Origin of the sequence: Proteiniphilum sp. X52, assembly GCF_003712195.1 — a bacterium.
GTDB lineage: Bacteria > Bacteroidota > Bacteroidia > Bacteroidales > Dysgonomonadaceae > Proteiniphilum.
Genome location: NZ_RDSD01000008.1, coordinates 1 through 57,671 on the forward strand (window position 1 = coordinate 1; position 57,671 = coordinate 57,671).

A 57,671-nucleotide genomic window follows, 5' to 3' on the forward strand; every position below is an offset into this window, starting at 1 on the left:
TTTTTTGCCGCCGGGTTGGCCGCGTTTACCGCTGCCACATTTATATGGTGGTTCTTTCTCACCACTTTGGTTGCCCGGTTACGCAAACATTTTAACCGGAGAGGATTGGTAATTCTTAACCGGAGCGTAGGAATCATACTGATGTTGCTGGGAGCAGGCGAGAGCATCCTGTCACGGTTTCCCGGACTGTTTTAACCCTTTATATGCAACCCTTTTATTATTGGTTTTTATTTTTAGAAATGATAATTATTCTTTCAACTACTATTTTGTCTTGTTTCGTGAATTAAACAGTTCACGGGTTGTAAGAATATCTGTAAACCCTTTTTCCTGACTTCGACACAGGGACACCCTAATAATTCGTCCAAAAATCCTCATCAAAAAGTTGGTCTATAGATTTGTGTCTTGGCGTTATCAGCATAGTTCTTCTACTCATTGTCTCTCCACTTTTCGGGAGTTTGATTTTTAGCGTGGTAATGGCTTTTGCTATACTTAGTACCTTATCCACACTCTTCCCGACTCTCTTAATGGCATGCTTTCTTTCTTTTAAGTGGCCCGCCACATTTCAATAAATGAAAACCCAAATCCATCAAAAAATTGCTAAAAAACAATGGATGAAAAAATTCAAAACGGATTCTAACATAAAATAACTTTAATCGCTGCTTTTTATGGATAAATAACATAATTTATTTGGAATTTTGCTTTTTCTGTTTTAATTTCGTGGAAAATCTAAAAAACATACCACATGAAAAAAAACCTATCACCAATCGGACTTGCTTTTTTGTTAGCAATTTTATTACAGAGTTCGTTTACAAGTTGTAGTAAGATGGATAATCTGCTATATACTCATGATATGGAAAGAGATATATCTATTGGCGATTCGGATAAGAAAATAACAAATCTGTCCAATCAAGATGAAACTCTGTATAAAGTAACCTTGGATGACGCAAAGAATCTTTTAAAGGCGCTCCAATATAATGAGCGTTCAAAAATTGAGGCGTTCGAGGTAAATAGTGACACGCTCCTGTATATAGTCAATCACAACAAAGGATGGACTATTATTGCAGGAGACAAACGAATAAATCCAATCATTGCAGAATCTGATGAAGGAATGCTTTTAAAATCCTCTACCAATGAAAATTTAATGACGTGGATAGACAGCTACGCTGATGCACTCAGAGTTATCCAATCGGGTGATACTCTATCTATTAAAACAAACAATAAGGTCACAGAAAACGAATACACAAAATTGTGGTCGAAAATCTCTCCGAATAAGTCAAAAGTTGACTTGGAAACGACAAAATCGGTTACATACAAATGGGCTGTTGTGTCTTATACTTACTTTGATCGTGAGACTTCTAACCTAGTGATACCTCCTTTGATATCCACAAAATGGGGGCAAGGATTGGGGATATGATGGAGATAACGACAATGGTCTTTTCAGCAGTTATCCGGACGCAACATGGACATATTTGGATAGAGAATATAAATACGATAAGAAAATTCATTATGACTTCAGGTAGAATTTTTATTTATTTGTTTACAGCGATATTAGTGATGTCCTGCAGCGGCGAAAACGATACAATAGTTGGAAATCATGGATGGCACTTGAATTACATTCATCGGCCGGCTGAGAGTTTAATAGCCTATCACAATGATTATTTGCCAAGCATCATTGACACCACATGCGCAGATTTACATATCTTTGTAACAAGTGCTCTCAAAGTACAACCAGGCTATTCCACACCTCACCACTATTCCATCGATGGAGACAAGGCGATTGAGCTGCAACTTGCAAACTTTCTTGATCCTGATAATGACAAGTACACTGGCGATGTGCCTATTCATGTAGAATACAGAACAGAGGCTTGCAAGTCTATTCGCATCACCATGTATGATAAGAACGGTTCATTCATATCTGATATAACAGACCAGGCACGTTTCTTTTATGTCAGCAATCCAAACTCCCACTCGGAAGTAGGAGAAAATATTATCATCGATTCTGAGAAAAAACTGTTAGGCAAAATTAAGATAGGAACAACCATAAAAGAATACTTGTCCTATAATCCCCTTGTGTTTGCTGAAGCTCATTTTATTTTTGACGGAATTGACAAGGAAAGCTTCTCGAATGGAAATTATACAGAAGTTGAAATCGAATTGAGTAACGGAATCATATTGACATCTTCTTCTTCCATTCGTGGAAAATAAGAAATATCAAGTTTTTTTGCCGCCGGGTTGGCCGCGTTTACCGCTGCCACATTTATATGGTGGTTCTTTCTCACCACTTTGGTTGCCCGGTTACGCAAACATTTTAACCGGAGAGGATTGGTAATTCTTAACCGGAGCGTAGGAATCATACTGATGTTGCTGGGAGCAGGGGAGAGCATCCTGTCACGGTTTCCCGGACTGTTTTAGTTTCTTTTCCCATCTTTCCACCTCTCCACCTTTCCACCTCTCCACCTCTCCACCTCTCCATCTTTTCCCCTTTTCACTTTTCACTTTTCCCCTTTTCCACCTCTTCACCTTTCCGCCTTTCCACTCCCTCCACTCCCTCTACTCCGGTTTCCCTATCTCGATCACTTCCAGATCTCTGATATCGCCGTCGTCCAATACAAAACGGAGAAGGGTACGCACCTGGTGAAACCCGTACTTGCCGGCAGCGCCGGGATTCATGTAGAGACATTCCAGTTTCTTATCGTACATCACTTTGAGAATATGGGAGTGCCCGGCAATAAACAGTTTCGGAGGGTTTGCCCGTAATTGTGACAGGACGCCGGGATGGTAGCGACCGGGATATCCCCCTATATGGGTGATCATTACGTCCACCTTCTCCAACATGAATCGCAAGGTGTGCGGATAGGCGCTGCGGACTACCGCATCGTCGATATTACCATACACTGCCCGAAAAGGCTTTAATGCTTCGAACCGTTGGGCCAGTGCCGCGGAGCCGATGTCGCCCGCGTGCCATATCTCGTCGCAGGAGGTAAAGTACGTCTCGAATTTCTCATCCCAATGGTTATGAGTATCGGAAAGCAGGCCGATTTTTTTCATACGCTTGAACTCTTTTTTATCGGTTTAATACAAAGATAAATTTTTTCGCACAAAGAAATCCGAAGTAAAAGGGCTTTACTTCAGGCTTTGGATCTAAAACGGCGAAGATGAGTCTTCAAAGAGGGTTTATTCGAACAAACTTTGTATTTTTGAGGTTTAATGTGTAAATAAAGTCGGCTATAATGGGAAATCATCAATACTCTTATTTCAAACGTGATATCAGCTGGTTGTCATTCAACTACCGCGTATTGCTGGAAGCGAAAGACGAACGGTTGCCGGTGTATGAGCGCATCAAATTTCTCTCCATCTATTCTTCCAATCTCGAGGAATTTTATAAAATACGTGTTTCAGGATACCATAGTTCTCTGCTGGAAAGCATAGACCGGGATGAATCTGTAGAGGAGGCGAAGAAAACTCTCGTGCGGATCAACAGGGAAGTCACTGCCCAGGAGAAGGAGTATGATGATATCTTCAATAAGATGATCCTGCCGGAACTCAAGCGCAACGGTATCATATTATATCAAACCGACAAGGTGGAGCCGTTCCATCAGGAATATGTGAAGAAGTATTTTAACGAAGAGGTATTTCCCTATTTGCAGCCCATGATCATTCAGAAGGATGATATTCATTCGTTCATTCAGGATGCCCGCATCTACCAGGTGATCAGTCTCCTGAAAAAGAAGAAAAAGTCTGACAAGCTGGGATATACCTATGCCATGATGAAGATCCCCTATACCAAAATTCCCCGGTTTATTCAACTTCCCTCGTATGAAGGCAATCATTATATCATGTTTATCGATGATGTGATCAAAGCGAATATGCGGAGTGTATTTCCCGGATATGAAATTGTGGATTGCTTCAGCATCAAGATTTCACGTGATGCCGACTTCTCATTGGAAGATGAAGACAGGAAAGATATTGCCGAAGAGATCCTGCGCAAGGTGCGTAAACGTAAGATAGGGGCGGTTACCCGTTTCCAGTATGATAAAAATATACCGGATTATTTTCTGCGATATCTCCGTGACGTATACGAGATCGAAGAGGAGGAAATGCTTCCTTCCGGCCGTTATTTGAACAGAGCCGATCTTGCGAAACTACCCAATCCGGTGGGTGACTCACTCAGACAACAATTACCTCCACCCCTCAGGGTGCCGGAATTGGAAGCCAACAACTCTCTGCTGAGGGTACTGCGGAAACAGGATGTGCTGCTGCATTTTCCCTACCAGTCGTTCGACTATCTGCTGCGATTCCTCTTACAGGCGGCTTTCGATCCGAAGGTGCTGGAGATCAAAGTGACCCAATATCGGGTGGCGGAGAACTCGGCAGTCATCAACAGCCTGATCAGCGCGGCGAAGAACGGGAAAAGGGTGACGGTCTTTGTCGAACTAAAAGCCCGCTTCGATGAGATGAATAATTTCCTTACCTCCGAACTGATGCAGCAGGCAGGGGTGAAGATCATTTACAGCCTGCCGGGGCTGAAGGTGCATGCCAAGCTGGCTTATGTGCGCAAGCGTAGTAACGACCCGGATGATCCTATCAAAGGTTACGCTTACCTGGGGACAGGCAATTTCAATGAAAAAACGGCCCGTATCTATTCCGACAAGGGGTTGCTTACTTCGAATAAAGAGTTTATCAAAGATATCGACGAAGTATTCCGTGTGTTGGAGGGAAAACCCCACATGCGTACCTTCAAGCATTTGTTGGTGACGCAGTTCAATATGCTTCCCGAAATCCAGCGGTTGATTGAACGGGAGATCGAACATGAGAAAAGTGGAGGCACAGGGCATATCATCTTAAAGATGAACAGCCTGGAGGACAAGGGGATGATCAATGCGCTTTACCGCGCCAGCGAGGCGGGGGTGAAGATCGACCTGATTATACGCGGTATCTGCTGCCTGGTGCCGGGACAGCCCTTCAGCAAAAATATCACCGTGACCCGTATCGTGGACGCCTATCTGGAGCATTCGCGGGTCTGGTATTTCTTCAATGGGGGCGAGGAGGATATTTACCTGACGTCGGCCGACTGGATGCGGCGTAACCTGCACCGCCGCATCGAGGTGGCCTTTCCCATTTATACCCAGCCGCTGAAGCGGCAGATCATCGACATACTGAAAATACAACTAGCCGACAACCAGAGCGCGGCGTGGATCGACGAGAACCTACAAAACATGTTCAAACGGGATGTGAAGCCGGAGGATGCCTCCCCTGTGCGCGCGCAGCAGGCAATTTATGAATACCTGAAAAAATCGACCGGGCAGTAAGGCCATTTTTATCTTCGTCACTCTCCAAAGCGTACCCCCATTACTTCAATAAATTTGGAGATGAGCTTGGATAAACTCACATTATTTTCTTTGGCGTATGATCTCGCATATTCAATGATATCCTTATCAATGTTTAATGTTAGTTTAGTAGTCATATTTCATACTATTTGTTACGTGCAAGTATAATTATATATTACGTAGCAAACAAATGAATCAAATAAAAACCCGTGCCGGAAATTCCGGTACGGGTTTTATTTGATTGTTTCCGAAGAGGTGTTTATTCCGTGGCCTCCTGGAACAGGTTTACACGTTTGTTGGCGTTCAGCTTTTCGAAGTCTTCGCGTGAGCCGACTACCAGTTTGTCGAATTCCCTCTGGCCGGTTCCGGCGGGGATAAGATGGCCGCAGATCACGTTCTCCTTCAAGCCTTCGAGGGTATCGGTCTTGCCGTTGATGGCGGCGTCGTTCAATACCTTGGTGGTTTCCTGGAAGGAAGCGGCCGACATGAAGCTGGTCGTCTGGAGCGCGGCGCGCGTGATTCCCTGCAACACCTGGTTGGCGGTGGCGGGAACGGCATCGCGTGCCTCCACCGGTTTCAGGTCGCGACGCTTCAGCGAGCTGTTCTCGTCGCGCAACTTGCGGGCGGTGACGATCTGTCCCGGTTCGAACAATTGCGAGTCGCCGGCGCTGACAATCACTTTCTTGCCCCAGATGCGGTCGTTCTCTTCCATCATCTCGCTCTTGTCGACGAGTTGTTGTTCGAGGAAGCGGGTGTCTCCCGGATCCACCACTTCCACCTTGCGCATCATCTGGCGTACAATCACTTCGAAGTGTTTGTCGTTGATCTTCACGCCTTGCAGACGGTACACGTCCTGTACCTCATTTACGATATATTCCTGCACGGCAGTCGGCCCCTTGATGGCCAGAATGTCGGATGGGGTGATAGCTCCGTCGGAGAGCGGCATCCCCGCGCGTACATAGTCGTTTTCCTGTACCAGTATCTGCTTGGAGAGCGGCACCATGTATTTCTTTGTCTCTCCTGTTTTGGAGGTGACGGAAATCTCCTGGTTACCCCGTTTGATCTTACCGAACGATATCTCGCCGTCGATCTCGGCCACTACCGCCGGATTCGACGGGTTACGGGCTTCGAACAGCTCGGTCACACGCGGCAGACCTCCCGTGATATCACCGGCTTTACCAACGGCACGCGGTATCTTCACCAACACATCCCCCGCTTTGATATCGTCGTTCTCGTTCTTCACGATGTGAGATCCGAGCGGCAGGGTGTAGGTACGCAGGATATCGTCGTTCTCATCCGCGATATGTGCCGAAGGCGCTTTGGTTTTATCGCGCGATTCAATGATCACTTTCTCCTTCAAGCCGGTCTGTTCGTCGGACTCGACTTTGTAGGTGATATTCTCGGTGAAATTTTCGAACCGGATTTTTCCGGACGCTTCGGAAACGATGACCGCGTTGAACGGGTCCCATTCGCAGATCAGGTCGCCTTTCTTCACTTTGTCGCCCTGGTTGAAATAAAGCTTCGAGCCATAGGGAACGTTATGTGCTAACAGCACGATCTTAGTGTTGGGATCTATGATGCGCATTTCCACCAACCGGCTTACCACCACCTTGTAGGGCTTGCCTTCGGCGTCGGTGGTCTCCACGTAGCGGAGCTCGTCGAATTCGAGCGTGCCGTCGTATTTGGTGACGATGCTGTTCTCGGTGGCGATGTTGGAGGCGATACCTCCCACGTGGAACGTGCGCAGCGTAAGCTGTGTTCCCGGTTCGCCGATGGACTGGGCGGCGATAACTCCTACTGCTTCGCCCCGTTGCACCATTCTTCCGGTAGCAAGATTCCTGCCGTAACATTTGGCACAGACACCGTGCGATGATTCGCACGTGAGCACCGAACGGATCTCCACCCGTTCAATGGGCGATTCCTCAATTTTCTTGGCTATATCTTCAGTGATCTCTTCTCCCGCGTTCACAATGATTTCTCCTGTGTTGGGATGTTGCACATCGTGTACCGACACGCGCCCCAGGATGCGTTCATAGAGCGAGGCGATCACCTCGTCGTTGTTCTTGATGGCGGTGGCAACCAGGCCACGCAAGGTGCCACAGTCTTCTTCGGTGATGATCACATCCTGCGATACGTCTACCAGACGGCGGGTGAGATACCCGGCATCGGCCGTTTTCAACGCGGTATCGGCAAGACCCTTGCGGGCACCGTGGGTGGAGATGAAGTACTCGAGCACCGACAATCCCTCTTTGAAGTTCGCCAGGATGGGGTTCTCGATGATCTGCGCTCCTTCAGCACCGCTCTTTTGCGGTTTCGCCATCAATCCGCGCATACCCGACAGCTGCCGGATCTGTTCGCGCGAACCGCGGGCGCCCGAGTCGAGCATCATATATACCGAGTTGAATCCCTGGTCGTCTTCGGCAAGTTGTTTCATCAGGATATTCGAAAGCTTGGAGTTGATATGCGTCCAGGTGTCGATGATCTGGTTGTAACGTTCGTTGTAGGTGATGAAACCCATATTGTAGTTATCCATGATCTGCTCCACTTCGGCATATCCCTCGGCGATAAGCGTCTCTTTTTCGGCAGGGATGATCACGTCTTCGAGGTTGAACGAGAGTCCGCCCTTGAATGCCATGTAATAACCCAGGTCCTTGATATCGTCGAGATACTGCGCTGTACGGGCTACCCCGCAGGTCTTGATCACTTTACCGATGATGTCGCGGAGCGATTTCTTGGAAAGCAGTTCGTTGATATATCCTACTTCTTTAGGGATGGCTTCATTGGTGATCACGCGTCCCACGCTCGTTTCGTGCATCTTGCGGATCGGATTGCCTTCTTCATCGATGTCATCCACGATCACTTTCACCAAAGCGTGCACATCTACTTTGCCTTCGTTGTAAGCAATGATAGCTTCCTCTTCCCCGTAGAAGGTCATGCCTTCCCCTTTGGCGCCGGGACGGATCTTGGTAATATAGTACAATCCGAGAACCATGTCCTGTGAAGGAACGGTGATGGGGGCCCCGTTGGCGGGGTTGAGGATGTTGTGGGAGGCCAGCATCAGCAATTGCGCCTCGAGGATAGCCTCGTTGCCGAGCGGCAAATGGACTGCCATCTGGTCGCCGTCGAAGTCGGCATTGAAGGCGGTACATGCGAGCGGGTGCAACTGAATGGCTTTCCCCTCGATCAGCTTGGGCTGGAATGCCTGGATACCCAGACGGTGGAGGGTGGGGGCACGGTTCAGCAGTACCGGGTGACCTTTCATCACATACTCAAGGATATCATATACCACCGGCTCTTTTCTGTCGACGATCTTCTTGGCAGATTTTACCGTCTTGACAATACCCCTCTCGATGAGCTTGCGGATGATAAACGGTTTATAGAGTTCGGCCGCCATGTCTTTGGGCAGTCCGCATTCGTGCATTTTGAGTTCGGGGCCTACGACGATTACCGAACGGGCGGAATAGTCCACACGTTTTCCGAGCAGGTTCTGACGGAATCGTCCCTGTTTCCCCTTCAAACTGTCGGAAAGAGATTTCAACGGACGGTTTGATTCGGTTTTGATGGCACTCGATTTGCGTGAGTTGTCGAACAGCGAGTCCACCGCTTCCTGCAACATACGCTTTTCGTTCCGCAGGATCACATCGGGCGCTTTGATGTCGATAAGACGTTTCAGACGGTTGTTGCGGATAATCACACGGCGATAGAGGTCGTTCAGGTCGGAAGTGGCGAAACGTCCCCCATCCAGCGGCACTAACGGACGCAGATCGGGCGGAATAACGGGGATCACTTTCATGATCATCCATTCCGGTTTGTTGATGTTTTTCGATCCGCGGAAAGCTTCTACTACCTGCAGTTGCTTCAACGCCTCATTTTTGCGCTGTTGCGAGGTGTCAGTGCTTGCGCGGTGACGCAACTGGTGAGCCAGCTTGTCAAGGTTGATCCTTTCCAGAAGTTGGAGGATAGCCTCCGCCCCCATCTTCGCGATGAACTTGTTGGGGTCGCTCTCTTCGAGCAATTGGTTTTCCTTGGGCAGCGTGTCGAGCAACTGGAGGTATTCATCCTCGGTGAGGAGGTCTCTCTCGGCCACCTGACCTTCCAGCGCCCCGGGTTGGATCACCACATATCTTTCATAATAGATAATGGAGTCCAGTTTCTTGGTCGGGATTCCCAGTAGGTATCCTATCTTGTTGGGAAGTGACCTGAAATACCAGATGTGAGCCACCGGAACCACCAGGTGGATATGTCCGGTACGTTCGCGGCGCACTTTCTTCTCAGTCACTTCCACCCCGCACCGGTCGCAGACAATGCCTTTATAGCGGATGCGTTTGTATTTTCCGCAGTGACATTCGTAATCTTTTACCGGTCCGAAGATCCGCTCGCAGAACAAACCGTCACGTTCGGGTTTGTAGGTGCGATAGTTGATGGTCTCGGGTTTCAACACTTCGCCGAAAGAGTTTTCCAGAACCTGTTCGGGCGAGGCCAGCCCAATCGTGATTTTTGAGAAGTTACTCTTTATTTTGTTCTCTTTTCTAAATGCCATATACTAATCAGTATAAAGAGTTATTTTGTTTAATTTGCTAATAATTCAATGTGCCAATGTGCCAATGTGGCGATCCCGACAAATCGGGACAAGCAATGCCAATGGTTACAGTTGTTGTGAGCATGATGCGTGTCGGGACATTAAATTATTGTTGATCAGTCGAGACTGACGTTAAGGCCCAGTCCTTTCAACTCGTGAAGCAAGACGTTCAATGATTCGGGGATCCCGGTCTGTGGCATCGGCTCACCTTTCACGATGGCTTCATATGCTTTGGAGCGGCCTACCACATCGTCTGATTTGACGGTGAGTATTTCCTGAAGGATATGTGCCGCGCCGAATGCCTCGAGCGCCCAAACCTCCATCTCTCCGAAACGTTGACCCCCGAACTGCGCCTTACCGCCCAACGGCTGTTGCGTGATAAGCGAGTAGGGACCAATGGAACGGGCATGCATCTTGTCTTCCACCATGTGGCCGAGTTTGAGCATGTAGATGATACCCACGGTTGCGGGTTGGTCGAAACGCTCACCGGTACCACCGTCATAGAGATAGCTCTTGCCGTATGCCGGCACCTTGGCCCTATCTGTCCAGGTGTTCAGGTCCTCGAGCGACGCTCCGTCGAAGATGGGAGTGGCGAATTTCACCCCCAGTTCCTGTCCGGCCCATCCAAGGACGGTCTCGAATATCTGCCCGAGGTTCATACGTGAAGGCACGCCCAGCGGGTTGAGTACGATATCCACAGGTGTCCCGTCGGCAAGGAAAGGCATGTCTTCCTGGCGTACAATCCTGGATACTATCCCCTTGTTGCCGTGGCGCCCTGCCATTTTGTCTCCTACCTGTATCTTCCGCTTTTTGGCCACATATACTTTGGCGATCTGCATGATTCCCGAAGGAAGCTCGTCACCAATGGTAAAGTCAAAACGTTTCCGTTTCAATTCCGCATCCAGTTCCTTGTGACGGTGCAGATAGTTGATGACCGTGGTGCGGATCTGCTCGTTCTTTTGGGCATCAGCCGTCCATTTGTTCAATTGGATCGATTGGTAATCGATCTCAGCGAGCACCTTGTGTGTGAATTTTGCTCCTTTGGGAACAATATCCATATTGGTGTAGTCTTTCACTCCCACAGAGGTCCTGCCTTCGGTGAGTGCGAGCAACTTGTTGATAAGCAATTTCTTCAACTCTTCCATTTTGAGCTCGTACTCCTCGTCGAGTTTGGGAAGAAGCGCTTTGCTGGAAAGTTTGGTCTTTCCTTTCTTGGATGCTTTCGAGAAGAGGTTCGTATGAATGACCACCCCTTTGAGTGAAGGGGATGCCTTCAGGGAGGCATCTTTCACATCGCCGGCTTTGTCACCGAAGATGGCGCGGAGCAGTTTTTCTTCGGGTGACGGGTCAGACTCCCCTTTAGGGGTGATTTTACCGATGAGGATATCTCCTGGTTTGATGCGCGCTCCCACGCGGACGATCCCTCTTTCATCGAGATCTTTGGTCGCCTCTTCACTCACGTTGGGAATATCGGAAGTGAGTTCTTCCATCCCTCGTTTGGTTTCACGCACCTCAAGAGAGAATTCTTCCACATGGACAGAGGTGAAGATGTCTTCACTTACCAACCGTTCGTTCAATACAATAGCATCCTCGAAGTTATAGCCTTTCCATGGCATGAAGGCCACTTTCAGGTTTCTTCCCAGTGCCAGTTCTCCGTTTTGCGTGGCGTATCCTTCGGTGAGGATTTGGCCCGCTTTCACCTTTTGCCCCACTTTGCATACAGGACGAAGGTCGACGGTGGTATTCTGATTGGTCTTCCGGAATTTGGGAATGTTGTAAGTTTTTACGGCATCCTCGAAACTGGTGAATTCCTCCTCCTCAGTCCGGTCATATTTTATTTTGATGGTAGTGGCATCTACATAGAGTATTTCACCGCTTCCTTCGGCCATGATCTGGGTACGGGAGTCTTTGATAACCTGACCCTCAATACCTGTGCCCACGATAGGCGATTCGGTTCTCATCAACGGAACGGCCTGGCGCATCATGTTCGATCCCATCAACGCGCGGTTGGCATCGTCGTGTTCAAGGAACGGAATTAACGAGGCGGCGATAGAAGCAATCTGCATGGGAGAGACATCCATCAGTTCCACCTGTTCCGGGGCGATCACGGGATAGTCGGCATCCTGCCTTGCTTTCACGCGCGGGTTAATAAATCTCCCCTTGTCGTCAAGCGGCGCGTTTCCCTGTGCGATCAGCTTGTCTTCTTCCTCCTCGGCGGCAAGATAGATGACCTCGTCGTTGTTGATGTTCACCACCGCGTTCTCTACCTTGCGGTAGGGAGTTTCGATGAATCCCAGATCGTTGATCTTCGCATAGACGCAAAGCGAAGAGATAAGCCCGATATTCGGTCCTTCAGGTGTTTCTATCGGACAAAGACGGCCGTAGTGGGTGAAGTGCACGTCGCGTACCTCGAATCCGGCGCGCTCACGCGAAAGTCCGCCCGGTCCGAGCGCCGAGAGACGGCGTTTGTGGGTGATCTCAGCAAGCGGGTTGGTCTGGTCCATGAACTGCGAGAGCGCGTTGGTGCCGAAGAACGTATTGATGACCGACGAGATGGTTTTCGCGTTGATCAGGTCTATCGGGGTGAAAACCTCGTTGTCACGCACATTCATTCTTTCACGGATAATACGTGCCATGCGGTTCAGACCTACGCCGAACTGAGTATACAATTGTTCCCCTACCGTGCGCACACGCCGGTTGCTGAGGTGGTCGATATCGTCCACCACGGCTTTGGAGTTGACAAGCTCGATAAGGTATTTGATGATCTCAATCATGTCTTCTTTGGTGAGGACACGTGTATCGACATCGATATCGAGATTCAGTTTTTTGTTGATCCTGTAGCGGCCCACGTCGCCCAGGTCATATCTTTTCTCCGAGAAAAAGAGATTGTTGATTACCTCCCGGGCGCTGGCGTCATCAGCCGGCTCCGCGCTCCTGAGCTGACGGTAGATGTGACGGATGGCATCGATTTCCGTATTACTCGGGTCTTTCTGTAATGTGTTGTAAATGATAGAATAGTCGGAGGTGTTGGCCGTTTCCTTGTGCAACAGGATAGAAGCGACACCCGATTCGATGATATCGTCGATATGCCCCTGTTCCAGGACGGTCTCACGTTCAATGATCACCTCATTCCTTTCGATGGAGGTTACCTCACCGGTGTCTTCATCGACAAAATCTTCCATCCATGATTTCAGCACGCGGGCAGCTAACTTGCGTCCCAGCACTTTTTTGAGGTTTGCCTTATTGACTTTTACCTCTTCAGCCAGGTCAAAGATCTCAAGAATATCCTTGTCGCTTTCGAAGCCTATGGCCCGAAGCAGTGTGGTGACCGGTAATTTTTTTTTCCGGTCGATATAGGCATACATCACATTGTTGATGTCCGTAGCGAATTCAATCCACGAACCCTTGAAGGGAATGATACGGGCTGAGTAAAGCACGGTGCCGTTCGCGTGCAAGCTCTGTCCGAAGAATACGCCGGGAGAGCGGTGCAATTGTGAGACAATTACCCGCTCGGCGCCGTTGATGACGAACGTGCCCTTTTCGGTCATATAGGGAATGGTACCGAGATATACATCCTGAATGACAGGAGTGAAATCTTCGTGGTCGGGATCGGTACAATAGAGATACAACTTTGCCTTCAGCGGGACACTGTAAGTGAGCCCTCTGTCTATGCACTCGTCGATGGTATAGCGCGGAGGATCCACATAGTAATCTAAAAATTCAAGGACGAAGTTGTTCCGGGTATCCGCGATGGGGAAATTCTCCGTGAAAACCTTATACAATCCTTCATTCTTTCTACTTTCGGGGGGGGCGTCGAGTTGAAGGAAATCGTGAAACGATTTTAACTGTACCTCCAGAAAATCGGGAAATTCAAGCGGATTTTTTATCGACGCGAAATTGATTCTTTGATTGGCGTTATTTGAAGACATGGATGTGAGTTTTTGAACCTACTATATATTGACACAAAAGGTTAAGAATCTTCAGGTAGAAGATTCCTAACCATATTAACCTAAATTAGGTAAATGTTATTTAAGTTCAACTTCTGCTCCCGCCTCTTCAAGTTGTTTTTTCAAAGCGTCTGCCTCGTCTTTTGATACACCTTTTTTCAATTCGCTGGGAGCGCCGTCCACCAAATCTTTGGCTTCTTTCAAGCCAAGTCCGGTGAGTTCCTTTACAGCCTTAACTACAGCAAGTTTTGCCGAGCCCGCGCTCTTAAGGATTACATCGAATTCAGTTTTTTCTTCAGCTACAGCTTCTCCGGCTGCGGCAGGACCCGCGGCAACGGCAACAGCCGCGGCTGCCGGTTCAATACCATATTCGGTTTTTAAAATTTCAGCCAGTTCATTAACCTCTTTTACTGTCAGGTTAACCAGGTCTTCAGCAAATTTTTTTAAGTCTGCCATTGTTGTATTTGTTTAATTGATTACTAATTCTGTTTGTTGTGAAATTAATTTTGCACTATTTCGTTGAGCACATGCGGAAACAAAGCTTGCTTTGATCATGCTGGGCGGAGAAATAGTCTAGTGGATTGGATTGGTCGACTATCTGGTCCGGCAAAACAAGTTGCCCGCGGGATAGTTATCTTTCCGACAATGTCTTTAACACCCCGTGGATCGTGTTGCCACCGGATTGAAGTGCGGAAATGACGTTCTTTGCAGGTGATTGCAATAATGTGATCACGTCTCCGAGTAACTCTGTCTTGCTCTTGATATTCACCAGTTCCTGTAAAGTGTTTCCTCCGATGAAGAAACTTTCCTGAACGTAAGCGCCTTTTAAAGCCGGTATTTTATCGGCTTTATACTTGTCGATGAGCTTGGCAGGAGTATTCGCTACGTTGGAGAACATAATGGCTGTGTTCCCTTTCAAAAGGGGATACAGTTCGCTGTAATCTCTTTCGAGCGATTCGAATGCTTTCTGCAATAAGGTGTTCTTCACCACTACCAGCTTGATCCCCTGCTTGGAGCATTCCCTTCTTAAATTACTCGTCTTCGCCGCATTGAGTGTGGCGATGTCGGTAAGATAGAAGTTTTCATACTCCTGGAGATTAGCGGCTATCTGCTCTATTATCTGTTTTTTATCTTCCTTTTTCATACGATTCCCTCACTTTTTTAGTTAGACTCATCCGTCGACTTCGTGTCCACTTTAATACCCGGACTCATCGTACTGGAAAGATAAATACTCTTGATATAGGTACCTTTTGCCGCAGTCGGTTTTAATTTGATCAACGTTTGGATAAATTCTTTTGCGTTGTCTCGAATTTGTTCGGGCGTGAAAGATACTTTTCCAATAGAGGTGTGAATAATACCGGCTTTGTCTACCTTAAAGTCGATTTTCCCTTGTTTTACCTCATTCACGGCTTTCGCCACGTCAGGGGTAACGGTTCCGCTCTTGGGGTTTGGCATCAGTCCTCTTGGCCCTAAAATACGGCCGAGGGCGCCAATCTTACCCATGATCTGCGGTTGTGTGATGATTACATCCACATCGGTCCAACCTCCTTTAATCTTTTCGATATATTCATCGAGTCCCACATAGTCTGCGCCGGCCTCTTTGGCAGCGGCTTCAGCTTCTGGAGAGCACAATACGAGAACTCTTACTTGTTTACCTGTTCCGTGAGGAAGGGATACAACCCCTCTCACCATCTGGTTAGCTTTACGCGGATCCACGCCGAGGCGCACATCGATATCCACAGAAGCATCGAACTTGGTGGTGGTGATTTCCTTCACCAGTGCCGCGGCTTCTTTTAGTGAATAGGTCTTTCCCTCTTCAATCTTGCTTAAAGCCAACTTTTGATTCTTTGTCAGTTTACCCATGTCTCAATTGAAGTTTTTAATTAATATTTTCCGGGAAATCCCCTTTGACTGCGATACCCATGCTCCGAGCCGTTCCGGCTACCATCCGCATCGCTGATTCAAGTGTGAAGCAGTTCAAATCGGGCATTTTTTCCTCGGCAATAGCCTTTACCTGTTCCCAGGTAACTTCCGCTATTTTCTTACGGTTAGGTTCTGCTGAACCGCCCTTTTGTTTGCTGACTTCTAAAAGCTGAATCGCAACCGGTGGAGTTTTAACAATAAAATCAAAAGACTTGTCGGTATAATAAGTGATCACCACTGGCAACACTTTTCCGGCTTTGTCCTGAGTTCTGGCATTGAATTGCTTGCAAAACTCCATAATGTTGATCCCTTTGGAACCTAACGCAGGCCCTACCGGGGGAGATGGATTTGCAGCTCCTCCTTTGATTTGTAATTTTAGTTGTCCGGCAACTTCTTTAGCCATTTTTTTGATTTTAATAAATTGGGGTTTTCGAAACACTTTAAAGAATTTACAGAATCTGCGTAACCAAATATCTGATTATTCTTTCTCTACTTGCATATAACCCAACTCGAGGAGTTGTTTTCTTCCGAAAATTTTCACCATCACCTTGAGTTTCTTCCTCTCTTCATTCACCTCTTCTACCACACCGGAGAAACTGCTGAAAGGACCTCCGATCACTTTCACGCTTTCACCCACGTAGTATTTCATATCCATTTCATCGCCTGCTTCTTCCAACTCGTCCATCGTTCCCAGGATCCGTTTTACTTCCGACTCCCGCAAAGGTTGGGGGTCAGTTGTGTTGGGTAGAAAGCCGGCAACATAATTGATATTCTTTAGTTCGTGAATTACCTCACCCGTCAGTTCCGCTTCAATAAGCACATAGCCGGGAAGATAAGCGCGTTCTTTCATCACTTTCTTTCCGTTGCGTATTGAGTAAGTCTTTTCTGTGGGGATGAGAACCTGAGAAATGTACTTCCCCAGATCGGTCTTCTTCATCTCTGATTCAAGATACTCTTTGACTTTATTTTCTTTTCCACTAACGGAACGCAGTACGTACCATTTTTTTCTCTCATCAGTCATAGTCAGTCTCTTTCTTTCAGATTTTATAAAATACCATAGAGAAGCTTTAATATCCGCTCAAACAGAGAGTCCATCCCGAACACTATCACGGCGATTATAAGGGAAGCAATCAATACAATTACCGTGCTGCCGGAGAGTTCTTCTCTGGATGGCCAGGATACCTTATGAACCAATTCATTGTAGGAATCACTGAGATATGCAACTATTTTTTTCATTTAATTCGGATAGTTTTTTTGCACGGGTCGAGAGACTCGAACTCCCGACACCTGGTTTTGGAGACCAGTGCTCTACCAACTGAGCTAGACCCGTGTATAAACCCCGCCTATTCCCAACCGGACAGGAAGGTGCATTGCAGGCAGGGTTTTTATGTTACTTCCCTATCTTTTCCTGCGAAAAGGATAGGAGAGGGTTGCTTTAGTCGATTAACTCGGTGATCTGACCGGCACCTACTGTGCGGCCACCTTCGCGGATAGCGAAACGGAGACCCACGTGGCATGCCACCGGATAGATCAGGTCTACCTCAATGGTTACGTTGTCACCGGGCATTACCATCTCCACTCCTTCGGGCAACTGGATCTCTCCGGTTACGTCGAGTGTGCGGATGTAGAACTGGGGACGGTATTTGTTATGGAAAGGAGTGTGGCGACCGCCTTCTTCTTTCTTCAGGATATACACCTCGGCTTTGAATTTAGAGTGAGGTTTCACTTTGCCCGGGTGAGAGATCACCATACCGCGTTTGATTTCGTCTTTGTCGATACCACGGAGCAACAGACCCACGTTGTCACCGGCCTGCCCTTCGTCAAGGATCTTACGGAACATTTCCACTCCGGTAACGACTGACTTCTTGCCTTCCGCGCCGAGACCGATGATCTGTACTTCTTCTCCTGTTTTGATGATACCTGTCTCAATACGGCCTGTGGCAACTGTGCCACGACCCGTGATCGAGAATACGTCTTCTATCGGCATAAGGAACGGCTTGTCTATGTCGCGCGGAGGCAGCGGGATCCATGAGTCAACGGCATCCATCAGCTCTATGATCTTTTCTTCCCATTTGGGATCTCCATTCAATCCACCAAGAGCCGACCCCTGAATGACAGGCGTGTTGTCACCATCGAAATTATAGAATGAAAGAAGTTCTCTTACTTCCATTTCAACCAGTTCCAACATTTCCTCGTCGTCTACCAAGTCCACTTTGTTCATGAAGACAACCAGCTTGGGAACGTTTACCTGACGTGCCAAAAGAATGTGTTCGCGTGTCTGGGGCATCGGACCGTCGGTCGCGGCAACTACGATGATGGCACCGTCCATCTGGGCAGCACCGGTAACCATGTTCTTCACATAGTCGGCGTGGCCGGGGCAGTCAACGTGTGCATAGTGACGGTTTGCAGTTTCATATTCAACGTGAGAAGTATTAATGGTGATACCTCTTTCCTTTTCTTCGGGAGCGTTGTCGATGGAATCGAACGAACGTACTTCAGAGAAACCTTTTTTCGCTAAAACGGTTGTGATAGCAGCCGTCAAAGTGGTTTTACCGTGGTCAACGTGGCCGATTGTACCGATGTTCACATGCGGTTTCGTCCGGGAAAAATGTTCTTTTGCCATAAAATATACTATTAATTAGTTTAAATAAATTATATATGCATTATAATAAACAGTAAAACGCAAGAGACAGGACAATAAGCCTTTTCTTGAAATCCGTTGATCTATCTGTTTGAGCCGATGGCGGGAATTGAACCCGCGACCTCTTCCTTACCAAGGAAGTGCTCTACCACTGAGCTACATAGGCGGAAAGAGCGTAATTCCCCGATAAGTATCGGGATTCCCTCCCGACTGGAGGTTCTTGCACGCTTCAGAGCCACGGGACGGGACTTTCCAGTGAGGCCGGTAATTTGCCGCGAACCAGATTGTGCTCTCTTTCTTTAAGAGCGGAAGACGGGACTCAAACCCGCGACCCTCAGCTTGGAAGGCTAATGCTCTATCAACTGAGCTACTTCCGCAACATCGATTTGATGATTGGCCGATGCGCGGATTTGCCGATTAAATCGACTCATCATCCAAGTGCCGCATCATCACATCAAACTCGGGTGGGCAGTGATGGATTCGAACCACCGAAGGCGTAAGCCAGCTGAGTTACAGTCAGCCCCATTTGGCCACTCTGGTAACTGCCCTTGTGCATTTCTTTCTTTACCTTTTGAGCCTCTTGTCGGATTCGAACCAACGACCCCGAGATTACAAATCACGTGCTCTGGCCAACTGAGCTAAAGAGGCTTATAGTCTTGAATTTAACCGCTTCTCTCCAGATTTTAAGAGAGAAACGGTCGCAAAGGTAGTGATATTTTTTTTGATGCCAAAACTTTTGTCTGAATTTTTTGGCGCTATCTCTCCTTTTTTTCTTTGGTTTTAAAAATCTGTTTTTCGATCGCCACAACACACAGGTCAATGGCTTCTTCGAAGGTGTCAGCCGTTTTGTTGGCAAACGCCTCACTATGGCGGAGTTTCAATTTCACGGCTGCGTCTTTATTCTTTGCAGTTTCCGGTTTGACCACTTTCAGGATCACTTCCGCCAGGATGATGTCGTCGGAGAATCGTTCCAGTTTTTTGATCTTTTTTTCCACAAACGCTTTCAGTTGGTCGGTCGCGTCAAAATTTACAGATTGAATTGTCAGTTCCATACTTTTCCTCCTTCATTTTTTTGCTCTGGGATGAGCGTATTGATATGCTTTTTTCAATTCCTCAAAAGTAACATGTGTATAGACCTCCGTGGATGCCAGGCTGGAATGGCCCAGCAATTCTTTTACCGCATTGATCTCGGCCCCGTTGTTCAGCATCTCGGTGGCAAAAGAATGGCGCAGCACATGCGGGCTTTTTTTTGCCAGGGTGGGGATGCGGTTGAGATGGTTGTGTATGACATTATAAACAAGTTTAGGGTATAGGGGCTTTCCATCCTCCTTAACAAACAGAAAAGGGGATTTGTTTTCTATCTCTGCGTCCCGGATAGCGATGTATTCTTTGAGCTTTTCTTTTGTCGCGTCGGAGAAAGGGATGATGCGTTGTTTGTTGCGTTTCCCCGTTACCCGGAGCGCGCAGGCTCCGAAGTCGATGTCGGTGTCTTTCAGGGCGATCAGTTCCGCGCGACGCATGCCGGTAAGGTAAAGCAGTTCGATCAGGAACCGATCCCGGTGTCCCCGGAAATCGTCGGAATATTCCAGCGGATCATCGATCACTTTTGTCATCTCCGGGTCATTTACAAATGAGGGGAGTTTTTTAGCCGCTTTTGGGCCGGTGACTGATTCCGCGGGATTTCGCGCGATCACCCCTTTTTTCTTCAGGTATCGGAAGAACGACTTTACCGCACTGAGTTTTCGGTTCACTGAACGGGGCTTTATTCCCTGTTCCATCAGGTGGCTCATCCATGCGCGGATGTCGTCGCCGTCGATGCGCGCGGGATCGAATGTGTTGTTCCCCGCAGCAATGAATTCCTCAAATTGAGTAAGGTCATCAAAATAAGAAATCTCCGTGTGGGAAGAATAGTTCTTCTCAACACGGAGATATTGTATGAATTTTTCTTTCCACATTTCGTTGGCCCGTCGATGAACTTACGAAAGTAAAGAAAATTTTTTGAAATCCGACCCCAATCCGGTTATAATAATCCTTAAAAGATAACAGCATCAGTGAACAACACTTTCGGCGCCCGCACCTCATCCGATTATAATAATCTTTAAAACCCGGAGGGATGAATATTCCCGTTACGTTAAACGCGTTATTCTTCGTTTTGTTGCATTTGCTGCACGTAAACGGCGTGTTGTTTGCGTTTGCGTTTCTGCACCGAAGGTTTGATGAATGCCTGACGGCTACGCAGTTCTTTTACAACACCGGTTTTTTCGTATTTGCGTTTGAATTTCTTCAGGGCTCTTTCTATATTTTCGCCCTCTTTTAATTGTACAATGATCATGTTTTTATTGTCTGTTTAATTATTTCCTTGTGAGAGATTATTGTGATAATGAATGCATAGGCAGGCCTGTTATCGCTGCTTTAGCCCCCAGCCTGAAAGATAACTGTTTTTTATTCCTTCTTTTCCTGATTTCTCCTGTACAATAACCTCCTCTCTGTTTCGGGCTGCAAAGGTAAAAATAAAATTATAAATATCAATGGCATATGGGGTTGAATTTTTTATATTCGTTTTCTTCGTAGTAATAGGAATGTTCTTTAATTCTTCAATCGATATTGGTTCGGACTTACCCCTACTTTCTTTTTAAAAAGCCGACTGAAATGATGCGGATATTTAAACCCCAATTCATAGGCAATTTCATTGATGGATTTATCGGGGCTATGCAACAGCTCTTTTGCCCGGTCGATAATATTCAATTGCACGTATTCTTGTGCCGACTTCCCGGTTTCTTTCTTGATCAAATCCCCAAAGTAATTGGCAGACAAATGCGCCCTGTCCGCAAAATACTGGACGGAGGGTAATCCTATGGTTTGAGGTTTATCCGACTCGAAATAAAGGTGGAGTTCCGTTTCAAAACGCGACAAGATGTCTTTATTGATGTTTTCCCGTGTAATGAATTGGCGGTCGTAGAAACGGGTGCAGTGATTGAGAAAAACCTCCAGATTCGCGATGACGATTGATTTGCTGTGCTTGTCGATCGAATGTTCCAATTCATCCTTGATTTCCTGAAAACAATGGATAATGGTCGCTTTCTCGCGCTCCGACATGTGCAGGGATTCGTTCGATTCGTAAGAAAAGAAGGAGTAGTCTTTCATCTTTTGTCCCAAGGCGGTACCTCTCAACAAATCCGGGTGAAAACAAAGTCCCCATCCCTTCATGCGGAAGACTTCTCCCGTATCGTCTTTTCCCGCCACTTGACCGGGACCTATGAATACCAGCGTTCCCTCTTGATAATCGTATGTATGGCGTCCATATATCAGGTCGCCGCATTTCACTTGTTTCAGGAAAATCATGTAGAAGCCATATCTTTTGCGTGCATGTTTGAACTCCCGGGTCACTTTTGAGAAATCAATCGAACTGATGAAAGGATGAAATGTCTCTACTCCCAGAAAAGTGTTGTATTCGTGTATCGTGTCGAAATTCAGGATAGTACTCATGTTGCCTTCGATTCAATGAAACGTTTTGCAAAAGTAACGACTTTCTATCGTATTTCGGCAAGGAAGAGCGTATTATCGGTAATTATGGTATAAAAAACCGTAATTCGTGTATCCTTGTTTTTCCATCCGTAAAAATGGTATGAGAAACCGTAATTTGTCTATTTGCATGACATGTTTTTCAGCCTACTTTTGTAGCGATGAAAAGGTTCAAATCCGTAAGCAAAAAAACAGAAGGAATATGCTAAAAAAAATCATTATGGCTGCTTCCTTCGTTTTTCTGGGATGGGCAGCTTACCCACAAACGGCACCGACTGTGCCTTATATCACTTTGTATAACGGCATCGAAATGCCGCAGTTTGGATTGGGCCTCAATCTCGACCACATTGATTTTTTTAGCCATTTTTTGATGGATTTGGATTTTCTTTTTTTGAAATGTGGCGGGCCACTTAAAAGAAATGAAAGTTCACAGGCGCGAAAAAGGGCAAAAAACAATATGAAAGAGTGGAAAAATAAGCGTGAAATAATTACTCGTAAAATTCAAAACAGTTTCTAAATTCATTAAACGATATGAAACGAATTTTTTTAGCCGTGACAGGTATCATTTTACTTGCCGGAAGCGCTTACGCGCAAGAGAACGACAAACGGAACACCATCTTGTCCAACGCATTGATCGTCTTTTTTTCCGCAACGGGAACCACGGCGGAGGCGGCCCAAAAGTTGGCTCATGTGACGGGCGGCGAACGCTATGAGATTGTGCCCCAAACGCCCTACACAAGCGCCGACCTCAATTGGCGTGACGAAGAGTCGCGCAGTTCGCGGGAAATGGGTGATCCCGCGTCGCGTCCCGCGATTCAAGGGAAAAAAGAAAACATTGACGACTATGCCATCATTTTCATCGGTTATCCTATCTGGTGGGATGTCGCTCCCAGAATCGTCAATACATTTATCGAAAGTCATAACCTGAAAGGCAAGACCGTTATCCCCTTTGCCACCTCGGGCAGCAGCGCTATCGACCATAGTGTGGCCGAGTTGAAAAAAACGTATCCGGAAATAAAGTGGAGAACCGGCAAATTGCTGACCCATGCAACCGAACAAGCCATTCGTGAATGGGTAGCGAGTGAAGTCGAATAAGAATGGGAATATTAACGTATAAAATGACGAACCATATGCAAGCCATTACATTGAACAACGGCGTTGAAATGCCGCAATTGGGATACGGGGTATTCCAGGTATCACCGGACGAGTGTGAGAGATGTGTGACCGATGCCATCAGCGTGGGTTATCGTTCCATAGACACAGCCCAGGCTTATGCGAATGAAGAAGGTGTGGGCAATGCCGTTAGAAAAAGCGGTATTGACCGCAAGGAGTTTTTTATCACCACCAAAGTGTGGATCTCCAACGCAGGATACGAAAAGGCCAAAGCCTCTATTGACACGTCGTTACGCAAACTGCAAACCGATTATATCGACCTGCTGCTCATTCACCAGCCCTTTGGCGACTATTACGGCACTTACCGCGCCATGGAAGAAGCTTATCAGGCGGGGAAACTGCGCGCTATCGGCATCAGCAACTTCGGCACCGACCGCTATCTGGATTTGGCGCACTTTGTAACCATCAAACCTGCCGTCAATCAGGTGGAAACACACATTTTCACCCAACAAGCCGAGTTGCAGGAAATCATGAAAAAATACGACACGAAACTCATGTCGTGGGGGCCGCTCGCCGAAGGAAAAAACGATTTTTTCAACCATCCGACCCTGAAAGCCATTGGTGAGAAATATGGAAAATCGGTAGCACAGGTAGCTTTACGGTTTCTCGCCCAAAGAGGGATTATCCTCATTCCGAAAAGCGTGAACAAGAACCGGATGGCGCAGAATTTCAGTATCTTCGACTTCGAGCTTTCCGACGAAGATATGGCCACCTTGTCCGCCATCGACACCCGTCAACCGCTGATAGTCGATCACCGTAACCCACAGTTCGTGGAGATGGTTATCGGCTGGAAAGCTTAATATGCAAGAAAAATGAATAAAATCTCAATAATTACCTACAATAGACATTTAGCTTTTAGGTCATTCAAATACTTTCTGATATCCGTTTCCAGTTTCGCAGGATACTCATAATCCAGCATTTTTGACAACTCATTTCCAATTTCGCCTACCAGGTCTGCCATTGCGAACAGCGCGTTCCAATTATCCGCAATGCTTCCCCCTGAAAATGTTTGTTCTACTTTTTTCCACATGGTGGCAGTCAAGTGTTTTTTAAAAAGCCTTCCATACTTATTGGTCGTGATATCCCAATTGTGTTGACTGGCAATATACCATTCAATCAAAGGGATGAGGTAGTCGGTTCTGATATTGTTTTCAGACATGAATTTTGCAAAAAATATTTCATCCCTTACAAGGCATTTGGCCACATAAGTTGTATCCCACCAGAAATCATTCAAAACCTGTCTGAATTTCGCTTCCCCTGGCTTTTTAATAATGGAGACCTGATAGGTGGGCTGCTTCATGCCCTGTGTCAACCCTTCTTTATCAATCAATATTTTATAACCAATATCCCAATCCTTGTCAAGCTCACTCCGATTTACCTCCTTTATAAAATTGGGTTTACTATATAATTTGAAATCAACTTTTCCATAATCATCATACAAAACCATTTTCATCGCGTGTTTATGATCGAAGCAAGTCTCATCTTCTTCGACCATTGCGATAGGATTGCCGAAAAAATGCGTCCAGCAATTGTCTAAAATATATTCTGCATTGTCTTCAAAAATGATTTCAATATCTATGTCGCTAAATTCATCAACAGGCGCCAAGGGATTCACCAGGGAACTGGTTAGCAAAACTACTCTCACATCATTGTTCTTTTCCGACCAATTCATGATAGCTTTTAACCTTTGGTCTCTTAAGTCTATTTTCCCGGCACTTTTCATTTCAAATATTATGGGTGTTACAATTAGCTTGTTATTGGGCGACGAAATAGTATGATTTCGGAGGAAACACGGTAGTGTTACATTGAGTGTGTCTCCAGTCTAGTTTCTTTATCAGTCTTGAAACAAAATTATTCATTTTTTCTTTTTCAACCAATCCTTGATCAGTATTTTTTAATTCCGATACTTGCACAAGGATTACCGGCGTGGCCTGTAACTTGCTTGTCCTTGTGCAAGGTAAGAGGAATTAAAGACCTTTGTCAAGGATTAGGGAAAAACATCTACTGCTCCCAGGGGAACAATGACTTATCCTTGTCTATACCGGGTAACTCCCTGTCATACGCGTCCTTGTCCATCGCCACTTTTCCCATGAGCACCAAAACAGAGTCTTCATTGGGCATGGCGCCACGCATCCTCAGCACCCGGCGGAAATCCTTGTTCAGCCGCTCTATCCAGTTTGTGGTGTGGATCATTGACTGGATTGCGTGATGGTACTGCAAATAGGTGAAGTAATACTTGTAGCCGATTTCCCCACCCATTTTTTTGATGCTCGACATGAATGGCATCCACGAAAACAATCGGTTAATAACTCTCCGGCGGGCGGTTTAACCATCTCCCGACATCGGAGCGCGGGTAATCGATCATGCGCGGGATGCCGGCCTTGCCATAGTGCTCCCCGTAAATCTCTCCAAAGATCCCACCAACCTGACTCTGTGTCAGACCCCTGCGGTAAAGACTGCCGGCCAGACGCCCGCACTCCATCTCCTGGTCACGAAGCAACGCCAGGATCTTGGGGTGAAAGTTGCCGTAGTTTGTCTTTTTGTCTATCGTTTTTTCTGTTATTCTTGTGTTTTCTACAATACAATTATTAATACAAAAATCCAAATATCCAAAGCGGAATTTCATTGCGGAAACCTGTTGTTAAGCCGTCAAGGGCAAGAAAAGCATTGTCTAACTCTTTGATCTGCTTTGTGGTTTTGTTTTTACCACCGATTTCAAAATAATATTTTCCGTCAACACAAAAATCTGTTTGTTTCGTATACGTAACTTTGTGATTCTGTTGTAGTTGATTAAAGAAGAAAGTTTCACGCAAGTTGCCGATTTCTGGATTTTCTGCCGAAAGAGCATAACTGTAATTGGTGTTTTGCAAGTAAATCTTTTCGGGTTTAACCATTTGTCGTATTCCTGTCGCTTTCTGTCTGAGCAACAAGACGCTGTGAGATTTTTCGAGAAGTTGCAAATAATTCATTAAACTTGTTCGGGTTACATCAACCATTTGGCTTAATTGTGAAATGTTAGGCGTAAAAGGAACCATTTCCGAAAGGATGTAAAACAACTTTTTTATTCGGTTAATTGAGTAAAAATCAATGTTTTCTACGTTTGGCAAATCACTTTCCATTACGGTATTGAACGTTTGTAAAACACGTTCGCCGTAACCCGCAATATCTTCTTGATAATAAGGGTAATATCCGTATTGAAGGTATTTCTGAAAAGCGGGCAATGGCGTAATTTCTCTTATTAGTTTTTGGGCAATTGAAACGTGATTTTCAAGAATTTCTTCGAGCAAAAATGGCGTTTGCGACTTTCGGAGTAATCCTTCGAAAATTAAAAACTCCCTAAACGACAAGCCAAACAACTGGAAATGCCTCACACGACGGCTCAAATCGGCATCTGCCTTGAAAATTTGCAACATTGACGAACCTGTAAAAACCATTTTCAGTTTCGGGAAATCGTCGTAAATGTTTTTGATTTCCTGCGCCCAAGTAGGATATTTATGCACTTCGTCAAGATACAGTTCCTTTCCGCCAAGCGAATAAAAATCATCTGCAAGCGAATACAACTTATTGGTACTGAAATAAATATTGTCTAAACTTACAAACAACACATCTTCGGGATTATTGCCGTACAGCTCTTTTATGTGCTGTAAAAGCATAGTGGTTTTTCCCGTTCCGCGTGCGCCTGTTATGGCTGTCAAACGGTTGTTCCAATCTATTTGACTTTTAAGATAGCGTTCAAAACGCATATCTGTTTCTTCCAGTTTGCGATAAAACGCCAAAAATAACTGTTTCATATCTCTGAAATTTTCTGCAAAGATACGAAATGTATTTTATAAAATACAAAAATACCTGTTTTTTGTGTTCTGTAAAATACAAAAATAAGGCTTTATAGCTCTTTCAGAAAATCAAAACAAAGTTTATCTTTCTTTTCTCTTACCTCATCGGCTTTTTTACTGGAATATTCCCATTTTCCAACATAATCAGTATTGATTAGCTCTTTAATAACATCATCTTTGTAATAATCACGCATAAAATCAACATCTTCGCCATAGTCAAAATAATCGGAAACTGATTTTGGAATATTAAAATCGTCTTTGCTTATATTTACTCCATCTTTACGAATGTTTGTAACTTCAATGTACAGATTGTAATCGCGTAAAAATGTAGAAACATTTTTACCTGCAAATTTATCTCTATCAGAATAACTTACTTCCCAATACCCAATTCTTGGAGCAGAAAGCGGGTCTGTTTCGATACATCTATGTTTCTCATAATACTTACTATCGCTGTTAATTTTGGCTTGGTATCCGTAATTAAAACGAATTTGTTCAACAGTACCTTGTAATGGCGTTAAAAACAAAGTTTATTTCGGCTGTTCTAACATTAGGTTGTAAGCCCGTAACATACTCATCATTACCATAATTTGGGTGTACTGTTTCGGTTTTTTCGTAAATACCGACCAATTCCCAACCGTCTTTTCCAAACAAATTTAATGACTCATCAGACACATCAAATTTGTTTTGTTGAAACTTTGCCATTGTTTCCTGGTCGGGATGAGCGTAAGTTCCACCATATCGCCCTGCGGTAGCTTTCAATCCAATTGCATTTGTCTTTTCGACCCATTCTTTTACGCTTATTTTATAGCTATTTAGCCCTGCTTGACTTTTAATTATGGCGAATTCGCCATAATTAAAATTAGGATTGTAAACCGTTTCCCAAATACCAAGATATTCAATCTGCGCAGCTCCCGCCCGATGTGCAAAAGGAGCGAAGTGGATTTTGCACATCGCACAAATATACGCAACTTTATTTATTCCCGAATAGAATAAATAATATTTTTTTACAATTCAAGTAAAATAACTATTTATAAGAACTTTACAGGGGTATTGATTGTTGCGTGTATGGTGTTATATGTTTATATTCACATTTAAAAGTAACTACTATTAACGTATTAAGAATACGCATTATGAGTTTTACAGACAAGCGGTTTCAGTTTCAACCGGGCGAGCATAACGGGGAAAGAGTTATCTGGATTCGTTTTGAGCGAAACCAGGAATTGATTACTTATTTGCGTTCGCAAACCAAAGCGCGTTGGTCTGCATCACGAAAGGCATGGTATGTAACCGATAATCGTCATCATAGGCAATTGTTCGGCATTGAACCGGTTATTGTAGGAAAAGAGGTGTTAAACAAAATACACATCGTAAACATATCGGCATTTAAGCGTTTTCAGGAGCAGCTCAAGTTGAAAGGATACAGCGAAAATACGTTGCGAACCTACTCGTTGGAGTTTGCGCGACTGCTTTATATCCTGAAATCGATGCCGAGTCGATCGACTGGCTGGAACAGCATTTGCAGCAGTACAAGGGAAGGTGATCTGCATCACCCACGACCGCTACTTCCTCGATCATGTGGCCGGCTGGATCCTCGAACTCGACCGCGGCGAAGGAATCCCCTGGAAGGGAAATTATACCTCATGGCTTGAACAGAAGACCAAGCGGATGGAGCAGGAAGAGAAGCAGGTGAGCAAGCGTCGCAAAACCCTGGAACGGGAGCTGGAATGGATCAACCTGGCGCCCAAGGCGCGCCAGGCGAAAGGAAAAGCGCGTCTGAACTCCTACGAGCGGCTGTTGAATGAGGATCAGAAAGCGCGTGAGGAGAAACTGGAGATTTTTATTCCCAACGGCCCCCGGCTGGGAAACAAGGTGATTGAAGCGGTGAACGTGAAGAAAGCCTTTGGCGACAAGCTGCTGTTCGACAACCTCAACTTCATGCTTCCGCCCAACGGTATTGTCGGGGTAATTGGCCCCAACGGTGCCGGAAAAACGACTCTCTTCAGGCTGATTCAGGGAATAGAGACGCCCGACGCGGGAAAATTCGAAGTGGGTGAGACCGTGGTAACGGCTTATGTGGATCAGGCGCACGAAGCCATCGACCCGGAAAAAACGGTTTACCAGGTAGTGTCCGGCGGTTCGGAATTCGTACGTGTAGGCGGAAAAGAGATCAATGCCCGTGCCTATCTTTCCCGTTTTAACTTCTCCGGCGCCGACCAGGAAAAACTCTGCGGCGTGCTGTCGGGCGGTGAGCGGAACCGTCTCCATCTGGCGCTGACGCTCAAAGCCGTTGCCAACCTATTGTTGCTCGACGAGCCGACCAACGATATCGACGTGAACACTTTGTGCGCGCTGGAAGAGGGGCTGGAAAACTTTGCCGGATGTGCCGTGGTGATCTCGCACGACCGGTGGTTCCTGGACCGTATCCTGTAACCCCGTCGAAGGCGTCCGCCTGCGGGCGGGAGCAGCATCCAATTCGCGCCTGAGTCCCCTTTTTTTTGTGAAAGGATACCTGGCCTACGGTTTTAAGGACCGGCAGCTCAAGTACCGCGGAGAAGCCGTCTGGTCGTTCGAAGAGGCCTATCTCCAGCAGAAACGCAAACGAATACCTGTCGATGTGACAGGCCCCGTCTTTTTTTTTCACTGGGCAGGGTACGGGTGGATGTGACGTTGTGAAAATCTGAAACTCGATATTCAATACGCCGCCAATTCTCAGATGGATTTGATTTTAATCCCGAAGAAAATGCTGCGGGGTAAAGCCGGCCCATAGATGTAGTTGCTGTCCCTGTTTTTGCCGCTGTCAAAATCGGACTGATACGTGTTGAAGATATTTTTCACTCCCCCGAATAGTTCCAGTCCGGTATTCAGCTTTTCCATCCCAAAAAGATAAGAGAGCTTGATATTGTTGTCAAAAAACGACCGGGTATCGACATAGCGGTCTTCCGGATTCTCGGGCGCGCCACCGGCGTGCATGATGAGCATGGATCCGGTATATACCCCGCTTATTGACGCGTTGAACTTTTTGTTGGGAGAAAATGTCAATGTATAATATCCATAGCGGTCGGGAGTCCGGAGGTATTCTTTCCTTGCCTCGAGGTCTTCCGAGTTGGCTATGGGATCGTCATATCCGCTCTTTTGCAAGGTAAATCCGGTTTCCAGTTGAATTTTCCCGTCGTAATTCCCTCTCAGCTCCCATGTAAGCCCCTGTACGGCCGAACCGGTTGAATTGATTTTCTCAAAAATATCGCCGAAATTATCGGAGCCGACCTGCTCCAGGGCGAAGGCTTTGTCCAGTTTGGTATAGAAACCCTCAAAGGTAAATCCCCAGATGTGTCTTTCCGTAGCTTTATCGTAATTAACCGATGCGCTGTAACTGTTTGAACGCTCGGCTTCCAGATTCTCCGCCAGCCTGATGCGGGAAACCCCTCCCCCGGCAAAAGCAATGTGCATGTCGGTATCGAAAGCCTGCGGCGCGCGGAAGCCTGTGGCCCAGGAGGCGCGGAACTGCGTGTTTTTCCCTAACCGGTACAAGGCCGAAACACGCGGGTTGACGATGATTTTGTCCACCATGCTGTGCTTGTCGGCGCGCGCGCCCAGCAAAAGGTTGAAACCCTTGAACACATCCCAGTCGCTCTGCAGGAACAGACCCATGTTCTTCGCGGTCTGGTCGGTGATATACGAATAGGACGGAATTTCATCCAGGATGTCATCGTACAAATATTCTGCCCCGGCAGTCAGCAGGTTGGTTCCCGAAAGGAAATCTTCCAGTTTGTGGTTTATCTGCACGCCTCCCTGCCACGTTGTATTGCGGGTGTCCCCGTAAGGCGGGTTCAGAAAATGGTTTTCGTAAGCTTCGGCATCCGTTTCGTCCGGGACAATCCCGGTGTAATGCTTGCGATTGGTGTTTTGGACGGACACATAGGCGATGAAGGCACTTCTGTTGTCGTTAAAATTCAGCGCGTAATCGAGCCCCCCGGTGATCACATTGTGCATGCGCTCTTCGGATTGCAGGGCAAGGTGGGCGGGTTTATCCACCATCTCCCCCCCATACCGGAATTCGTAGATGCTGTTCAGGTTGAACTCTATTTTCTGATTTGCGGCCGGTTTCAAGAAAGAGGTCAATCCGAAGGTGTTTGTTTTAAGGAGCGGAAATTCCGAGAAATTGTCCCCGTTCGCGTCATAATACCCCCGTTCGCGGCGATTGGCAAAAAGCGCGATTCCCGCGTTTCGTTGTCTGGACACGATATTGGTATTTACACTGATCTGGTTGTCGTTGGTTTTTCCACCGATTATGGCATTGTTGACGGAAACTTCGTAAGAGTTGTTGAAAGGAATCCTTGTGATGATATTGACAGTGCCCCCGATAGCGGAAGAGCCGTACAGGGCCGAACCGCCTCCGCGTACAATCTCTATGCGGTCAATCATGTTTGCGGGTATCTGGTCCAATCCGTACAGGCTCATCACCGAACTGAATACGGGACGGCCGTTTATCAATATCTGGGAATAGGAGCCACCGAGCCCGTTCATCCGGAGTTGGGAGTAATTGCATGTCTGGCAATCGGTTTCCACCCGCAATCCGGTTGAAAAGGAAAGCCCTTCGGACAGCGTGTTGGCTTGTATCTTTCCCAAAATGCCGCCGTCAATGACGCCCACGATAACGGGGGATTCTGTTTTTCTCTTCGCTGTTTTGGTGCCGGTTACAACAAACTCGTTTAAGGACAGGGAGGATTCTTCCACTTCAAAATTAAGTTCGATCGTTTCCCCTTTTTTCAGATAAACCGTTTTCTTTTCCTTGTTGTAACCGATGGAATGAACTTCAACCTCGACTTTCCCTTCCGGCACGTTGGTCAGCATATAATGGCCGCTCTCGTCGGTGGCCGTGCCCAGGTTTGTTCCCACAACCCTTACCGACGCGTAAGGAAGGTGTTCTCCTTTCGATTTCACATCGCCAAACACATTTGTGTCGGTCTTCTGTTGCGCCGACATGCCCATGCACAACACAACCCCTGTCAATAATAAATTAATACGTTTCATTGTCTTTTTATTTACGTGTCATTGATTTTTTCCTTGTTTGTTCCGGTCGGTTGCTTTGTTGTCCAAATGGTTTTTTCCTTTATTGAAACGCGACCGGTGAAAGAACGAAATATTGTTTCGCGTGCAAAGATAATAGATTAGATTAATCTAACAATAGAATTAGACATATAATATTGAATTGTTTTTTATATTTGCAGCATGATTACGCTGACAGAAGAAAATTATCTTAAAACCATCCTTGTTCTTTCCATGGAAAAAGGATACGTTCCTGTCCATGTGTTAAGTCAGGAGCTTAATGTTAAAATGCCGACCGCAAATTCGATGATGAAACGCTTGGCAGACAAAGAACTCGTGTATTTTGAGCCTTATAAACCGATACGGCTGACGGAGAAGGGCAAGACAGAAGCGGCTTTAATTTTGAGAAGACACCGCTTGACGGAAACATTCCTTTTTGAAAGGATGGGCTTAGGCTGGGAACATGTGCATTCCATTGCCGAACAAATTGAACACATACAATCCGGTTTGTTTTTTGACCGAATGGACGAAATGCTCAATTTCCCGGAAACAGATCCGCATGGCGAGCCCATTCCCACAAAAGAAGGAGTAATTTTACCGTCATCGCGCACCAGGCTGAGCAATCACAAGGAGGGAGAGACGGTTTGTTTTACGGCTGTGAATGATTCTTCGGAAGAGTTTCTGAGATTCCTCAACAACAAGAACCTCAAATTGGGGACAGCGATAAAAATCGAGTCCATTGAACCTTATGATGGAAGTTTGACCGTGAGCTATGATGATCGGCAAGAAATTTTAAGCAAAATGGTAGCGGATAAAATGCTGGTGACATGAAGTGTCCCTTCTTCGCGCCTTCCCTTGAAGCATCCATCTAATGGGAAGTTGTTTTATTCTCTTTTTCTATATTTTCTTTTTCAAACTCCAATAACTTCTTTTTTCTCCACATTCCTCCGCCATATCCTGTGAGCGTGCCATCGGCTCCGATAACCCTATGGCAAGGCAGAATGATGGAGATTTTATTTTTGCCGTTGGCATTGGCAACAGCCCTAACGGAGGAAGGTTTTCCTAAAGCTTCGGCCTGTTTTCCATAGGTGGTCGTACAACCATACGGTATTTGTAGCAGGCTAAGCCACACCTCCTTTTGAAATTCCGTGCCTGCCAAATCCAGCGGGATATTGAAATCTTTTCGCTCTCCTGCGAAATACTCATTCAATTGCTCTCGAAGCGTGTCAAAATGAGGATTGTCGCCTTGTATAATCGGAGCTTTGAATTCCTCTTCCAATTGTCTTAATTCCAAATCTATCCACTTATAGTCGGCAAACTCAAACATGCAGATACCTTTCTCCGTCGCCGCGGCAATCATCAGCCCCAAATCGGTTTCAACATATGTTACGTTGATTACACGCTTGTCTTTACTTTTTTGCGGAGAAGTACCGATGATATTTTTGAACATGCTGTTGAACCCGCTCAAAGAATCATAACCCGAATCAAAGGCAACGTCCGTTACCTTCCGGTCGGATTGGATGCGTTGGAAGGCACTGTTCGCCCGGTACATCCTTTGGTAGGCATGGAATGTCTGCTTGTAGTTTTTCAAAAACCACCGGCGTACCTGATTTGGCTCTAACCCCATTTCCCGCAAATCGGCATCCTTTATTTTAACCGCAGGATTCTCTTCCATGCATTTCAATAATTGCTTAATGCCGTCAGGCGGGTTTCCCAGTTTTTCTAACGGTTTACAGACTTTACAAGGCCGGTAACCGTTAAGCATGGCTTCTTTCGCGGAAGGGAAGAATTCCACGTTTTCTATTTTGGGACTGGCGGGACAAGTGGGGCGGCAGAATATGCCTGTTGTTTTTACTCCGACAATGAATACGCCCTCGAAAGAACTATCCCTTTCAAGGAATGCTTTATAGAACACTTCTTTTTCCATTTCCATTTTTTATACCAGATTATTTTTATACCAGATTAATCGTTTGAGTCGCGTGAAACACCCTGTCAATTCTTCAATGTGCCCGTACGGAAAAAAAGTCGCGATTGACCGTTCTCTCTATCATGCCCACCCGGTCGATGACCGCAGCTAACGGTTTATCAACCTTTCTTAAGTGCTCAATTTCTTTTTCCCATACTGGAAATAAGCAGCCATATTTTGTTTGATGGCAAATTCGCGCTGTAAAGTTACGATTCTATTATTCCAAACACAACCGAAAAATTGACAACCTCGTTTATTTGGTTATTTGGAAAGGAGGATAATTATTGTGCCGCAATAAATAAAAAAGATTGCCCGGAGATGGACAATCTACAAAATCTTATTGAACTTGGTCAATCTTACTTGGAAGCTTCGATCGACGCTTTACGAAAAGCTTTCAGTTGTTTTTCCAGTTCTAACGAAGCCTTGCGCGCGCGGGCACCAGCAGCTTTGTTGTTGTTCTCTGCTTGTTGAGCAGCGTTTTCCTGAAACAACTTGATTTGTTCGTTGATGTTTGTTAATAATGCTTGCATAATTCTTTGTCTTATTTTTGTAAAATTCCCCGCAAAGGTAATTGATCAGAGCTTTTCTCAAAAATTATCAGGACTTTTTTTTGACTTACTTGTGAAAATTTCCTCCTTTATCTCGTTTCAATGCCTGAAGTCCGGCTGCAAACATGCCGGAAGAAGATTATATGGATCATTATTTTTCCATATGCCGTTCGATAGAGATGGCGGACACCACACCGGCTCTTGCGACCTACACGAATAGTGAACTTGGGCAAGCGTTCCGCCAGTTAGGAGGACACGGGTACGCTGTTCAGCTCTACTTTTAAATATTTCAATGATAAGCCGGTTTGGGAGGATCGGCTCAATTATTTTCTCAGACGATGGAAAAAACAGGTTTTTGTTGATACGTTTTCAAAATGAACTTCCCTTTTCAAAATTGGAGTCTTTTCGTGGAGCCATCATTCATGCGTTCAAAGACAAAGATGTTTTGTTTCATAACCACCTTGACAAGGAGGGATTCCGGTATGCCTATCCCATGATCCAGTATAAAAGGATCCGTAAAAAGGCAGCCATTCTCTGCATCGAAGCGGGCACGGAAGCTGTGGGTAAGTTATTTCTCGATTCCGATCTGATGTTGAATATTGCCGGAAAAGAGGAAGCGTTTGTGGTTGAAGGTATAACGGCTTACAAATATCTGATTCAAATTTGGGAGACACGTTTTGTCTATCGCATTCGGCGTTGGCTTGCCCTGAATCAGGAAAATTACGGACAGTTTCAGCAACTGGAGAGCGTGGCGGAAAAATCGGCCTTTTTAGAAAATGTCCTGAAAGCAAACATCTTGTCGTTCGCCAAAGGGTTGGATATCTTTTTCGACCGGCAGGTGGAGTGTAAGATTACCCGTTTGGGCGATCCGGCTGTAATGCAGTATAAAGGAGTGAAGATGACCGTTTTCGACGCCGAGTTCATCACCAATGTCTCCATTCCCGATTATGTGGGTTTGGGAAAGGGTGCCAGCTTGGGATACGGGGTGACCGTGAGGAAAAAAGAAAAAACAACACAAAATAGATGAGTATGGGAAAAGAAAAGAAGTACTTGTATGGAGCTGCGGTGCAAGGCATCCAAGGCTTTATCTTTCAGACCAACAAACTTCGCGAGATTGTTGGGGCTAGTGAATTGGTAGAGGAAATCTGCACGGATATGTTTGTGGGTTTATTTACTAAAGCCAAAATTAACTATAAGGATGAAAATTGCATTCTTCATGCTGCGGGCAATATCAAGTATATGTTTGATAATGAAGAAGAGTGTAAAAAAATTGTACGTATATTTCCTAAAATGGTTGCCGAATTTTCCCCCGGTATCACGGCAAGTCAGGCTGTGGTAAAGATGGAAGGAGCGTTTTCCGATTTTAAGGAAGCTGTCGGGGAGTTGGAGACACGTCTTCGTGTCCAGCGAAATAAGCCAATGCGTAGTGCCACACTCGGATTGATGGGCATGCTGCGTTGCCGCCAAACCGGATTGCCTGTGGTGTTAAAGCCTAATGATAAAGGGAAAAATGACTTGATAGATGCGGGTACATGGGCGAAGCTTTATGAGATTGACAAAAAGAACAATAAGGTAAGGAAAAAAACCACCTTGTCTTTATGCAAAAAGGCATTTTGTAAAACGGAAGAAGAAAAGAGCTCGCTAAAGGATGATCAGGTGGCATACGATATAGAAAAAATCACCAAGGATAATGACTGGATAGCTATCATTCATGCCGATGGCAATGGCTTGGGGCAGATCGTACAGGAAATTGGAAAAGATGAGGATAAGTTCAAGAGATTTTCCGAGAATTTAGATAAGGCAACCCAAATGGCAGCGGTAAAGGCTTATAATTCCTTAGAAGATAGAATAAAGGAAAGCAAGATTATTCCTATTCGTCCAATTGTCCTTGGTGGCGATGATCTTACGGTGATTTGCCGTGCAGATCTTGCTTTGGACTATGTGACCGAATTTATCAAACAATTCGAGGAAAAAACGAAATTTGTTGCAGAGTACAAGGATAGATTAGGTTTTGACCACTTAACAGCTTGTGCCGGCATTGGACACTGAACGTATCTTCCACTGAAATAAGGATTAAGACTGTGGAAGGATGTGACATCCCACAGGAGATAATTCTCACTGAACGTATCTTCTGTAAAAAGGATATTTAAAATCGACAATTTTCGGTAAAGTTAAATCGACATATAATTGATGAGACTATTTTGTTTACACAGTTCATTAATTAGGTTGGGCTATTGGTCATCATGGGGCTGTCTTAAAGCGAGACGGCTCTTTGTTTTTATATCAAGCGGCACAAGATAAGTTTTCACCAACAGTGCCTTCAAGCTTTGTACATTTATAGACCGACGAGATAAAAGCGGCAAAAACGCATAAATAAAGGGGCGTTTTTTTGTGATTCAGACGGATTTGTCTTCAGAACCGGCAATATTTTCAGCGGGGAATTTTATCGTAACGATTCTTGAAGCCGCCGAGAAAAGGGATAAGCGTGAGGGGATCGGTGGGATTGGGAAAGAAATCGTATTGCTGTAATTTGGGAAGATAATTGTCTTCCAGGGTTTTGATGGCTTTGGACTCTTCTTTGGCGCGGTTCTCACGGTTTCACATCTAAAATACTAAAATATAATCAGGTGGCAAAGAAAAAACAGATAAAAAAAGAGGCTGTCTTTACTTTTGAGACAGCCTCCATATTGTAGTATGTATCAAGAAAATTATTGTCTGATCTTCTTGTACCCGTAAACAGCGCGGTCGCCCAGTTCCTCTTCAATACGGAGCAATTGGTTGTACTTTGCCATACGGTCTGAACGGCTCAAAGAGCCGGTCTTGATCTGTCCGGCGTTGGTAGCCACAGAGATATCGGCGATAGTAGCGTCTTCGGTTTCACCTGAGCGGTGTGACGTTACGCTGGTATATCCGTTCCTGTGTGCCATTTCGATAGCGTTCAGCGTTTCCGTGAGCGTTCCGATTTGGTTCACCTTGATAAGGATAGAGTTTCCGCAACCCTCTTTGATGCCTCTTTCAAGGAACTCAACATTGGTCACGAACAGGTCGTCACCCACCAGCTGGCATCTGCTGCCAATCTTATCGGTAAGCAATTTCCATCCTTCCCAGTCGTTTTCACTCATGCCATCTTCGATAGAGTCGATAGGATATTTGGTGATCAGTTCTTCCAGGTAAGCAACCTGCTCTTCGCGAGTACGTTTTTTACCGTTCGGCCCTTCAAATTTGGAATAGTCGTATATGCCGTTTTTATAGAATTCGGAAGAAGCACAGTCGAGTCCGATCATCACATCTTTACCCGGTTCGTAACCGGCATTCCTGATGGCGGTCAGAATCGATTCGAGGGCTTCTTCGGTTCCTCCGCTCAAGTTGGGAGCGAAACCTCCCTCGTCACCCACAGCGGTGCTGAGCCCCTTGTCGTGAAGCACTTTCTTCAATGCGTGGAATACTTCGGCCCCCATACGCAATCCTTCCTTGAAGGAGCTGGCACCCACAGGGCGGATCATAAATTCCTGGAACGCGATGGGAGCGTCGGAGTGGGATCCTCCGTTGATGATATTCATCATGGGAACAGGCAACACATAGGTGTTGGCACCACCAATGTAACGATAAAGCGGCAGGCCGAGATAGTTAGCCGCGGCTTTTGCCACTGCGAGAGACACACCCAGAAGAGCGTTTGCACCAAGGTTGGATTTTGTCTTTGTGCCGTCCAGTTCGAGTAATCTGGCATCAATCTGGGTCTGCTCCAACACATTCATCCCCAACAGTGCCGGAGCAATGGTGTCATTGATGTTTGCCACTGCTTTCAACACGCCTTTTCCCAGGTAACGGCTTTTGTCTCCGTCACGGAGTTCCAATGCCTCATTCTCTCCTGTGGAAGCTCCTGAAGGAACAGCGGCGCGTCCAAACGCACCCGATTCTGTCAACACGTCCACTTCAACGGTCGGATTACCTCTTGAATCCAAAACTTCCCGTCCTAAAACACTTACAATTCTCATGTTGTTGAATTTTATAAATAGATTAATTTGAAAATCCTGATTGATGGAAAATAACCTGATTTCCGTAAGGGGGTGTCAGAGTTTCTGACCCGCAAATATAGCTATATTTTTGCTACTTTGGGCTGTGTCGACGTGGAAAGTTCAGTTAAAATGCGGATAATGCCCCGATTACGCGGCTACACCGTTTACAGTTGAGATAAGCGCGGACAGGTTGGAGGTAAGCAGCTTCACCGATATGGCCATGAGGATGACTCCGAAAAATTTACGGAGGATATAAGCACCACTTTCACCCAGTAATTTCTTTACCAAATCGAGGTATCTCAGCACCAGGTAGACGATGGCCAGGTTCAGGATTACCGCGATAATGATGTTTATCACATGAAATTCCGCACGCATGGAAAGCAAGGTGGTGAAGCTGCCGGGTCCGGCAATCAGCGGGAACACGACCGGGAACAGCGTGGAAGAGTTGTCCGCGGAGGTGCTGTCGTTTTTGAATATCTCCACGCCGAAAATCATCTCTATAGAGAGAATCAGCAGCACCACAGCTCCGGCAACGGCAAAAGCAGAGATGTCGAGTTGGAAGAGTTTCAATATCCACTCTCCGACAAATAAGAAACCCACCAAAATCAAAAGTGAATAAAACGCCGCTTTTTCAGGATGGATCGTTCTGTTCTGACTTCTCAGGCTCAGAAAAATCGGTACCGCTCCCGTCACATCGATGATTGCGAACAAGACCAGAAAAGCGCTGATGATTTCAACTCCGTTAAGAACCGGCATACCACTTCATTTTAGAATTATGGAAGGAAACACTTACCTTTTGAGCGCAAAATTACAAAATATCGGCCAAACGGCAAAACAACATCTAATATTTGTCAACCAGTAAAGCGAAACTTTCATACGGGAAGGGATGGGGATGTGCCTGGTTAAGATATTTGATAGTCCTGAACGCATTGAAATGGTGGAAAAAGCGTTTCCGGAATGTGGCAAGGGAAGCGCTGTTCTCATTACAATCCCTGACCAGCTCAAGGAAATCGATTTCCCGCAAGAATCGCAGCAATGTAGGGTGCAGGCCGGCCATCATTATTTCTACCGTTTGCGTGTCTTTCCCAAAGAAGCCATCTTTCATGTCGAAGAGTCGCTTCAATGCTTCGAACGCCCTCTTCGAATAGGCTCTCACGTTGCCATCCGGTTCATCCACAATTCTTTGCAATGAGGGTCCTGTGCCAAATGGAACCCGATCGGAAAGTCGCGCCAGAGGAAAAACCGTGGTGTCTTTCAACTCGCGGATATTCCCAAGGGCAAACACCTTTTGCAGGAAATAAAAATCTTCCCCTCCCTGTTGCCGTCCCATACCTCCCACCCGCACATAGGCGTCTGCCGACACTGCAAATGCGGATCCAATCGTGTGCCAATAATAAGGGAAGCCCGTATATTCCAACATCGACCGAAAATAACGGATATAGGCTTCATACTGCCTTGCCGCGCCTTCCATCAGAGGGCCGCCTGCTTCCACCCGGTGACGAAAATCATGAATGGTGCCATTCAGCGACTTATCACGGGAGAAAGCCTCCCATATCGTTATTAGGAAATTGGACGAGACCGTGCAGTCAGCATCCAGGGAAACGATTATACCTCGCGGCTTCTCATTACGCAGAAAATGCTCCACTGCCAGATCCATCCCTATTTTTCGTGCCAGACCCACGCCGGCATGTTTTCGCGGCAAATCTTCGAACAGCAACGGCAAAAAAACGAAACTTCTTTCATTATAACGCTCGGCAAACAGGTTGGTGCTCTCATAAGAAATCCTATTCTGCCTCACAACCTCCTCTCCGGCGAGCACGCCCGAATTGAGTATAACCAGCGTCAACACGTTTGCGTCAGGGCGATCGGCAGCACAGAGATTTTCCAATGTGTCAAACAGGGCGGGTTCGTTGTGGCAGGGAATTACCACGACTATTTCCGCGGCTGTCTCAGGCGGAATAATGGTACACAGGTATTCCGGCTTCTGCCTTTTGATATAAGCTTCCCAATGCTTCATCCGATCTATTTATTGAGAATCAAGAGCCAAAACCAGACACTGTTGGGGAGTTGGGATACCGGACTTGGGATACCGGACTTGGGATACCGGACTTGAGATACCGGACTTGAGATACCGGACCTGGGGTACCGAACTTGGGATACCGGACTTGAGATACCTCCAATTGTGAATTGGGCGCTGTCCATTTTCAATTTTCGATTCTCGATACTCTATTCTCATCTCCCTTCTCAACACAAACTTCTTGGAAGCTGTTTTGAATTTTTTCATCCATTGTTTTTTAGCCATTTTTTGATGGATTTGGATTTTCATTGATTGAAATGTGGCGGGCTACTTAAAAGAAATGAAAGTTCAAAGGCGCGAAAAAGGGCAAAAAACAATATGAAAGAGTGGAAAAACAAGCGTGAAATAATTACTCGTAAAATTCAAAACAGTTTCTTAATTCACATAAAATAAAAAAAGGGCGAAATCACACAGTGACATCCCCTTTTACCCTGTCTTAAAAACCGCGAGACAGGCTTATTTTTCCGAAGTGGCGGCTGCTGTGGCCGGACCGTACTTGCTATTCAAAAAATCAACCACTTCGTTGGTAATGTCATATTTGTCTTCGGCTAGCAGGATCGTACTGGTGGTCCTGTTGCTGAATATAATCTCATAATGCTTGTCGCTGTTGAATTCCCTCATTCTTGCCCTGATGGTGTCTTCCATCTGGATATTCAGTTTTTCCTGCTCTATCATAAATTCCTGTGTCAACCGTTCGGCCAACTGCTGGTATTCCTGATCCATCTGCATTATCCGGTTTTGTTCCTGCTGCGCTCTTTCCGTGCTTAAGAACGCGTTGTTGCGTAGTTTACGCTCAAAATCGGCGGCGGCATTACGAATCTGCCCCTCTCTCTGATTCAACGTTGCCCGGGTGCTCTCCTGCTTTCTCAACAGCGATTCGTTCAGGTCCTTGGCAAAATTATAATTCATCAACAATGAATCCACATTCACATAACCGATTGGCAATGTAATGGAAGAGTCGTTAAGCAAACTGGTAAGATCTTTTTGCGCGGATCTGCCGTTGGATGGTTTGGATGTAAAATGTAAAACGTAAAGAATAATGATTGCGACCGCCAACACTCCGCCGACGATGTAAGGAGTAGAATTCTTCATTTTTGAGAGATTTAAATATTTTCTGATTTCAACATTTTCTCTATCGGACTTTCTCTTCTGCTTATCTCCGCGTCCTGGGATGTGGCGCAATGGATTCCTTTATCCTGCAAAGGCTTGCTATCACCAATATGGAGGCTGGGAAACTCTCCGTTTTTGGTAAAGAAAACACGTATCCCCATCAATAGAATAGCAATAAACAGAATAGCAAAGCCTAAAATGAGTATTTTTATCATAATGATGTTTTTTGATGCCGCAAAGATACTCTAATTAGCCAATTAAACCATATTTTTTGGAATTAAAGATATTAAATTTTTGTCTATCCCCCATTTTTCTTGTACTTTTACCCACTTTATAAGCCTTCTAAAATAAAATAATTATGACGATAACAGATTTACAACCTTCGGCCATCTGGAATTATTTTTACCAGATCACACAAATTCCAAGACCATCCAAGAAAGAGGAGAAAATTCTCGCCTATCTGCTCGATTTTGCCCGTGAGCATGGTTTAGAAGCAAAGCAGGACAAAGTCGGCAATATAGTAATAACCAAGCCCGCCACTCCGGGGAAAGAGAATATTCCCACGGTGATCCTGCAGTCGCACGTGGATATGGTCTGCGAGAAAAACTCAGATGTGACGCATGATTTCGATAATAATCCCATAGAGACCATTATCGACGGGGATTGGATAAAGGCAAACGGCACCACCCTAGGGGCTGACAATGGCATAGGCGTGGCCGCGCAGTTAGCTGTGTTGGCCGCTGATGACATTAGTCACGGTAAAATCGAGGCGCTCTTCACTGTGGATGAGGAGACAGGACTGACAGGCGCTCACTCGCTCGACAAAAACCTTCTCACCGGGAGTATTCTGCTCAATCTCGACACGGAAGAGGAAGGTGAGATATATATAGGATGTGCGGGGGGAAAAGGCACGAAAGCCTATTTCAAATACAAGGAAAAAGAGGCGCCAAAGAACTATTTCTGGTTCAAGGTGCAAGTAAAAGGGCTGCGTGGGGGTCACTCCGGCAGTGATATCGACAAGAAACTGGGCAATGCCAATAAAATACTCACCCGCTTTCTGCACTCCATTACAAGAAAAAAATATGGCATGGTCCTCTCCGAAATAGAAGGGGGAAATCTACACAACGCCATTCCCCGGGAAGCTTACGCGCTCCTGGGAGTAAAAGAGAAATACAAAGAAGAGATAAGGGTGAAACTGAATACTTTTCTGGCTCAGGTGCAAGAAGAATACAAACATACCGATCCCGGTCTCGACATTCAACTTGAGTCTGTGCAGATCCCTTCAAAAGTGATCAACAAGAAGACCGCCGAGAAACTGATTGGCGCGTTGTATGCCTGTCCCCATGGCGTTATCGGGATGAGTTGCGATATCCCGGGACTGGTGGAGACATCGACCAACCTGGCATCTGTGAAGATGATTGACAACCACCTGGTGGAAGTCGGCTCCAGCCAACGCAGTTCCGTCGAGTCGCAGAAAGAGTATGTGGTGAATATGGTGTCTTGTGTGTTTGAACTGGCCGGTGCAAAAATAATCCATAATGACGGATATCCGGGATGGCAACCCAATCCCGACTCCGATATCCTGAAACACGCGCAAAAAGAGTATGAAGCGCTGTTCGGGAAAAGCCCTAAAGTAAAGGCTATCCATGCAGGCCTTGAATGCGGCTTATTCCTCGAAAAATATCCTCATCTCGACATGATCTCCATCGGGCCGGATATGACCGATGTGCATTCACCCGACGAAAAAATGAAGATTTCTTCCGTGGGTAAATTCTGGGATTTCTTGGTAAAGATCCTGGAAAATATGCCGGCTGAGAAATAAGCCCTAAAACAATGCGCCATTTCTTCATTCTCGGCCTTCTACTCATCATCCATACTACGGGGGTCGTTGCGCAAAACGACTTCCGTATTATGTTTTACAACGTGGAAAATCTGTTCGACACCCATGATGACCCGTTGAAGGAGGACGACGATTTCTTGCCGGATGGTTTTATGCGGTGGACCTCATGGAAGTATTGGGAGAAACTGCGGAATATTACCCGTGTGGTTACAGCTGTCGGCGGCATGCAATCTCCCGCATTGATCGGGCTGTGCGAGATAGAAAACGACTCGGTGCTTTTCGACCTCACAAGACGATCGTCCTTGCGGGCACAGGAATATGATTATATTATTACCGATTCACCGGATGGTCGGGGGATCAATGTGGCATTGCTCTATCAGCGTGATCAATTCAAGCCTTTACAGACCAGCGAATACGAAATAAAGTTCAGAAGCGAAAAAATCAGGCCTACACGCAATATTCTCCACGTCACCGGAGAGCTGCTCAATGGAAATCTCCTCGACATTTTCGTCTGCCATTTCCCCTCACGCAGCGGTGGACAGCGGGAAAGCGAGCCCGCGCGTGTGGAGGCGGCGGCTCTTCTGAAAGACAAGGCGGACAGCTTGCTTATTCGCCGCGAGAACGCCCATATTGTCATTATGGGAGACTTTAACGACCATCCTGATGATAAAAGCCTTTCTCAAGTATTGGGAGCGGAAAGCCTGATGTCACCGCTCCAAAGGGATCGGTTATACAACCTTTTCCGTCACCGGACAAAAGAAGCTGAATATGGCACTTACAAATATCAGGGGAAATGGGAGATCCTCGACCAGTTTATTGTCAGTGGGAATCTCTTAATGGAAGGAAGCCGCATTCGCGTGAAGGGCAATGAAGCCCATGTCTTCAATGCCGGTTTCCTGTTGGAAGATGATGAGAGGTATTACGGTAAAAAACCTTACAGGACGAGTGCGGGGCCACGCTATATAGGCGGATTCAGTGACCACCTGCCCGTTTATATGGATCTGGTTCTCATTTTGGAGAATCATTAAACCGGCCTTGCATATTTTTTCAAACTTTATCATAATATTTTCTTTATATCCATAAATAAGTTCTATATTTGTATTTCGTAGCAATTGGGACGTATAAACAAATTAAACATAACGCACTTATGAATCCATTACTTATCAACTTAAACGGATGGGAAATACCTATCATAGTTTTGGTTATCCTGATTCTTTTCGGAGGGAAAAAAATACCCGAATTCATGAAAGGTCTCGGAAAAGGCATCAATAGCTTCAAAAAAGGATTGAAAGATATTGAGGAGGATATCAAGGCTGAACCGACAGAAAACAATTCATCATCAAATAATTAAATAGCCGTGGAAGAAGCCTGCCTGATCATTCCGGCCGGTTCTTCTTTCATGCTATCATCAGTGCCACATAAGATTTATCATTTCGAAGGCAAGACTGGTAAAATCCGTTTGTCTTCGGGTGTTTACATGTCTATTATATAGCGCAGAAAGAAATGCCAGAGAAAGAAATGTCTTTTTGGGATCATCTGGAGGAGTTCCGATGGACCATTATACGTATCATCATTGCTGTGATTGCTTTCTCTGTCGTGGGTTTCATCATTATCCCGAAAATCTTTGACGCCATCATCCTTGCCCCCCGCTCGTCGGATTTTATTACCTACCGTTTTTTTGAAAAGGCGAGTGAATATATCCCATTCCTGCCGGATTTTTCAGCGGATGCGTTTGCGGTAAGGATGCTCAATATCAACATGACCACGCAATTTATGACCTATATCTCTACCTCATTGATGTTTGGCGTGCTCTGTACCATTCCTTATATCCTGTATGAAATATGGAAATTTATAAGCCCCGCACTCTATGAGAATGAGGCGAAAGGGGTGAAAACCGCTTTCGGATTCGGGGGGTTCATGTTTATCATAGGTTGCTTGGTGGGTTATTTTATCGTATTTCCCCTGATTTTCCGTTTCCTTATCACCTTTGAGTTGAGCGAATCCATTGAGAATTCAATCTCGCTCGATTCCTATATGAACAACTTCTATACCCTTATCCTGATCATGGGACTGGTATTTGAACTGCCGCTGGTATTTTGGTTGTTGTCAAAACTCGATTTGATCTACCGTTCTTTTTTCCGGAAATTCCGTCGCCATGCCGTCGTAGGCTCCCTCGTAGCCGCGGCGCTAATCACTCCCTCGGGAGATCCCTTCTCCCTTTTCGTGGTGACCATACCCATATACATGCTATGGGAGATCAGCGCCTTTATGGTAAAGAAAGATCCACCTGAAGAAGAAGAAAATCTCCCGGCTGTATTCGAGTAGGAGTCTCTGAAGCTGGCCCGATCATTTCCCGGGGGGCTTCATTTCACGGCAATCACTTCTATTTCTACCAGCGCATTTTTCGGGAGAGCTTTTACCGCAAAGGCCGACCGGGCCGGAAAAGTACCCGTGAAGCAACTGCCGTAGACTTCGTTCATCTCCGCGAACAACGACATGTCATCCAGAAAGACCGTCGTTTTCACAATATTATCCATCGTAACGCCGGCTGCTGTCAGCACCGCTTCTATATTCCTGAATATTTGAGCGGTCTGCTCTTTCACACCACCAGCAACAATATTTCCGTCCGATGGGTCAATAGGTAACATCCCCGACAGGAACAACATCCCGTTCGCTTCTATAGCCTGGCTGTAGGGACCTATAGCCGCAGGCGCACTGTTTGTTGAAATAACTTTTTTCATTTTTTTGAAATTTGAGATTAGAAATTAGAACTGAGAACTGAGAACTGAGAACTGAGAACTAAGAACTTAGAACTGAGAACTTAGAACTAAGAACTAAGAACTTAGAACTGTCAACGATGTGATGATAGGTAACAACTAAGACTGAGAACTAAGAACTAAGAAATTAGAACTAAGAACTGAGAGCTGAGAGCTGAGAATTCAGAAGAGTGAAGTGGAGAAGGCCATTATTCACATTATTCACATTATTCACATTATTCACATTATTCACATTATTCACATTATTCACATTATTCACATTAGTCTCATTGCCATTAATCATCACATCAACACATCATCACATCAACACCTCCTCTGCCTAACCACCTCATAGATCAATACTCCAGCCGCGACGGATACGTTGAGTGACTGGATTGTTCCGGATTGAGGTATCCTTACCAGCTCGTCGCAAATGCGAAGATGTTCGGGAGCCACACCTGTGTCTTCAGATCCCATCACAATGGCGGCCGGCACGGAAAGGTCGGACTCGGTGTAAAAAGAGGCGGCTTTTTCGGTAGCGGCCACCACTTTTATTCCGCTGTTTTTCAGAAAGCCGATTGCTTCCTTCAGGCTATTCTCCCGGCAAACCGGGACAGAATGTAACGCGCCGGCGGAAGTTTTTATCGCGTCGGCATTCACTGAGACGCTTCCCCTGGCAGGGATCACAATGGCATCCACACCTGCCACCTCACAGGTGCGCGCGATAGCGCCGAAATTCCGCACGTCGGTCAGTCCGTCCAATACCAAGATAAACGGGGTTTTGCCCTCTTCATAGAGCAACGGTACGATATTTTCCAGTTTCTGATAGGTGACAGCCGAAGTGAACGCGATTACACCCTGATGGTTCTTGCGGGTGATACGGTCTATCCGTTCCACGGGCACTTTCCGCATAGGTATCTCATCACGGCGGAGCCGCTCCTGCAACTCCATGAACAGCTCACCCGACAGTTCGCGCTTTACCAGCACCTTGTCTATATCCTTTCCGGCCTCTACCGCCTCAATAACGGCACGAATGCCGAAGATCATCTCTTTTTCCTTCATATTTTAATTTCTGTTCAGCATCACCTTGGCATTTTCGATTGCCTGTTCCGTGATTTCCGCACCGCTCAGCATGCGGGCAATTTCCTGCACCCGCTCTTCGGGAGTCAGCTCTTTTATTTTTGTGGTTACTATATAACCCGAATCCTCCTTATAAACCAGGAAATGGGCAGTTCCCTTGGAAGCGATCTGCGGGAGATGTGTGATGCCGATCACCTGCATTCTGGCACCCATCCCTTCCATGATAGTCCCTACTCTGTCGGCCACTTCGCCCGATGTGCCGGTATCGATCTCGTCAAAAATGATGGTCGGCAGTGAAGTCGCCCCTGCGATCATCGCCTTGATGCACAACATCAGACGCGACATCTCACCACCCGAGGCGATTTGCGAGACAGGCTGCAGCAACACGTTCTTATTGGCCGAAAAGAGGAACTGCACACTATCGGCACCTGTGGCATCAGGGATGTCTTTGGATTTGAAATCGCACTGAAACCTCACATTGGGCATCCTCAGGTAAGCGAGCCTTTCTACCAGCTCCTTCTCAATACGAGGCGCGGCCTTCTTTCTCTTTTCACTTAACAGGCCGGCTTTCGCCATCATTGTTTTCCGCTTCTCTTCTGTCTCCCTTTCCAATGCCTGCAGCCGTTCGTCGAGCGAATCGATATTTTCGAGCTTCCGTCCCATTTCGTCACGCAAAGCGATCAACTCTTCCACGGTAGCCACGGAATGTTTCTTCTGCAAGTCGTAGATAGCGCTTAATCGCTCCTCCAGCAATTGCCTGCGACCGGGATCAAACTCCACCTCTTCAAAACACCCGGTTATCTCCTCACGCACATCTTTCAGTTCGATAAAGGCGGAATCTACCCTGGCCACCAATTCAGATAACTTTGGATAGAACCGTTGTACATTATGGAGCGTATCCGCGACTGTCCTCAAGAGTGACTCCACACTCCGCTCCTCTTCTGAAAGAAGCGCCGTGGCGGTATAAAGCCCTGTCTTGATCTCCTCGGCGTGTGCAACGGCCTCCAATTCCTCTTCGAGTTGGCCCTGTTCATCCGGTTGCAGGTTCATTTCCGCGAGCGCGGCATATTGAAATCTGAGATAGTCTTCCTCTTCCCGGTTTTTACGGGATTGCTCCCGGAGATCGTTCAATGCTGTTTCCGAGGCTCGACACGCGGCATACGCCACACCATAGTCGGCACGCTCCATCTTTGTGCCGGCCAGCAAATCCACCACGTTCAACTGAAAAAGATTGTCGTTCAACGACAAGTTCTGGTGCTGGGAGTGTATGTCGATCAACTTGTCTGCCAATCCTTTCAGGTCATTCAGGTATACAGGCGAATCGTTCACAAAAGCACGTGATTTCCCGTTACTCCATATCTCCCGTCGAAGAATACACTCATCACCTTCATAGACCCAATCCATCTCTTCAAAAAAAGGCGCGAGATCATAGGCCGAGACGTCAAAAACTCCTTCTATGACACATTTTTCGGCATCCTGCTTGATCTGTTTCACATCGGCACGTTGCCCGAGGATCAGTGAGAGTGCGCCAAGGATGATCGATTTGCCCGCCCCCGTCTCACCTGAGATCACTGAAAAGCCGGGATCAAATCCGATCCTGAGAGAATCGATCAGTGCAAAATTCTGTATGTATAACGATTTTAACATATGTTTTATTTATCTCAACCGCTCCAATTCATTGTTACGGGCGGGATATAATTTCAAAAGGGCCTCATGTGCCTGTTTCTTTTCCCGGACATCGGTTTGGGAAAGAAGATTTACCATCTCCTCGAGTTTGGCATCGCCAAAAAGCTTTATCAGCACGCTGGTCGGACGTTTGGCTTGCAGCGCCGACAAGAACAGTACTGAAGAAACTATTTTTTCCGATCCCGGTGCGCCGTTTGCGGCCGGCACATCCAATCCCTGCCGGTGATAATCGAACCACATATGCCGGTAGCCTTCCAGTGCCCCGTCGTTAAAAGCTGCGGCGATAGCCGGACGGTTCCGGTTGCCGCGGCGATCCCATCCTTTCCATCCGTGGGATTGCGCATTGACAGCGATCAGTTCCATATTGCGGAAACAAGATGTGCCACCTAACGAAGAGCGGGAGTCAAGATCGAGTCCCAAAATCAGATAGGCATAATATGCGATGATTGCCGTCAGGTTCCCCTGAATAAAATTGAGATCAAACTGCAAGGATTGATGTGAGGTATAGTCGAACTCCATCTCAGTGTCGCGCACATTCAGCATGGGAGTGCTGTGGTCACTCTTCTCTACCGGTCGGTGCGACTGCACATACAACTCACCCTTAAAGGATCCGGAAGAAAGTGCCTCGGTAACAACCAAGGTGAAAGAACAATTTACCCGTTTACCCGCCAGAAGCGGGCTGTCCGTCCATCTACGCCCGTTGATAAAAGTCCGCAACGCCTCTTCAAGAGTATCAAACACCTGCCTGTGGGTGCCCTGAACCCTGGAGCTATTCACTTTTACAAAAGCACTCAACTCCTGCGCGGAAAGCGGAGATATCCCCGCAGCCGTAAAAAACAGGCTCACCAGCCAACAATACATTTCCCGTCGACTCATACCTCTAACACTCAGATATCTTACACATAATCTTCTTTTTGCCCTATTGCCGTCGCCGTTCTAATTCCGGACCAATTTTATCCGTGAATAATATACCCGCAAATGGTCGTATGCATGTTGAAAGATCGTACCTGGCATATCCTTCCAAATGGACACGTTGAAAATCCCCCCTTTTCATCCCGATATTCTACCTCCATCCAGGCCAAACCATGATTTCCAGCTTTCTTTCGGCAAAGGGTATAAACCCCGTCAGATTGAAAGAGCTGACCATAAGAAACCACACTGCCGTCAGCTTACACTGCATTTGTCCTGACTTCGGAGATATTTTGTATGCCCGTTACAAAAATCATGTTCCAAAGGTAGTAAAATCCTTTTGAACATATCAGGTTCTGCAGGTTATTAATGCAATCCGAATTGGTGATCGCCCACTTCGAATGATGTCCTGCGGTTAATCTGGTCGGTAATCTCTTGTTGATCAGCCGTAAGGGTTTTGATAAACTCTTCGGTCAGTAAATCTCCCTCTTTCAGAAAATCAAATTGTTCCGCTATCTTTTTTGTCACTCTCACCGGTCGGGTTTTACCAAAACCCTGGGCAGACAAGCGTTGTGAGTCGATACCGTGAGCGATGAGGTAGTCCGCTACCGATTGCGCGCGACGGAAGGAGAGGTCGAGATTATACTCATCCGAACCTTTCCGGTCGGTATGGGCCGCAAGTTCTATGCTGACGGATGGATGATCGTTGAGCAGGGCTATCAACATGTCCAGTTCTTCCTCCGATTCCGGTCGTAAAGTAGCGCTGTCGAAGTCGTAAAATATATTTTCCAATATTACCGGTTTGTGATAAGGTATCATCTCAAAATCGACATAGTAGAGTGTATCCTTTTCGGCGGGGTCAGTCAATAATCTCTGCCGTTGATTGAGGAAGCCATCAGCAGAAGCCATCAGCAGGTAATCCACTCCCCTATGGGCCTTGAAGCGGTATTCCCCTTCTCTTCCGGTCACGGAGCGGAATTGCGATCCGTCGCTTCCCACTGCGGTCACACTGGCCCCCGGGATGAATTCATCCTCCGGATCCACCGCAAAGCCTTCTATCCAGACGGTCACTTCGGGATAAACGAAAGAGTAGATATGGTCATACCCCCGCGCATCATTCCGGTTAGAACTGAAAAATCCCTTCTCTGCTTTCGGTTCGAACGTGATTCCAAAATCATCAGCCGGCGAGTTGAGCGGGCATTGCAGGTTACGCACACGCCACCGACCTGTCTGCCTGTTTGCCTGTCTGCCTGTCTCCCCTCCGGACGCGACCGCCACGAACATGTCCAGTCCACCCATCCCGGGATGCCCGTCGGAAGAGAAATAGAGTGTGGTGTCATTTCGCAGATAGGGAAAAAGCTCGTCACCTGGCGTATTGATATCCGGTCCCAAGTTCTCTACAAAAAGGATCTCGTGATTGTTTCCGATTGCCGCCCGCCAGATATCTTTGCCGCCATAGCCTCCCGGCATATCGGAAACAAAATAGAGGTAACGTCCCGACGGGGAAATTGCCGGGTGAGCAAAAACCGACAACGAATCATTCTTCACAATCTCCAAAGGCATGCCTTCACCCCATCTGCCGTTCACCCACCGGGAAAGATGGATGTTTGCGGTAGTAGGCCGGTTGGCATCAACACCACTGAAAGTATAATACATCCACTCCCCATCTTGGGAAAAAGAAGGGGTGCCCTCGTCATTGCCGGTGTTGACACCCGAGTTTATCCGTTCCGGCCGCTGCCATTCCCCGTGTACGTTTTTGACTGAACGGAAAAGGTCGTTGTATTTCATTCCGGTAATGGGACTGTTCTCCTCACCAAGCGACTCTTCCCTCGAAGAAGCAAAATAGAGACGGTCTCCCCCCTGCGAAAGCATCGGACTGAACTCCCCCCGGTTAGAATTGAACAATTCCATCCTCTCCACAATATGCCTGGTGGGATTTTTATTCCATTCCTTTGCCAGTTCCACCCCACGAAGTCCGTTCCGCGCCATCGGATCGTCCGGGCGGAATGCCAGGAATCGGCGATATGCTTCAGCCGCGTCCTCGTAATTCCCTTCCCGATGCAACATCCGGGCATAATGGAAGTACATGATGGTGTCGGGATACCCGTAACGGATGGCATTCGTGTAAGCGGCTATGGCCCGGGCAGGCTGACTGAGCCTGCGGTAGTTCTCGGCCATCTCGAAAGCGATGATTCCCCGTTGTACCCGTTCCTCACGCGGGGTATTGCGGTATAATTTCCGGTAGGTCTCGCTTGCGGCATAATATTCCCCACGCAGGTACTGTTCCCGTGCCACACTCAGTCTTGCCTGATCACACGAGGGCAGTAGCCACGCCACAGCCAACAAAGTATATAGAACACGAAATTTCAAGCCTGTCGTTTTGGCTGTAAACGGCTTTTTTTGAAAAATATTGTGTAATGACTGAATAGCTCCCCTTACTGGTGTTCCGGCCGCAACAGGTCGTTCACTGTCTTCACCGGATTGAAAGTGGAAACAGGCACTTCCACGAAAATAGTGTTCCAATCACTCATGGCTCCGTTCCATAATCCGGGCAGTTCCAACGCTTTGAGTTCTTTTCCGTTCTTCGACTTGTAGGATATGAATCCGGTATTTCGATCCACAAATTTCGTCAGATTGTATTTGTTTCCCTGATTGCATTTCACGCCACACACCACATCCACGGGATTAAAATGGGAACCGTTCCTGAATGCCTCCATTGCGGCGGGATCATTCTTATCGATCTGGGAACTTTCCAGTATTTGAAGAGAAGCGGTTCCGTCGGGATTGACAGCGATGAAAGGTCCGCCCCCCGGTTCTCCTTGGTTTTTCACCATGCCACAGACCCGGAAAGGGCGGTCGAGTTTCCTCTTCAGGTATTTTTTCAGTTCATCCTCCGAGGCAAATTCTCCGGGACGGGAAATCGACAGTTCCTTCTCGGTGAAAGCCAGCATCTCTGCCAGTTCCTCCGCGGTAGCTTCTCCTGATTCCAGCCGGTTGAGGTAAGCATGTGTGCGTTGTTGCATGGTGACAAGAACACCTGCCAACAACCTTTTATAACGCGCTTCATTCTCTTTCAACCTGTCAGGAACCACATTGTCGATATTTTTTATAAAGATCACATCAGAATCGATATCGTTCAGGTTCTCAATCAGCGCGCCATGGCCACCGGGGCGAAACAGGAGGGAGTTGTCCTCATTTCTGAAAGGTTCATTGTTCATATCCACGGCGATGGTATCGGTAGCCGGTTTCTGAATACTATATGATACCGAGAAGGTCGCGCCCAATTTGAATTCGTAGTTTAGTTTCCTGGCCGCCACCAATAATTCAAACATCTCTTTATGTTCGGGCGACACGGTGAAATGCACACTCACCTCTCCGGATTTATTCCTGGCATAGTATGTTCCTTCGGTAAGATGCTCTCCCACAGGAGTCCGATTCCCCTCGGGATATTTGTGGAAGAGGAGCAGTCCCTTGGGCAAGCTCCCATATTCCATTCCTCCAGCATCGAGCAATGCGGAAACCACATCTTTATATCGTCCTTCTTGACACAATGTCGCGATATCTCTGGCAAATAAATCCTTACATGTCTCATCAAGCGAACCGAAAAATGCAAACCGCTGTATCTTATCAAAGAATTCCTTCTCAAACGGTGTGGTGGGCACATCATAATCAGCATCCCAAAAGGCAAACAAATCCTTAAACATACGGCTGGCCGCCCCGGAAGCCGGCACAAATTTCGTCACTTTTTTCCCACTACCCAGAAAATCCTGCCAGGCATCCAGATACACCTTTTCCTCCTCTTCTCCCACTTTCATTATACCCTTCCCTACGGAAGCAGCAGCTACGATGGAAAGATAGGGAAATCCTGTGGCAAAATAATTCAGTTGCGTGTCGATTTGATCCTGGGTGATTCCTTTTTCACGCAGTAATTCCAGGTCTTGTTGTGTATACATAGCGCTTGGGTTTAGAATTGTTATCTTTTTAAACAAAAGGGTAGGCAAAAACCTTACCTCCTTCTTTAATCTTTATTTACCAAAGATAGAGATTATTTTTTTAAATGAGGGCCATGAAAGCATAAAATTAAAAACCGTCATATTGGCAGAAACTTCATTGCTTCAAAAATTTGGCACAACATTTGAGAGAGGAATAATGAGTTGAAGCAGACCGCCGATGACCGGGGGATTTTTGACAAACAAATTAAAACAGGAAATAAATCATAAAAATAACAACACAATAAATTATGGGAAAAATAATAGGAATAGACTTAGGGACAACCAACTCGTGTGTTTCCGTCATGGAAGGCAACGAACCCGTTGTAATCCCCAATAATGAAGGAAAACGAACCACACCTTCGGTGGTAGCGTTTATGGAAAACGGCGAACGCAAAGTGGGCGACCCCGCCAAGCGACAAGCCATTACCAACCCCAATAATACAATCTCCTCCATTAAAACATTCATGGGGGAAACTTTCGACCAGGTGCAGAAAGAGACCGGACGTGTACCTTATAAGGTGGTGAGGGGAGACAACAACACTCCGCGTGTGGATATCCACGGCCATCTTTATACCCCGCAGGAAATTTCGGCCATCATATTGCAGAAGATGAAAAAAACAGCCGAAGACTATCTCGGACAAGAGGTGAAAGAAGCGGTGATTACCGTGCCGGCATACTTTAGCGACGCCCAACGTCAGGCTACCAAAGAGGCCGGAGAAATTGCGGGACTCACTGTCCGTCGTATCGTTAACGAGCCGACAGCCGCCGCGCTGGCTTACGGACTCGACAAGCAAAACAAAGACTCCAAAGTGGCCGTATTCGACCTCGGTGGTGGCACGTTCGATATCTCCATTCTCGAATTGGGCGACGGTGTTTTCGAAGTGAAATCTACCAATGGCGACACCCACCTGGGAGGGGACGACTTCGACCATCGCGTTATCGATTGGCTTGCTGATGAATTCATGAGGGATGAGGGAGTGGATCTGCGTAAAGACCCGATGGCGCTTCAACGTCTGAAAGAAGCGGCAGAGAAAGCAAAGATCGAGCTCTCAAGCGCTACCAGCACCGAGATCAACCTGCCTTACATCATGCCGGTGAATGGTATCCCCAAGCACTTGGTAAAAACGCTGTCACGCGCCAAATTCGAACAACTGATCGACGATCTGTTGCAGAAATGTAAAGAGCCGTGTCTGACAGCAATGAGAGATGCCGGATTAACCAACTCCGAGATCGACGAAGTGATCCTCGTGGGTGGTTCCACCCGTATACCCGCTGTACAGGATATGGTGGAAAAACTGTTCGGAAAGAAACCCCATAAAGGTGTAAACCCCGATGAGGTAGTTGCCGTTGGCGCCGCTATCCAGGGAGCCGTGCTGACAGGAGAAGTAAAGGATGTTCTTCTGCTGGACGTAACCCCGCTTTCCCTCGGGATCGAAACGCTGGGCGGGGTGATGACCAAGCTGATCGACGCCAACACCACCATCCCGACGAAGAAGAGCGAGACATTCTCGACCGCGGCTGACAACCAACCCTCCGTACAGATCAATGTATTGCAGGGTGAACGCTCCATGGCGCGTGACAACAAACAGATCGGCGTGTTCAACCTTGACGGTATACCGCCCGCACCGCGTGGAGTACCTCAGATCGAAGTGACCTTCGATATCGATGCCAACGGTATCCTGAGCGTTTCCGCCAAGGACAAGGCTACGGGCAAAGAGCAGAAGATCCGTATCGAAGCCTCTTCAGGCCTGAGTGATGATGAGATCAAACGGATGAAAGAGGAAGCGGCCGCCAATGCCGAAGCCGACAAGAAAGAGAAGGAGCGTATCGACAAACTGAATCATGCAGACTCGCTCATCTTCCAGACTGAAAAACAGTTGACAGATCTGGGCGACAAGATACCTGCCGACAAGAAAGCGCCGATTGAAGCAGCCCTCACCAAACTGAAGGAAGCCCACAAAGCACAGAACCTCGAAGGTATCGACGCGGCGACCAACGAGTTGAATACAGCCTTCCAGGCCGCCTCGCAGGAGATGTACAATGCCTCCAATGCACAAGCCGGCCCGCAGCAGCCCGGAGCGGACGCGGGGCAACAGTCGCAGGGCAACAATCAGCCCAACGACGATGTCACAGATGTAGACTTCGAGGAAGTGAAGTAAAGTAGATTAAAATCGATAATCAAATATTAGCAAACCGCAGTAAACATATGATTTACTGCGGTTTTTGTTTTTCACAATTATTGAAAATAATATTTGTAGATTGTTTTTTTACCATATATTTGTACCATATTTGTGCGGGGCGCTAATTGGAGAGCATGTGGGTCTTTAAATCTGGTTCTTCCGGAATTTGGAGTGATAGCTATTTGCATCTAATTTGGAGTTACATACGGAAGAAGGACAATATAATTATGTGGTATAATTGCTGGCTGATGTCAATGGAATGTCTATAAAAGTGGCAAAATACAATGGATTTGACCGTGTTGACTTGATCCAGCTACGGAAAAGAATGTTTCAAACTCTTATTGCAGATTGCCAATATCCGGACGGATGGAAACATTCTCCCTCAGCCCATCATGACAGTAGAAAAGTTCCATTTTGATGAGGGGGACGTATTGGTTGCAGAAGTTCAGCCCTCAGAATTTCCTCCTGTACGTTATCGCGGGCGCGTTTGGGTACGTGTGGGGCCTCGAAAGAGTACTGCAACAGAGGCAGAAGAAAAGATACTTACCGAAAGACGGCACTCCAACGTTCATACCTTTGATGCCATGCCTTGCCTGGAAACGAGCATTGACGACTTGGATGTATCTCTCATTCGTAAGGAGTTTTTGCCCAAGGCAGTGGCAGAGGATGTTCTCGGTGAAGACAAACGAGATATTACGGATCAACTTGTCTCTCTTGGCTTATATGATTTGCGTTATAACTGTCCGACTAATGGAGCTATTGTCCTGTTCGGAAAGAATCCTGAGCGACACGTACATGGGGCGTATATTCAATATGTACGCTTCAAGGGGAAAGATCGTTCGGGTGATATTCTCAATGAACATAAGTTTAGCGGTAATCTTTGCAAGGTATTGCCTAAGATTGATGCTTTTGTCGAGACAAGTATCTCACAAAAGCGTCCCATTCCCATAAGTGTACTTCGGGAAGAAACAGTTTCCAAGTACCCATACTGGGCTACTCGAGAGTTGTTGATGAATGCCATTATGCACAGGGATTACGAAGGGAATGCACCTATTCAGTTTTATGAGTACGATGACCGCATCGAGATCCAAAACCCTGGCGGCTTATACGGCAAGGTCAGTCCCGACAATTTCCCCAATGTTAGCGATTATCGGAATCCCTTTATTGCCGAAGCAATGAAAATCTTGGGCTATGTAAACCGATTCAGCCGTGGAGTCTATCGAGTTCAGAAGGAGTTGGAAGAAAACGGTAACGGACAAGCCTATTTTGATTTTTCATTAATTACAGCTTTTCGAGTAGTTGAGAACGTCTCTCAAAAGTATTTTGAAGAAGGCTTTGGAGGAGAAACTGTCCAAGAAAAGCCTAGGAAAGACCCAAGAAAAGCCCAAGAAACTACCCAAGAAACTACCCAAGAAACTACCCAAGAAAGAATTTTAGCAGCTATTCAGGCAAAGCCTGAAATTACTCAAAAGGAGTTGGCTCAATCTATCGGCATTACTCTTGATGGCATTAAATATCAT

General features: G+C 46.4%; 50 protein-coding genes, 5 tRNA genes and 4 pseudogenes (1 of these 59 running past the window's edge). 18 read left to right on the plus strand and 41 right to left on the minus strand.

Annotated elements, in window-relative coordinates; genetic code table 11:
* The 3 genes and pseudogenes from D7D25_RS17980 to D7D25_RS07980 all read left to right on the plus strand — a co-directional run.
* Window positions 1–195: pseudogene (locus tag D7D25_RS17980) on the plus strand (hypothetical protein); the annotation flags it as partial.
* A gap of 547 nt (window positions 196–742) precedes the next feature.
* Window positions 743–1,414, plus strand: a complete 672-nt coding sequence (locus tag D7D25_RS07975; protein WP_122968454.1) for a Spi family protease inhibitor — start codon at window positions 743–745, stop codon at window positions 1,412–1,414.
* Entirely contained in the window at window positions 1,411–2,205 is a 795-nt protein-coding gene (locus D7D25_RS07980) for a hypothetical protein (RefSeq protein WP_122968455.1), read from the plus strand. Before D7D25_RS07975 ends, D7D25_RS07980 begins: the two co-directional genes overlap by 4 nt.
* 183 nt (window positions 2,206–2,388) lie before the next feature.
* On the opposite strand, the gene D7D25_RS18490 is transcribed toward D7D25_RS07980, so the two are convergent.
* Both D7D25_RS18490 and D7D25_RS07990 read right to left on the minus strand, forming a co-directional pair.
* Entirely contained in the window at window positions 2,389–2,520 is a 132-nt protein-coding gene (locus tag D7D25_RS18490) for a hypothetical protein (RefSeq protein WP_255417234.1), read from the minus strand.
* A 30-nt stretch (window positions 2,521–2,550) separates the two neighbouring features.
* Complete coding sequence (locus D7D25_RS07990; RefSeq protein ID WP_122968457.1) at window positions 2,551–3,048, minus strand: metallophosphoesterase; 498 nt, start codon at window positions 3,046–3,048, stop codon at window positions 2,551–2,553.
* 182 nt (window positions 3,049–3,230) lie between these two features.
* On the opposite strand from D7D25_RS07990, the gene ppk1 reads away from it, so the two are divergent.
* Window positions 3,231–5,309, plus strand: a complete 2,079-nt coding sequence (gene ppk1, locus D7D25_RS07995; RefSeq protein ID WP_122968458.1) for a polyphosphate kinase 1 — start codon at window positions 3,231–3,233, stop codon at window positions 5,307–5,309.
* A gap of 17 nt (window positions 5,310–5,326) precedes the next feature.
* Here ppk1 and D7D25_RS18260 read toward each other — a convergent pair whose 3' ends face one another.
* From D7D25_RS18260 to D7D25_RS08085, 19 genes are all read right to left on the minus strand, one after another.
* The gene (locus D7D25_RS18260; protein ID WP_221407979.1) at window positions 5,327–5,464 is read right to left on the minus strand and encodes a DUF6364 family protein; all 138 of its coding nucleotides are present in this window, start codon (window positions 5,462–5,464) and stop codon (window positions 5,327–5,329) included.
* Window positions 5,465–5,586: 122 nt separating this feature from the next.
* Window positions 5,587–9,867, minus strand: coding sequence for a DNA-directed RNA polymerase subunit beta' (gene rpoC / locus D7D25_RS08000; RefSeq protein ID WP_122968459.1), 4,281 nt, complete (start codon window positions 9,865–9,867; stop codon window positions 5,587–5,589).
* 155 nt (window positions 9,868–10,022) lie between these two features.
* Complete coding sequence (gene rpoB, locus D7D25_RS08005; RefSeq protein ID WP_122968460.1) at window positions 10,023–13,835, minus strand: DNA-directed RNA polymerase subunit beta; 3,813 nt, start codon at window positions 13,833–13,835, stop codon at window positions 10,023–10,025.
* 96 nt (window positions 13,836–13,931) lie between these two features.
* A complete protein-coding gene (gene rplL, locus D7D25_RS08010) occupies window positions 13,932–14,309 on the minus strand; it encodes a 50S ribosomal protein L7/L12 (RefSeq protein ID WP_019538916.1) in 378 nt (125 codons plus the stop codon).
* 175 nt (window positions 14,310–14,484) lie between these two features.
* Window positions 14,485–14,997 carry a 50S ribosomal protein L10 gene (gene rplJ, locus D7D25_RS08015; RefSeq protein WP_122968461.1) on the minus strand — a complete coding sequence of 171 codons (513 nt, stop codon included), beginning with the start codon at window positions 14,995–14,997 and terminating at the stop codon, window positions 14,485–14,487.
* Window positions 14,998–15,014: 17 nt separating this feature from the next.
* Window positions 15,015–15,716, minus strand: a complete 702-nt coding sequence (gene rplA, locus D7D25_RS08020; RefSeq protein ID WP_122968462.1) for a 50S ribosomal protein L1 — start codon at window positions 15,714–15,716, stop codon at window positions 15,015–15,017.
* Window positions 15,717–15,732: 16 nt separating this feature from the next.
* Window positions 15,733–16,179: a 50S ribosomal protein L11 gene (gene rplK, locus D7D25_RS08025; RefSeq protein ID WP_122968463.1), complete on the minus strand. Its 447-nt coding sequence runs from the start codon at window positions 16,177–16,179 to the stop codon at window positions 15,733–15,735.
* A gap of 75 nt (window positions 16,180–16,254) precedes the next feature.
* Window positions 16,255–16,797, minus strand: coding sequence for a transcription termination/antitermination protein NusG (nusG, locus tag D7D25_RS08030; protein WP_019538912.1), 543 nt, complete (start codon window positions 16,795–16,797; stop codon window positions 16,255–16,257).
* A gap of 23 nt (window positions 16,798–16,820) precedes the next feature.
* Window positions 16,821–17,012: a preprotein translocase subunit SecE gene (secE, locus tag D7D25_RS08035; RefSeq protein ID WP_122968464.1), complete on the minus strand. Its 192-nt coding sequence runs from the start codon at window positions 17,010–17,012 to the stop codon at window positions 16,821–16,823.
* Window positions 17,013–17,033: 21 nt separating this feature from the next.
* Window positions 17,034–17,106 (minus strand) — tRNA-Trp (locus tag D7D25_RS08040).
* Window positions 17,107–17,211: 105 nt separating this feature from the next.
* Window positions 17,212–18,399, minus strand: a complete 1,188-nt coding sequence (gene tuf, locus D7D25_RS08045) for an elongation factor Tu (protein WP_122968465.1) — start codon at window positions 18,397–18,399, stop codon at window positions 17,212–17,214.
* Window positions 18,400–18,511: 112 nt separating this feature from the next.
* Window positions 18,512–18,583: transfer RNA gene (locus D7D25_RS08050), tRNA-Thr, on the minus strand.
* Between the two features lie 138 nt (window positions 18,584–18,721).
* A tRNA-Gly gene (locus D7D25_RS08055) sits at window positions 18,722–18,794 on the minus strand.
* Window positions 18,795–18,882: 88 nt separating this feature from the next.
* Window positions 18,883–18,965 (minus strand) — tRNA-Tyr (locus tag D7D25_RS08060).
* Between the two features lie 26 nt (window positions 18,966–18,991).
* Window positions 18,992–19,065 (minus strand) — tRNA-Thr (locus tag D7D25_RS08065).
* Between the two features lie 107 nt (window positions 19,066–19,172).
* Window positions 19,173–19,469, minus strand: coding sequence for a ribosome hibernation-promoting factor, HPF/YfiA family (hpf, locus tag D7D25_RS08070; protein WP_019538909.1), 297 nt, complete (start codon window positions 19,467–19,469; stop codon window positions 19,173–19,175).
* A 12-nt stretch (window positions 19,470–19,481) separates the two neighbouring features.
* Window positions 19,482–20,372: a tyrosine recombinase XerC gene (xerC, locus tag D7D25_RS08075; protein WP_122968466.1), complete on the minus strand. Its 891-nt coding sequence runs from the start codon at window positions 20,370–20,372 to the stop codon at window positions 19,482–19,484.
* A gap of 185 nt (window positions 20,373–20,557) precedes the next feature.
* Window positions 20,558–20,749, minus strand: a complete 192-nt coding sequence (gene rpsU, locus D7D25_RS08080; RefSeq protein ID WP_019538907.1) for a 30S ribosomal protein S21 — start codon at window positions 20,747–20,749, stop codon at window positions 20,558–20,560.
* A 254-nt stretch (window positions 20,750–21,003) separates the two neighbouring features.
* Complete coding sequence (locus D7D25_RS08085) at window positions 21,004–21,903, minus strand: AraC family transcriptional regulator (protein WP_122968467.1); 900 nt, start codon at window positions 21,901–21,903, stop codon at window positions 21,004–21,006.
* 238 nt (window positions 21,904–22,141) lie between these two features.
* On the opposite strand from D7D25_RS08085, the gene D7D25_RS08090 reads away from it, so the two are divergent.
* From D7D25_RS08090 to D7D25_RS08100, 3 genes are read left to right on the plus strand one after another with little or no spacing between them, the layout of a single operon-like run.
* The gene (locus D7D25_RS08090; RefSeq protein WP_148038886.1) at window positions 22,142–22,456 is read left to right on the plus strand and encodes a hypothetical protein; all 315 of its coding nucleotides are present in this window, start codon (window positions 22,142–22,144) and stop codon (window positions 22,454–22,456) included.
* A 14-nt stretch (window positions 22,457–22,470) separates the two neighbouring features.
* Window positions 22,471–23,034: a flavodoxin gene (locus D7D25_RS08095; RefSeq protein ID WP_122968469.1), complete on the plus strand. Its 564-nt coding sequence runs from the start codon at window positions 22,471–22,473 to the stop codon at window positions 23,032–23,034.
* 35 nt (window positions 23,035–23,069) lie between these two features.
* Window positions 23,070–23,912 carry an aldo/keto reductase gene (locus D7D25_RS08100; protein ID WP_122968470.1) on the plus strand — a complete coding sequence of 281 codons (843 nt, stop codon included), beginning with the start codon at window positions 23,070–23,072 and terminating at the stop codon, window positions 23,910–23,912.
* Between the two features lie 35 nt (window positions 23,913–23,947).
* On the opposite strand, the gene D7D25_RS08105 is transcribed toward D7D25_RS08100, so the two are convergent.
* The 6 genes and pseudogenes from D7D25_RS08105 to D7D25_RS18495 form a co-directional block, all read right to left on the minus strand.
* Window positions 23,948–24,835 carry an AadS family aminoglycoside 6-adenylyltransferase gene (locus D7D25_RS08105; protein ID WP_370453848.1) on the minus strand — a complete coding sequence of 296 codons (888 nt, stop codon included), beginning with the start codon at window positions 24,833–24,835 and terminating at the stop codon, window positions 23,948–23,950.
* Window positions 24,836–25,113: 278 nt separating this feature from the next.
* Window positions 25,114–25,371, minus strand: coding sequence for a transposase (locus D7D25_RS18265; RefSeq protein WP_221407980.1), 258 nt, complete (start codon window positions 25,369–25,371; stop codon window positions 25,114–25,116).
* Between the two features lie 43 nt (window positions 25,372–25,414).
* On the minus strand, window positions 25,415–25,738 hold the full coding sequence (locus D7D25_RS18270) for a transposase (RefSeq protein WP_221407981.1): 324 nt from the start codon (window positions 25,736–25,738) through the stop codon (window positions 25,415–25,417).
* The gene (locus tag D7D25_RS08115) at window positions 25,701–26,903 is read right to left on the minus strand and encodes an ATP-binding protein (protein WP_122968471.1); all 1,203 of its coding nucleotides are present in this window, start codon (window positions 26,901–26,903) and stop codon (window positions 25,701–25,703) included. The genes D7D25_RS18270 and D7D25_RS08115 overlap by 38 nt, the downstream gene beginning before the upstream one ends.
* 92 nt (window positions 26,904–26,995) lie before the next feature.
* Window positions 26,996–27,469: a hypothetical protein gene (locus D7D25_RS08120; RefSeq protein WP_122968472.1), complete on the minus strand. Its 474-nt coding sequence runs from the start codon at window positions 27,467–27,469 to the stop codon at window positions 26,996–26,998.
* 187 nt (window positions 27,470–27,656) lie between these two features.
* Window positions 27,657–27,845 (minus strand): annotated as a pseudogene (locus D7D25_RS18495) (KilA-N domain-containing protein); the annotation flags it as partial.
* Between the two features lie 580 nt (window positions 27,846–28,425).
* Between D7D25_RS18495 and D7D25_RS08130 the strand changes: the two are divergent.
* Together D7D25_RS08130 and D7D25_RS17985 are read left to right on the plus strand one after the other, a co-directional pair.
* A pseudogene (locus D7D25_RS08130) lies at window positions 28,426–29,369 on the plus strand (ATP-binding cassette domain-containing protein); the annotation flags it as partial.
* Window positions 29,370–29,442: 73 nt separating this feature from the next.
* Complete coding sequence (locus tag D7D25_RS17985; protein WP_158602577.1) at window positions 29,443–29,610, plus strand: hypothetical protein; 168 nt, start codon at window positions 29,443–29,445, stop codon at window positions 29,608–29,610.
* Between the two features lie 44 nt (window positions 29,611–29,654).
* Here the strand turns inward: D7D25_RS17985 and D7D25_RS08135 are convergent, their stop codons facing one another.
* Window positions 29,655–31,976, minus strand: a complete 2,322-nt coding sequence (locus tag D7D25_RS08135) for a TonB-dependent receptor (RefSeq protein WP_122968473.1) — start codon at window positions 31,974–31,976, stop codon at window positions 29,655–29,657.
* 198 nt (window positions 31,977–32,174) lie between these two features.
* Here D7D25_RS08135 and D7D25_RS08140 point away from each other — a divergent pair, with 198 nt between their 5' ends.
* Window positions 32,175–32,822 (plus strand): metal-dependent transcriptional regulator, encoded by a 648-nt coding sequence (locus tag D7D25_RS08140; protein WP_122968474.1) that lies wholly within the window; start codon window positions 32,175–32,177, stop codon window positions 32,820–32,822.
* Between the two features lie 37 nt (window positions 32,823–32,859).
* On the opposite strand, the gene D7D25_RS18695 is transcribed toward D7D25_RS08140, so the two are convergent.
* Window positions 32,860–33,918: a bifunctional transcriptional activator/DNA repair enzyme AdaA gene (locus D7D25_RS18695; RefSeq protein WP_122968573.1), complete on the minus strand. Its 1,059-nt coding sequence runs from the start codon at window positions 33,916–33,918 to the stop codon at window positions 32,860–32,862.
* A 395-nt stretch (window positions 33,919–34,313) separates the two neighbouring features.
* Complete coding sequence (locus tag D7D25_RS08155) at window positions 34,314–34,487, minus strand: hypothetical protein (RefSeq protein ID WP_019538885.1); 174 nt, start codon at window positions 34,485–34,487, stop codon at window positions 34,314–34,316.
* Between the two features lie 376 nt (window positions 34,488–34,863).
* Here D7D25_RS08155 and D7D25_RS08160 point away from each other — a divergent pair, with 376 nt between their 5' ends.
* Complete coding sequence (locus tag D7D25_RS08160; RefSeq protein WP_148038887.1) at window positions 34,864–35,532, plus strand: CRISPR-associated endonuclease Cas6; 669 nt, start codon at window positions 34,864–34,866, stop codon at window positions 35,530–35,532.
* Window positions 35,533–35,534: 2 nt separating this feature from the next.
* Entirely contained in the window at window positions 35,535–36,554 is a 1,020-nt protein-coding gene (locus D7D25_RS08165; protein WP_148038888.1) for a hypothetical protein, read from the plus strand.
* Window positions 36,555–37,213: 659 nt separating this feature from the next.
* Here the strand turns inward: D7D25_RS08165 and eno are convergent.
* The 5 genes from eno to D7D25_RS08195 all read right to left on the minus strand — a co-directional run bounded on the left by eno (window position 37,214) and on the right by D7D25_RS08195 (window position 41,923).
* Window positions 37,214–38,500 (minus strand): phosphopyruvate hydratase, encoded by a 1,287-nt coding sequence (gene eno / locus D7D25_RS08170; RefSeq protein WP_122968477.1) that lies wholly within the window; start codon window positions 38,498–38,500, stop codon window positions 37,214–37,216.
* A gap of 168 nt (window positions 38,501–38,668) precedes the next feature.
* Window positions 38,669–39,277: a MarC family protein gene (locus tag D7D25_RS08175; RefSeq protein ID WP_122968478.1), complete on the minus strand. Its 609-nt coding sequence runs from the start codon at window positions 39,275–39,277 to the stop codon at window positions 38,669–38,671.
* Window positions 39,278–39,362: 85 nt separating this feature from the next.
* Window positions 39,363–40,538, minus strand: coding sequence for a hypothetical protein (locus tag D7D25_RS08180; RefSeq protein ID WP_122968479.1), 1,176 nt, complete (start codon window positions 40,536–40,538; stop codon window positions 39,363–39,365).
* A 516-nt stretch (window positions 40,539–41,054) separates the two neighbouring features.
* On the minus strand, window positions 41,055–41,690 hold the full coding sequence (locus D7D25_RS08190) for an OmpH family outer membrane protein (RefSeq protein WP_122968481.1): 636 nt from the start codon (window positions 41,688–41,690) through the stop codon (window positions 41,055–41,057).
* 11 nt (window positions 41,691–41,701) lie between these two features.
* Window positions 41,702–41,923 (minus strand): hypothetical protein, encoded by a 222-nt coding sequence (locus tag D7D25_RS08195; RefSeq protein WP_122968482.1) that lies wholly within the window; start codon window positions 41,921–41,923, stop codon window positions 41,702–41,704.
* Between the two features lie 143 nt (window positions 41,924–42,066).
* On the opposite strand from D7D25_RS08195, the gene D7D25_RS08200 reads away from it, so the two are divergent.
* The 4 genes from D7D25_RS08200 to tatC all read left to right on the plus strand — a co-directional run bounded on the left by D7D25_RS08200 (window position 42,067) and on the right by tatC (window position 45,873).
* The gene (locus D7D25_RS08200; RefSeq protein ID WP_122968483.1) at window positions 42,067–43,530 is read left to right on the plus strand and encodes an aminoacyl-histidine dipeptidase; all 1,464 of its coding nucleotides are present in this window, start codon (window positions 42,067–42,069) and stop codon (window positions 43,528–43,530) included.
* Window positions 43,531–43,541: 11 nt separating this feature from the next.
* Entirely contained in the window at window positions 43,542–44,576 is a 1,035-nt protein-coding gene (locus tag D7D25_RS08205; RefSeq protein WP_185140238.1) for an endonuclease/exonuclease/phosphatase family protein, read from the plus strand.
* A 119-nt stretch (window positions 44,577–44,695) separates the two neighbouring features.
* Entirely contained in the window at window positions 44,696–44,899 is a 204-nt protein-coding gene (locus D7D25_RS08210; protein WP_026327189.1) for a twin-arginine translocase TatA/TatE family subunit, read from the plus strand.
* A gap of 152 nt (window positions 44,900–45,051) precedes the next feature.
* Entirely contained in the window at window positions 45,052–45,873 is an 822-nt protein-coding gene (gene tatC, locus D7D25_RS08215; RefSeq protein WP_122968484.1) for a twin-arginine translocase subunit TatC, read from the plus strand.
* A gap of 38 nt (window positions 45,874–45,911) precedes the next feature.
* On the opposite strand, the gene D7D25_RS08220 is transcribed toward tatC, so the two are convergent.
* From D7D25_RS08220 to D7D25_RS08245, 6 genes are all read right to left on the minus strand, one after another.
* Window positions 45,912–46,289 carry a RidA family protein gene (locus D7D25_RS08220; protein WP_122968485.1) on the minus strand — a complete coding sequence of 126 codons (378 nt, stop codon included), beginning with the start codon at window positions 46,287–46,289 and terminating at the stop codon, window positions 45,912–45,914.
* Window positions 46,290–46,628: 339 nt separating this feature from the next.
* Complete coding sequence (gene rlmB, locus D7D25_RS08225; protein WP_122968486.1) at window positions 46,629–47,366, minus strand: 23S rRNA (guanosine(2251)-2'-O)-methyltransferase RlmB; 738 nt, start codon at window positions 47,364–47,366, stop codon at window positions 46,629–46,631.
* Between the two features lie 3 nt (window positions 47,367–47,369).
* Complete coding sequence (recN, locus tag D7D25_RS08230) at window positions 47,370–49,031, minus strand: DNA repair protein RecN (protein ID WP_122968487.1); 1,662 nt, start codon at window positions 49,029–49,031, stop codon at window positions 47,370–47,372.
* A gap of 9 nt (window positions 49,032–49,040) precedes the next feature.
* Window positions 49,041–49,946 (minus strand): DUF4835 family protein, encoded by a 906-nt coding sequence (locus D7D25_RS08235; RefSeq protein WP_122968488.1) that lies wholly within the window; start codon window positions 49,944–49,946, stop codon window positions 49,041–49,043.
* 399 nt (window positions 49,947–50,345) lie between these two features.
* Window positions 50,346–52,349: an OmpA family protein gene (locus D7D25_RS08240; protein ID WP_122968489.1), complete on the minus strand. Its 2,004-nt coding sequence runs from the start codon at window positions 52,347–52,349 to the stop codon at window positions 50,346–50,348.
* A 65-nt stretch (window positions 52,350–52,414) separates the two neighbouring features.
* The gene (locus D7D25_RS08245) at window positions 52,415–53,932 is read right to left on the minus strand and encodes a DUF4301 family protein (protein WP_122968490.1); all 1,518 of its coding nucleotides are present in this window, start codon (window positions 53,930–53,932) and stop codon (window positions 52,415–52,417) included.
* A 287-nt stretch (window positions 53,933–54,219) separates the two neighbouring features.
* On the opposite strand from D7D25_RS08245, the gene dnaK reads away from it, so the two are divergent.
* Both dnaK and D7D25_RS08260 read left to right on the plus strand, forming a co-directional pair.
* Entirely contained in the window at window positions 54,220–56,130 is a 1,911-nt protein-coding gene (gene dnaK / locus D7D25_RS08250) for a molecular chaperone DnaK (protein WP_122968491.1), read from the plus strand.
* 353 nt (window positions 56,131–56,483) lie between these two features.
* Window positions 56,484–57,671: pseudogene (locus D7D25_RS08260) on the plus strand (ATP-binding protein); its annotated part runs 78 nt beyond the window's last position; the annotation flags it as partial.

Coding starts and splice junctions, on each gene's coding strand:
- D7D25_RS07975 (WP_122968454.1), top strand. CDS start 743: ATGAAAAAAAACCTATCACCAATCGGACTTGCTTTTTTGTTAGCAATT.
- D7D25_RS07980 (WP_122968455.1), top strand. CDS start 1,411: ATGATGGAGATAACGACAATGGTCTTTTCAGCAGTTATCCGGACGCAA.
- D7D25_RS07990 (WP_122968457.1), bottom strand. CDS start 3,048: ATGAAAAAAATCGGCCTGCTTTCCGATACTCATAACCATTGGGATGAG.
- ppk1 (WP_122968458.1), top strand. CDS start 3,231: ATGGGAAATCATCAATACTCTTATTTCAAACGTGATATCAGCTGGTTG.
- D7D25_RS18260 (WP_221407979.1), bottom strand. CDS start 5,464: ATGACTACTAAACTAACATTAAACATTGATAAGGATATCATTGAATAT.
- rpoC (WP_122968459.1), bottom strand. CDS start 9,867: ATGGCATTTAGAAAAGAGAACAAAATAAAGAGTAACTTCTCAAAAATC.
- rpoB (WP_122968460.1), bottom strand. CDS start 13,835: ATGTCTTCAAATAACGCCAATCAAAGAATCAATTTCGCGTCGATAAAA.
- rplL (WP_019538916.1), bottom strand. CDS start 14,309: ATGGCAGACTTAAAAAAATTTGCTGAAGACCTGGTTAACCTGACAGTA.
- rplJ (WP_122968461.1), bottom strand. CDS start 14,997: ATGAAAAAGGAAGATAAAAAACAGATAATAGAGCAGATAGCCGCTAAT.
- rplA (WP_122968462.1), bottom strand. CDS start 15,716: ATGGGTAAACTGACAAAGAATCAAAAGTTGGCTTTAAGCAAGATTGAA.
- rplK (WP_122968463.1), bottom strand. CDS start 16,179: ATGGCTAAAGAAGTTGCCGGACAACTAAAATTACAAATCAAAGGAGGA.
- nusG (WP_019538912.1), bottom strand. CDS start 16,797: ATGACTGATGAGAGAAAAAAATGGTACGTACTGCGTTCCGTTAGTGGA.
- secE (WP_122968464.1), bottom strand. CDS start 17,012: ATGAAAAAAATAGTTGCATATCTCAGTGATTCCTACAATGAATTGGTT.
- tuf (WP_122968465.1), bottom strand. CDS start 18,399: ATGGCAAAAGAACATTTTTCCCGGACGAAACCGCATGTGAACATCGGT.
- hpf (WP_019538909.1), bottom strand. CDS start 19,469: ATGGAACTGACAATTCAATCTGTAAATTTTGACGCGACCGACCAACTG.
- xerC (WP_122968466.1), bottom strand. CDS start 20,372: ATGTGGAAAGAAAAATTCATACAATATCTCCGTGTTGAGAAGAACTAT.
- rpsU (WP_019538907.1), bottom strand. CDS start 20,749: ATGATCATTGTACAATTAAAAGAGGGCGAAAATATAGAAAGAGCCCTG.
- D7D25_RS08085 (WP_122968467.1), bottom strand. CDS start 21,903: ATGAGTACTATCCTGAATTTCGACACGATACACGAATACAACACTTTT.
- D7D25_RS08090 (WP_148038886.1), top strand. CDS start 22,142: ATGCTAAAAAAAATCATTATGGCTGCTTCCTTCGTTTTTCTGGGATGG.
- D7D25_RS08095 (WP_122968469.1), top strand. CDS start 22,471: ATGAAACGAATTTTTTTAGCCGTGACAGGTATCATTTTACTTGCCGGA.
- D7D25_RS08100 (WP_122968470.1), top strand. CDS start 23,070: ATGCAAGCCATTACATTGAACAACGGCGTTGAAATGCCGCAATTGGGA.
- D7D25_RS08105 (WP_370453848.1), bottom strand. CDS start 24,835: ATGAAAAGTGCCGGGAAAATAGACTTAAGAGACCAAAGGTTAAAAGCT.
- D7D25_RS18265 (WP_221407980.1), bottom strand. CDS start 25,371: ATGGGTGGGGAAATCGGCTACAAGTATTACTTCACCTATTTGCAGTAC.
- D7D25_RS18270 (WP_221407981.1), bottom strand. CDS start 25,738: ATGAAATTCCGCTTTGGATATTTGGATTTTTGTATTAATAATTGTATT.
- D7D25_RS08115 (WP_122968471.1), bottom strand. CDS start 26,903: ATGAAACAGTTATTTTTGGCGTTTTATCGCAAACTGGAAGAAACAGAT.
- D7D25_RS08135 (WP_122968473.1), bottom strand. CDS start 31,976: ATGAAACGTATTAATTTATTATTGACAGGGGTTGTGTTGTGCATGGGC.
- D7D25_RS08140 (WP_122968474.1), top strand. CDS start 32,175: ATGATTACGCTGACAGAAGAAAATTATCTTAAAACCATCCTTGTTCTT.
- D7D25_RS18695 (WP_122968573.1), bottom strand. CDS start 33,918: ATGGAAAAAGAAGTGTTCTATAAAGCATTCCTTGAAAGGGATAGTTCT.
- D7D25_RS08155 (WP_019538885.1), bottom strand. CDS start 34,487: ATGCAAGCATTATTAACAAACATCAACGAACAAATCAAGTTGTTTCAG.
- D7D25_RS08165 (WP_148038888.1), top strand. CDS start 35,535: ATGGGAAAAGAAAAGAAGTACTTGTATGGAGCTGCGGTGCAAGGCATC.
- eno (WP_122968477.1), bottom strand. CDS start 38,500: ATGAGAATTGTAAGTGTTTTAGGACGGGAAGTTTTGGATTCAAGAGGT.
- D7D25_RS08175 (WP_122968478.1), bottom strand. CDS start 39,277: ATGCCGGTTCTTAACGGAGTTGAAATCATCAGCGCTTTTCTGGTCTTG.
- D7D25_RS08180 (WP_122968479.1), bottom strand. CDS start 40,538: ATGAAGCATTGGGAAGCTTATATCAAAAGGCAGAAGCCGGAATACCTG.
- D7D25_RS08190 (WP_122968481.1), bottom strand. CDS start 41,690: ATGAAGAATTCTACTCCTTACATCGTCGGCGGAGTGTTGGCGGTCGCA.
- D7D25_RS08195 (WP_122968482.1), bottom strand. CDS start 41,923: ATGATAAAAATACTCATTTTAGGCTTTGCTATTCTGTTTATTGCTATT.
- D7D25_RS08200 (WP_122968483.1), top strand. CDS start 42,067: ATGACGATAACAGATTTACAACCTTCGGCCATCTGGAATTATTTTTAC.
- D7D25_RS08205 (WP_185140238.1), top strand. CDS start 43,542: ATGCGCCATTTCTTCATTCTCGGCCTTCTACTCATCATCCATACTACG.
- D7D25_RS08210 (WP_026327189.1), top strand. CDS start 44,696: ATGAATCCATTACTTATCAACTTAAACGGATGGGAAATACCTATCATA.
- tatC (WP_122968484.1), top strand. CDS start 45,052: ATGCCAGAGAAAGAAATGTCTTTTTGGGATCATCTGGAGGAGTTCCGA.
- D7D25_RS08220 (WP_122968485.1), bottom strand. CDS start 46,289: ATGAAAAAAGTTATTTCAACAAACAGTGCGCCTGCGGCTATAGGTCCC.
- rlmB (WP_122968486.1), bottom strand. CDS start 47,366: ATGAAGGAAAAAGAGATGATCTTCGGCATTCGTGCCGTTATTGAGGCG.
- recN (WP_122968487.1), bottom strand. CDS start 49,031: ATGTTAAAATCGTTATACATACAGAATTTTGCACTGATCGATTCTCTC.
- D7D25_RS08235 (WP_122968488.1), bottom strand. CDS start 49,946: ATGAGTCGACGGGAAATGTATTGTTGGCTGGTGAGCCTGTTTTTTACG.
- D7D25_RS08245 (WP_122968490.1), bottom strand. CDS start 53,932: ATGTATACACAACAAGACCTGGAATTACTGCGTGAAAAAGGAATCACC.
- dnaK (WP_122968491.1), top strand. CDS start 54,220: ATGGGAAAAATAATAGGAATAGACTTAGGGACAACCAACTCGTGTGTT.